At 62.6% G+C, this 57,671-nt stretch carries 43 protein-coding genes and 1 tRNA gene (1 of these 44 cut by a window edge); 22 read left to right on the forward strand and 22 right to left on the reverse strand.

What is annotated here, in order from left to right:
• Nucleotides 1–274 precede the first annotated feature (274 nt).
• From tssI (O0879_RS08590) to O0879_RS08640, 11 genes are all read left to right on the forward strand, one after another.
• Entirely contained in the window at nucleotides 275–3,439 is a 3,165-nt protein-coding gene (gene tssI / locus O0879_RS08590) for a type VI secretion system Vgr family protein (RefSeq protein ID WP_289915945.1), read from the forward strand.
• On the forward strand, nucleotides 3,436–5,196 hold the full coding sequence (locus tag O0879_RS08595) for a hypothetical protein (protein ID WP_289915946.1): 1,761 nt from the start codon (nucleotides 3,436–3,438) through the stop codon (nucleotides 5,194–5,196). Before tssI (O0879_RS08590) ends, O0879_RS08595 begins: the two co-directional genes overlap by 4 nt.
• Nucleotides 5,197–5,198: 2 nt before the next feature.
• A complete protein-coding gene (locus O0879_RS08600; RefSeq protein WP_099664642.1) occupies nucleotides 5,199–6,224 on the forward strand; it encodes a PoNe immunity protein domain-containing protein in 1,026 nt (341 codons plus the stop codon).
• Nucleotides 6,225–6,287: 63 nt separating this feature from the next.
• Nucleotides 6,288–6,446, forward strand: coding sequence for a hypothetical protein (locus O0879_RS08605; protein ID WP_289906684.1), 159 nt, complete (start codon nucleotides 6,288–6,290; stop codon nucleotides 6,444–6,446).
• Between the two features lie 136 nt (nucleotides 6,447–6,582).
• Nucleotides 6,583–7,608: a PoNe immunity protein domain-containing protein gene (locus tag O0879_RS08610; RefSeq protein ID WP_289915948.1), complete on the forward strand. Its 1,026-nt coding sequence runs from the start codon at nucleotides 6,583–6,585 to the stop codon at nucleotides 7,606–7,608.
• A gap of 27 nt (nucleotides 7,609–7,635) precedes the next feature.
• Nucleotides 7,636–8,742, forward strand: a complete 1,107-nt coding sequence (locus tag O0879_RS08615; protein ID WP_289915950.1) for a PoNe immunity protein domain-containing protein — start codon at nucleotides 7,636–7,638, stop codon at nucleotides 8,740–8,742.
• Between the two features lie 233 nt (nucleotides 8,743–8,975).
• Complete coding sequence (locus tag O0879_RS08620; RefSeq protein WP_289915951.1) at nucleotides 8,976–10,052, forward strand: type VI immunity family protein; 1,077 nt, start codon at nucleotides 8,976–8,978, stop codon at nucleotides 10,050–10,052.
• Nucleotides 10,049–10,930 carry a PoNe immunity protein domain-containing protein gene (locus O0879_RS08625; RefSeq protein ID WP_289915953.1) on the forward strand — a complete coding sequence of 294 codons (882 nt, stop codon included), beginning with the start codon at nucleotides 10,049–10,051 and terminating at the stop codon, nucleotides 10,928–10,930. Before O0879_RS08620 ends, O0879_RS08625 begins: the two co-directional genes overlap by 4 nt.
• A 1-nt stretch (nucleotide 10,931) precedes the next feature.
• Nucleotides 10,932–11,849, forward strand: coding sequence for a PoNe immunity protein domain-containing protein (locus O0879_RS08630; RefSeq protein ID WP_289915954.1), 918 nt, complete (start codon nucleotides 10,932–10,934; stop codon nucleotides 11,847–11,849).
• A 2-nt stretch (nucleotides 11,850–11,851) separates the two neighbouring features.
• Complete coding sequence (locus tag O0879_RS08635; protein WP_289915956.1) at nucleotides 11,852–12,688, forward strand: PoNe immunity protein domain-containing protein; 837 nt, start codon at nucleotides 11,852–11,854, stop codon at nucleotides 12,686–12,688.
• Nucleotides 12,685–13,788, forward strand: a complete 1,104-nt coding sequence (locus O0879_RS08640; protein WP_289915958.1) for a hypothetical protein — start codon at nucleotides 12,685–12,687, stop codon at nucleotides 13,786–13,788. Before O0879_RS08635 ends, O0879_RS08640 begins: the two co-directional genes overlap by 4 nt.
• Nucleotides 13,789–13,806: 18 nt before the next feature.
• On the opposite strand, the gene O0879_RS08645 is transcribed toward O0879_RS08640, so the two are convergent.
• From O0879_RS08645 to O0879_RS08665, 5 genes are read right to left on the reverse strand one after another with little or no spacing between them, the layout of a single operon-like run.
• Entirely contained in the window at nucleotides 13,807–15,450 is a 1,644-nt protein-coding gene (locus O0879_RS08645; protein ID WP_289915960.1) for a DUF2235 domain-containing protein, read from the reverse strand.
• Nucleotides 15,451–15,453: 3 nt separating this feature from the next.
• Nucleotides 15,454–16,116 carry a hypothetical protein gene (locus tag O0879_RS08650; RefSeq protein WP_251351970.1) on the reverse strand — a complete coding sequence of 221 codons (663 nt, stop codon included), beginning with the start codon at nucleotides 16,114–16,116 and terminating at the stop codon, nucleotides 15,454–15,456.
• A 13-nt stretch (nucleotides 16,117–16,129) separates the two neighbouring features.
• Complete coding sequence (locus O0879_RS08655; protein ID WP_289915961.1) at nucleotides 16,130–17,050, reverse strand: DUF4123 domain-containing protein; 921 nt, start codon at nucleotides 17,048–17,050, stop codon at nucleotides 16,130–16,132.
• Nucleotides 17,051–17,052: 2 nt separating this feature from the next.
• Nucleotides 17,053–19,938: a type VI secretion system Vgr family protein gene (locus O0879_RS08660; RefSeq protein ID WP_289915962.1), complete on the reverse strand. Its 2,886-nt coding sequence runs from the start codon at nucleotides 19,936–19,938 to the stop codon at nucleotides 17,053–17,055.
• Entirely contained in the window at nucleotides 19,935–20,738 is an 804-nt protein-coding gene (locus tag O0879_RS08665; protein ID WP_289915963.1) for a hypothetical protein, read from the reverse strand. The genes O0879_RS08660 and O0879_RS08665 overlap by 4 nt, the downstream gene beginning before the upstream one ends.
• Before the next feature lie 220 nt (nucleotides 20,739–20,958).
• Between O0879_RS08665 and O0879_RS08670 the strand changes: the two genes are divergently transcribed.
• Genes O0879_RS08670 through tssA form a run of 7 tightly spaced genes read left to right on the forward strand, consistent with a single transcriptional unit; the run spans nucleotide 20,959 to nucleotide 30,246 of the window.
• Nucleotides 20,959–21,801, forward strand: a complete 843-nt coding sequence (locus O0879_RS08670) for a M15 family metallopeptidase (protein ID WP_289915964.1) — start codon at nucleotides 20,959–20,961, stop codon at nucleotides 21,799–21,801.
• An 11-nt stretch (nucleotides 21,802–21,812) separates the two neighbouring features.
• Nucleotides 21,813–22,082, forward strand: coding sequence for a PAAR domain-containing protein (locus tag O0879_RS08675; RefSeq protein ID WP_077402302.1), 270 nt, complete (start codon nucleotides 21,813–21,815; stop codon nucleotides 22,080–22,082).
• Between the two features lie 31 nt (nucleotides 22,083–22,113).
• Nucleotides 22,114–23,550 carry a hypothetical protein gene (locus O0879_RS08680; RefSeq protein ID WP_289915966.1) on the forward strand — a complete coding sequence of 479 codons (1,437 nt, stop codon included), beginning with the start codon at nucleotides 22,114–22,116 and terminating at the stop codon, nucleotides 23,548–23,550.
• Between the two features lie 53 nt (nucleotides 23,551–23,603).
• Nucleotides 23,604–27,368, forward strand: coding sequence for a type VI secretion system membrane subunit TssM (tssM, locus tag O0879_RS08685; RefSeq protein ID WP_289916173.1), 3,765 nt, complete (start codon nucleotides 23,604–23,606; stop codon nucleotides 27,366–27,368).
• Nucleotides 27,365–28,348, forward strand: coding sequence for a type VI secretion system-associated protein TagF (gene tagF, locus O0879_RS08690; protein ID WP_289915968.1), 984 nt, complete (start codon nucleotides 27,365–27,367; stop codon nucleotides 28,346–28,348). The genes tssM and tagF overlap by 4 nt, the downstream gene beginning before the upstream one ends.
• Nucleotides 28,349–28,350: 2 nt before the next feature.
• Entirely contained in the window at nucleotides 28,351–29,163 is an 813-nt protein-coding gene (locus O0879_RS08695) for an OmpA family protein (protein ID WP_289911748.1), read from the forward strand.
• 48 nt (nucleotides 29,164–29,211) lie between these two features.
• Entirely contained in the window at nucleotides 29,212–30,246 is a 1,035-nt protein-coding gene (gene tssA / locus O0879_RS08700; protein ID WP_289915970.1) for a type VI secretion system protein TssA, read from the forward strand.
• 13 nt (nucleotides 30,247–30,259) lie between these two features.
• Here the strand turns inward: tssA and tssH are convergent, their stop codons facing one another.
• From tssH to O0879_RS08740, 8 genes are all read right to left on the reverse strand, one after another.
• Nucleotides 30,260–32,917 (reverse strand): type VI secretion system ATPase TssH, encoded by a 2,658-nt coding sequence (gene tssH, locus O0879_RS08705; protein WP_289915972.1) that lies wholly within the window; start codon nucleotides 32,915–32,917, stop codon nucleotides 30,260–30,262.
• A 53-nt stretch (nucleotides 32,918–32,970) separates the two neighbouring features.
• Complete coding sequence (gene tssG / locus O0879_RS08710; RefSeq protein ID WP_289915974.1) at nucleotides 32,971–34,056, reverse strand: type VI secretion system baseplate subunit TssG; 1,086 nt, start codon at nucleotides 34,054–34,056, stop codon at nucleotides 32,971–32,973.
• Nucleotides 34,020–35,864, reverse strand: coding sequence for a type VI secretion system baseplate subunit TssF (gene tssF, locus O0879_RS08715; RefSeq protein ID WP_289915976.1), 1,845 nt, complete (start codon nucleotides 35,862–35,864; stop codon nucleotides 34,020–34,022). The genes tssG and tssF overlap by 37 nt, the downstream gene beginning before the upstream one ends.
• Before the next feature lie 2 nt (nucleotides 35,865–35,866).
• Nucleotides 35,867–36,358 (reverse strand): type VI secretion system baseplate subunit TssE, encoded by a 492-nt coding sequence (gene tssE / locus O0879_RS08720; protein WP_035817453.1) that lies wholly within the window; start codon nucleotides 36,356–36,358, stop codon nucleotides 35,867–35,869.
• Between the two features lie 95 nt (nucleotides 36,359–36,453).
• On the reverse strand, nucleotides 36,454–36,945 hold the full coding sequence (locus O0879_RS08725; RefSeq protein WP_035817450.1) for a type VI secretion system tube protein Hcp: 492 nt from the start codon (nucleotides 36,943–36,945) through the stop codon (nucleotides 36,454–36,456).
• Between the two features lie 33 nt (nucleotides 36,946–36,978).
• Nucleotides 36,979–38,463 (reverse strand): type VI secretion system contractile sheath large subunit, encoded by a 1,485-nt coding sequence (gene tssC, locus O0879_RS08730; RefSeq protein WP_099664664.1) that lies wholly within the window; start codon nucleotides 38,461–38,463, stop codon nucleotides 36,979–36,981.
• 1 nt (nucleotide 38,464) lies between these two features.
• Nucleotides 38,465–38,974: a type VI secretion system contractile sheath small subunit gene (tssB, locus tag O0879_RS08735; RefSeq protein WP_077402277.1), complete on the reverse strand. Its 510-nt coding sequence runs from the start codon at nucleotides 38,972–38,974 to the stop codon at nucleotides 38,465–38,467.
• A gap of 73 nt (nucleotides 38,975–39,047) precedes the next feature.
• Nucleotides 39,048–39,620: a hypothetical protein gene (locus O0879_RS08740; RefSeq protein ID WP_257218664.1), complete on the reverse strand. Its 573-nt coding sequence runs from the start codon at nucleotides 39,618–39,620 to the stop codon at nucleotides 39,048–39,050.
• Nucleotides 39,621–39,909: 289 nt separating this feature from the next.
• Here O0879_RS08740 and tssK point away from each other — a divergent pair, with 289 nt between their 5' ends.
• From tssK to O0879_RS08760, 4 genes are read left to right on the forward strand one after another with little or no spacing between them, the layout of a single operon-like run.
• Nucleotides 39,910–41,256, forward strand: a complete 1,347-nt coding sequence (gene tssK, locus O0879_RS08745) for a type VI secretion system baseplate subunit TssK (RefSeq protein ID WP_099664665.1) — start codon at nucleotides 39,910–39,912, stop codon at nucleotides 41,254–41,256.
• A gap of 9 nt (nucleotides 41,257–41,265) precedes the next feature.
• Entirely contained in the window at nucleotides 41,266–42,048 is a 783-nt protein-coding gene (gene icmH, locus O0879_RS08750) for a type IVB secretion system protein IcmH/DotU (RefSeq protein WP_289915978.1), read from the forward strand.
• Nucleotides 42,048–45,869, forward strand: a complete 3,822-nt coding sequence (gene tssI, locus O0879_RS08755) for a type VI secretion system tip protein TssI/VgrG (RefSeq protein WP_289915979.1) — start codon at nucleotides 42,048–42,050, stop codon at nucleotides 45,867–45,869. The genes icmH and tssI (O0879_RS08755) overlap by 1 nt, the downstream gene beginning before the upstream one ends.
• A 41-nt stretch (nucleotides 45,870–45,910) precedes the next feature.
• Entirely contained in the window at nucleotides 45,911–46,366 is a 456-nt protein-coding gene (locus O0879_RS08760; RefSeq protein WP_099664668.1) for a hypothetical protein, read from the forward strand.
• Here the strand turns inward: O0879_RS08760 and O0879_RS08765 are convergent.
• The 9 genes from O0879_RS08765 to O0879_RS08805 all read right to left on the reverse strand — a co-directional run.
• Nucleotides 46,363–47,514 (reverse strand): FAD-dependent oxidoreductase, encoded by a 1,152-nt coding sequence (locus O0879_RS08765; protein ID WP_289915981.1) that lies wholly within the window; start codon nucleotides 47,512–47,514, stop codon nucleotides 46,363–46,365. The genes O0879_RS08760 and O0879_RS08765 overlap by 4 nt on opposite strands.
• Nucleotides 47,514–49,700 (reverse strand): LodA/GoxA family CTQ-dependent oxidase, encoded by a 2,187-nt coding sequence (locus O0879_RS08770; RefSeq protein WP_289915983.1) that lies wholly within the window; start codon nucleotides 49,698–49,700, stop codon nucleotides 47,514–47,516. Before O0879_RS08770 ends, O0879_RS08765 begins: the two co-directional genes overlap by 1 nt.
• Nucleotides 49,701–49,747: 47 nt before the next feature.
• Complete coding sequence (locus tag O0879_RS08775; RefSeq protein WP_289915984.1) at nucleotides 49,748–50,107, reverse strand: hypothetical protein; 360 nt, start codon at nucleotides 50,105–50,107, stop codon at nucleotides 49,748–49,750.
• The gene (locus O0879_RS08780) at nucleotides 50,104–51,807 is read right to left on the reverse strand and encodes a tyrosinase family protein (protein ID WP_289915985.1); all 1,704 of its coding nucleotides are present in this window, start codon (nucleotides 51,805–51,807) and stop codon (nucleotides 50,104–50,106) included. The genes O0879_RS08775 and O0879_RS08780 overlap by 4 nt, the downstream gene beginning before the upstream one ends.
• 67 nt (nucleotides 51,808–51,874) lie before the next feature.
• Nucleotides 51,875–53,920: a multicopper oxidase family protein gene (locus O0879_RS08785; RefSeq protein ID WP_289915988.1), complete on the reverse strand. Its 2,046-nt coding sequence runs from the start codon at nucleotides 53,918–53,920 to the stop codon at nucleotides 51,875–51,877.
• 337 nt (nucleotides 53,921–54,257) lie between these two features.
• Nucleotides 54,258–54,350: transfer RNA gene (locus O0879_RS08790), tRNA-Ser, on the reverse strand.
• A gap of 110 nt (nucleotides 54,351–54,460) precedes the next feature.
• The gene (locus O0879_RS08795) at nucleotides 54,461–55,708 is read right to left on the reverse strand and encodes an aspartate kinase (protein ID WP_035817435.1); all 1,248 of its coding nucleotides are present in this window, start codon (nucleotides 55,706–55,708) and stop codon (nucleotides 54,461–54,463) included.
• Nucleotides 55,709–55,904: 196 nt separating this feature from the next.
• Nucleotides 55,905–57,323: a tRNA lysidine(34) synthetase TilS gene (gene tilS / locus O0879_RS08800; RefSeq protein ID WP_289915991.1), complete on the reverse strand. Its 1,419-nt coding sequence runs from the start codon at nucleotides 57,321–57,323 to the stop codon at nucleotides 55,905–55,907.
• Nucleotides 57,324–57,423: 100 nt separating this feature from the next.
• Nucleotides 57,424–57,671: the end of an acetyl-CoA carboxylase carboxyltransferase subunit alpha gene (locus O0879_RS08805; RefSeq protein WP_034756951.1), read on the reverse strand. 727 nt of this gene lie beyond the right edge of the window; only the last 248 of its 975 coding nucleotides appear in the window; its start codon lies beyond the right edge, outside the window — the gene reads right to left on this strand; the stop codon is at nucleotides 57,424–57,426.

The following is a 57,671-nucleotide window of genomic DNA, read 5'->3' on the forward strand; positions in this document are numbered from 1 at the left end:
TTCACGGGGGACGGCTGCCGAAAAACAGGCACGGCACGCCAAATTATTGCTTCTAAGTAATATTTAGCAGTATTTTTTGCAATGGTGGAATTGGCAAGATCCGCACTCTAGCAGAAGGGGCAAAAACGGCCCGCACGGCCCGCGCACGACCCGGCCTGCCGCACGATTCAATTGAATCGCGCTTGTTAAATCACTATTTCTAAGGTGTAATCTTATAAGCAAGTCATTGAATTAATTGCAAGTACGCTCATTTCTCCACACGGAGTTCCAATCAATGTCCGAACCGGTCCAAGCAAGCGCGTCGCCGTCACCTGCTACGTCACCCGTCGCCACCGGCTTCAGCCAGGCCACGCGCCTGCTGAAGCTGAGCACGCCCCTGGGCCCGGACAAGCTGCTGGCCGAATGCGTGCGCGGCGAGGAAGGCCTGGGACTGGGCTATGTCTTCAATATCGCCGCCCTGTCGCTCGACGCAGCCATTCCCCTCAAGTCGCTGATCGGCCAGCCCATCCTGCTGGAATTGCGCACGGCCGCCGGCACAGAGGATTGGCGCCCGTTCCACGGCCACATCACCGCCGTCGAACTGGCGGGCGCGAATGGCGGCTTTGCCCGCTACAACCTTACCATGCAGCCGTGGACGGCCTTCCTGGCGCACGGCCGCGACAGCCGCGTCTTCCAGGACCAGGCGGTACCGGACATCCTCGAAGTCGTCTTCGCCCGCTACCAAGGCCAGGGCATGCTGGCGCCCGCCTGGCGCTTCGACCTGCTCGACCGCGCGGCCTATCCGAAACGCAGCATCTGCAGCCAGTACCAGGAAAGCGACTGGGCCTTTGCGGAACGGCTGATGAGCGAGGAAGGGCTGTTTTATTATGCGGAACACACGGGCGATGCGGGCAGTGCCAGCCTGGGCAGCCATACCCTCGTCATCGCCGACCACAACGGCAGCTTCAAGCCCAACGCTCAGGCCAGCATCGCCTACAGCCAGCCAGGCGCCGTCATGCCGCAAGACACGATGGACCGCTGGCGCATGCAGTTGCGCCAGCAAACCAACGGCATCGAACTGTCCAGCTGGGATTACCGCGCGCTGGACCAGCGCCCCATCAGCGCCGCTGGCGCCAGGGACGGGACGATGGCGCTGCTCAGCCGCGACGCTCCCGGCGCCTATGCCTACCCGTCGCGTGAGCACGGACAACGGCTTGCCGAGCGCCAGTTGCAGGCGCTGACGGCGGCCAGAGAAGTGTTTACCGGCGCCGGCACCGTGCGCACCCTGGCGCCCGGCACCACCTTCACCCTGAGCGGCCAGGCGCAAACGGACGCGGCGGGCGATGGCGACGCGGCGACCTTCCTCGTCACCCGCACGGTACACTTGATGCATAACAACCTCGATGCCGAACTCGGCGGCGGACTGCTGCAGCGCTTCGGCAAGGGCTTGCTCGACGCGCTGATCGGCGACGAAGCGGCCGGCAGCCTGCACGCCGTCGGCGACACCATCGGCGAACGCCCGCCCTACCGCAACCGCATCGACGCCATCCGCAGCAAGATCCCCTACCGCAGCAGCTATGCCGACCAGCATGGGCAACTGCTGCATCCGCGCCCCGGCATCATGGGCCAGCAGACCGCCATCGTCGTCGGCCCGGCCGGCGTCCAGCTGCATACGGACCGCGACCACCGCATCAAGGTGCAATTCCACTGGCAGCGGGGAGCGCAAAGCCATAGCCGGCTGGCGCATCCGGCAGCCGACGGCCACACGGGCGCCCCCGGCGACGATAGCGCCGGCACCTGGGTCAGGGTCGCCACGCCGCTGGCGCCCGTCGCCGGCGCCAACTGGGGCAGCAACGCCCTGCCCCGCGTGGGCCAGGAAGTGCTCGTCGATTTCCTGGAAGGCAATATCGACCGCCCCGTCGTCATCGGCACGCTGTACAACGGCCGCGGCCAGGCAGACGCGCAAAACAACCAGGTCAGCCAGGGCACGGGCGCGGCGACGGGCAACGCGCCGGCCTGGTTTCCCGGCCAGGCCGGCGCCCACGCCCACCCGGCGGCCTTGTCCGGCATCAAGACGCAAGCCATGCAAGCCAGCCAGGGCGGCGGCGGCGCCTACAGCCAGCTGGTGTTCGACGACAGCCCGGGCCAGGGCCGTGTCGCCTTGCAGCGCCACGCCGGCCCTCATCAGGGCACGGCCGAACTGAACCTGGGCCATTTGCGCCACCAGAGCGACAACCAGCGGCTGGCGCCGTCCGGCTTTGGCGCCGAGCTGAAAACAGAACACGGCGCCGCCCTGCGCGCGGGAGCGGGCATGTTGCTGTCGGCGCATGGCCGCGATGCCGGCGGCAGCCAGATGGATGCGCAGGAAGCGCTGGAACAGCTCAGGCAAAGCTTGCAACTGCAGACCTCGCTGGCCGAGCAGGCGCAAAAACATTTCGCGCTCGAAATGCCCAGCCCGGCCACAGCCGGTGCGGCCGCGCCAGCTTCCGCTGTCACGCCGGACCAGCCGCAGACGCCTGCGCCAGCCGCCCAGCTCCCCGCCCTTGCCCAGATGCAGCACAGCATCGAGGTCCTGGGCGCGACGGCCGAGGGCGCCGCCGCTGCGGGCCAGGGCCAGCAGGCGGCGGGCGGCGAAGGCCAGGCCAGCGCGTATGGCGACCCGCAGCTGCAATTGTCCAGTCCGTCCGGCATCGCCGCCACCACACCGGCCAACGCCGTGCTGGTCGCCGGCGGCAATGGCAGTCTGACAGCGGGCGCGGATCTCAACTTTGCCGCGCAGGGCAACAGCCTGTACGCGCTGGGCAAGGGCATCAGCCTGTTTACCTATGGCAAGGCCAGCAGCAAGGATAAGCCCAACCAGGAAACCGGCATCCGCCTGCATGCGGCCAGCGGCAAGGTCAGCAGCCAAAGCCAGTCCGATGCGACACGGCTGACGGCCGACAAGGCCATCACCGTCAGTAGCACCGCCAAGAGCGTCACGGCGGCGGCCAAGCAGCACATCCTGATGACGGCCCAGGGCGCGTACATCCGCCTCGAAGGCGGCAACATCATGCTGCATGGACCGGGCAAGATCGATTTCAACGCCAGCATGAAGGAATTGACGGGGCCGGCGAGCAGCCAGCCCACCTTGCCGGCGATGCCGAATGCAGCCGACCTGGGCCGGGCAGTCGAACTGAACCTGCATTATGGCGATCTCGAACCTGTCATTAACTCCCCCTACAAAATCACGTTCGCCAATGGTACTTCACTCAGTGGATTGCTCAACGACAAGGGCCATGCCCGCCTCGAAAACATTCCTCCCGGCGCATATCACATTGAATATGGCGAGGACCAGCGCGACTGGGTAGCGCCGCCATTGGTAGCGGAACCCCGTCTGCAGCAAGCGAGGCAGCAGCTGAAACAGGCTTCCGCATTGCTGGAAGCGGCCAGGAAAAGCAGTAAACCGGATCCCCAACCATGAGCCAGAACTTTGTCGATGAGATTGTAGAGTTTTTCAAGGACCTGATCCTGGGCGACTTCGAGGATGACCAGGGCAAGGCCGCCATGATCGTCGGCGGCGCCATTTCCCTGATCCCCGTGGTTGACCAAGTGATGGATGTGCGCGATGTCTCGGGCATGATCTACCGGGTCGGCAGGAAAGGCGTGTCGCGCGCGACCCGCGATGACTGGGTCGACATGGCGCTGGCGGCGTTCGGCTGCATTCCAGAAGTCGGCAGCCTGTTCAAGACCATCATCAAGCCTTTGCGCAAGTACCGCAAGGAGGTTGGCGCGGCGGCCGCTGGCGGCAATGTCATGATCGAAGCCATGCTGGGCAAGAGCAAGGGCGCCGCGATCAAATTCCTGAAAACCTTCCAGTGGGCACAAAACACCCAGCTGGCAATCAGCACGGCCATGAGCGCGCTGGACAACTGCGTGCAATTGCTCGGCTACCTGTCGACCAGCCATTGGTGGCTGCCGTCGGACTTGCAGCATTTGGCACGCGACATGAAGCCGCAAGTCGAAGCGGTGCGCGGCCCCCTCAAGGCCGGCATTGCGCAAGGCGCCAAGGCGTTGCAGGACTTGATCGAGGACATGCTGGGCGAAGACGCGTTATGGGCGGCAAAAAAAATCGCCGTCGCCGCCGGCACCGGCGCCAATACGGCAGCCAGGCACAATCACAAGCCCGGCAACACACATCCGCACAGCGCCAACGCCCAGTTCAAGTCGCCCACGATCAGCACCGATAAAAAAACCAAGGGCGTGGATGCCAAAGCAAAAACCAAAGAACGGGACTCGCCGGGCAAGGGCAAGGAACACAAACCCGTGGACGACTCGCACCGCCAGAGCAGCGACGGCGGCACCGCACCGGTGAAGAATACGTCGCGGCCGATTCGCGAATTGCTGTCCAAAGTGCCATTCGGGCCAAAGGGACTCATCGGTGAGCATATGGCAGATTATTATCATATGGAACACGTGCTTAAAAAAGCCACCGCCTGGCCGCACGGTAACGTCAATGGAAAATGGCGCTTTGACTACCCGCGCGTTGTCGGTCCCGATAACGCACACAAACGCCCGACAGAGCTTGTACCCGAAGACTTAAAAAAAATGCTACAAAATGGTGTGGATACCATCTGGCAGACAAATAGCGACACTTTCCATTTCATCGAAGCAAAATTCAGTAGCAGTGCCTACACACTGTTCCAGCGGCTGCAAAAGGAAGTGGAACGTGGCAACATCCCACGCCCCCCGGCATCCCTCAACGACAGAGAGCTGATGTTATGGACGTTGCTCGGTGAACGTATAAAGGGCACGCAGATGGGGAAAAAATGGCTTACCAACAGCACCAAAAACGGTGCCATGCAATCCGTTGAAAATTTAAAAAATCGCTGGACATATCTAATACTGGGAAGCACCGCACTCTCTAATCCGTTCGTGACGGCGGCACACCCGCATGGCAAGCTCAAGTTAGCAGCAGCATCTGGAGTTGTCGACCATCTTGCAGCGACATTGGAATTACTCGCGTCAGGTGATCATTATAATATAAAAATACATGACAAACACAAAGAAACTCATGGCATAAGCGACACATTCAACTATATGGAAATTGATCGCATAGACAAAGGACGTAGAAGCCTCGAAAAAGCAACGTCCAAAAAACCAGTCGATCAACAAGAACAGCAAGAGAACAAGAATAAATCAAGCAAAGCAGTTTCAGGAAAGAGAAAACGGAGAAAATAACAATGAAGAACCCAGAATTCCATGAACGCCGTCGCCAACAATTCCTTTATGAGGAGCTTTACACTAAAACTCGAGAAAATCAACTTTCACTAATTAAAGGTCAACTTGCCAACAAAAAAGTGGCCGAATCAACACAAAGTCAAACTGTCATTTACCAGTTTTTGTATTTGGAAGCGCTATGGATCTGGATACTCGACTATACGGCAGGTGAGCCGATCGATGCACTGGCGCCGCGCATTGCAGGCATCGTGGATAAATTTGAAGAATGGAATGAAGTCGATCAACTTTATCAACAGGAAGCGGCGCTTGACTTTCCAGAATACGGGCCATACGAATACGAGGGAGCGCCACAGTTTTCCATCCTTTCCGATTATGAAGACACGCTTCAACTACTCAGCATCGCCATCCTGCTACGCGATCAGCGTTCGGTGCGACGCATCATCCACGTACTGCGTAGCCACCGTGGCCACGATGGGCTGTTCGAGCAATTAATTGGCGCATATGTCGAGGACAGTCAAGACCTCGACACCTGCATTATCAGCAAACCCTACGACACCCTGTTGCAAGTATTCTATGAGGAAGATGAGAAAGCTAGCTTAGTCCTGCTGCAAAAATACCTGAAACAGTGGTACCCAGCTATGAGAAATCATCCGCGCTGGTACGATGAGCATCTCAACATCAACGAGGAAGGCTATGCCGCCTATTACGGCTACTGGGCATTCGAAGCAGGGGCGACCGTCTTTATACTCGACCTGGACGACAGCCAGATCGACCATCTGGTCTACCCCAAAGACCTGGTCGATTATGCACGACAGTTATGGGAAGTTGGCCGCTTTACCAGTCAGGAAACAGAACCACTGATGCGCAAGGGACGCGTCGAGGGCGGCCAGCCCTGCCCTCAAACTGGCTTCTGGGAAACCCCAGCAAAATTGCACAGCCGCAGCCACTTCGCGCAAGGCCAAATAATGCCTGTTTTTGACGATGCGGCATACGGTGAAACCATCTGGTATTGGAGTGAAGAACAATAGCCAAATTCCATCTCGCACAGCCAGCGATTAGCCCAGCGCCGAGCTGCGTCAGCGCATAAGCCTTTGGAATTGCACGCCTACGCCGGCGAGGCCTGCCCGCAGACCGGACAGTGGCAAGCGCTGGACATTCCGCCGCAAACCCGGCGATTTGAACAAGGCGAGATCATGCGCAATCTGGATTGCGCCTATGGCTTGACGGTGTGGCGCTTCCTGAACGCATAAAAAACAGCGACGGTACTGATGTTCGAAACCATCGAGCTGATGCTCGACTGAAAAAGGCAATCATGCATTGCGGTTTCAGCATGCGCGTACCTTCTTTGACACGAATACAATTTACCCAAGAAAAAAGCAAGTAGCCATGGAAGATTTACCCTTTCATCACCGACGTAGACAGCAATTTCTCCATGAAGAACTTTACAATAAAACACGAGAAAATCAATTCCTCCTCATTAAAGTAGGACATGATAATGAAAATGTAGCCAGTACAACGCAAAGTGAAAATTCGATTTATCAGTTCTTGCATCTCGAACTATTTTGGCTCTGGATGTTGGACTACACCGCAGGCGTCCCCATCCATGAACTTGCCTCGCGCCTTGCCGTTATTATCGACGCATTTGAAAAATGGAATGATGTATATCAATCATTTCAACAGGATGCTGCACTTGAATTTCCAGAATTTGGACCTTACGAATATGTCGGCGCCCCGCAATTTTCCAATCTTTTTGAATACGAAAATACCCTTCAATTAATTAGCATTGCCATTTTACTGCGCGACCAGAAATCGGTTATGCGCATCATTAATGTGCTACGCAGTCACCGAGGTCAAGATGGCCTATTCGAACAATTAATTGGTGGATATATCGAAGAAGAAATAAATATAGACAGTTGCGTTCTTGGAAAACCCTATGACACGCTGCTGCAGGTATTTTATGAAGAAGACGAAAGTGCGACGCTCAATCTTGTGAAAAAGTATTTGAAATTATGGTACCCAGCCATGAAGGATCATCCACGCTGGTATGACGAACACTTGCATATCAACGAGGAAGGTTATTCCGGTTATTATGGTTACTGGGCATTCGAAGCAGGCGCAACAGTCTATCTACTCGATCTCGATGACAGCGGTATCAATCACCTGGTCTATCCAAAAGACCTTGTAGACTACGGGCGAAAATTACGCGAAGAAAACCGTTACACCAGCTTGTATACGAAACAGCAGCACAATGTCCGCCGTGTTGAAGGGGGAAATCCGTGTCCCCAAAGTGGTTTCTGGGAAACCTCAGCAAGGTTACACAGCCGCAGCCACTTCGCGCAAGGCCAGGTGATGCCTGTTTTTGACGATGCGGCATACGGCGAAACAATCTGGCATTGGAGTGAAGGACCATAGTCAATATTTCATCTCACACAGCCAAGTATGTTAGGCATTTACGTTGAACGCAATGTCCGACAACATCCTGAAGAAATCTGCACCAAACAAGAAAAATGGTACTTCACCATGAAAAATAACGTCTTTCACGAACGGCGTCGGCAACAATTTCTTTATGAAGAACTTTATAAAAAAACACGGATAAATCAACTTTCCTTGATCTGCGGAGGAAAAGAAAACAAAAAGGATGCATATTCGATAGGCGAAAGCTCCTCCGTTCATCATTTCCTGTATCTGGAATTACTCTGGATATGGATGCTTGACTACACGGCTGGCATAGCCCTCGATCAACTGGCGCCTCAAATCGCCGATATCGTGGACAAATTTGAAGAGTGGAACGAAGTGGATCAAAAGTATCAACAGGAGTGTGCACTGAAGCTGCCTGAATATGGTCCATATAAATATTCGGGGGCGCCCCATTTCTCGACACTTTCCGACTATGAAGACACACTGCAACTGCTGAGCATTGCCATCTTGCTACGCGATCAGCGTTCGGTCCAACGCATCATCCACGTACTACGTAGCCATCGCGGTCAAGATGGCCTGTTCGAGCAATTGATCAGTGCTTATGTCGACAACGTCGTCGAGCGCGATACCTGCGTGCTTGGCGCTCCTTATGACACCTTGCTAGGTGTCTTTTATGAAGAAGGTGAGACTGCCACACTCAGCTTGCTCAAGCAATATTTACAACAGTGGTATCCGGCAATGAAGGATCATCCACGCTGGCATGATGAGCACCTTAGGATCAGCGAAGAGGGCTATGCCGGCTATTATGGCTATTGGGCATTTGAAGCCGGAGCGGCGGTCTTTATTCTCGATCTGGACGACAGCGCTATCGATCATCTGGTCTACCCTAAAGACTTGGTCAATTATGGCCGCAAGTTACGCGCGGAACACCGTTACACAAGCATGGATACTGACTTAATAAATAAGGCCGGTCGTGTTGAGGGTGGTCACCCCTGCCCCCAAACTGGCTTCTGGGAAGCCCCAACAAGGTTACACAGCCGTAGCCACTTCGCGCAAGGCCAAGTGATGCCTGTTTTTGACGATGCGGCATACGGTGAAACCATCTGGCATTGGAGTGAAGAACAATAGCCAAATTCCATCTCGCACAGTCAGCGGCTGGTCCAGTGCAGGGGCCTTTGGAATTGCGCGCTGAAGCCGGCTAGGTCTGCCCGCAGGCCGGCCAGTGGCAAGCGCTGGACGTTCCTCCGTCAACCCGGCGATTTGAACAGGGCGAGATCATGAGCAATCTGGATTCTGCCTATGGCTTGACGGTGTGGCGTTTTATGAAGGCGTAAAGAAACAATGCAGTGAGAGGAGAAAAGATGAGCACAACGGAACGTTTTTTTACTGCCGAAGATGTAGAGGGAATGGTTGCTGACCTCAAAGAATGGCCAAACATGTCCTGTGACGATGGTAATCAAGATCTGGGGGTGTCTCCTTTCATAACATTTTACTTCTTGTATGATACTAAACGCCATCTTGACATATCCAATCTCATGATTGATATCCATGAAGAATTTTATAAAATCACAGGAAATCCATATATTATCGCAACGCATCCGAGTTCTGAGAGACCGCACCCTTACGGATCGAAACGTTTACCTGATCTGCGTGAGTTTGCAAGAAAAACAAAAAAAGAAGACTATTTCATTTTCAATTTTACCGATCAGAAAAAACATAACTCGTCGCCTTCCACTGCTGGATATTTCTGGAAAATGCGGGATCATATGAACGATAATTCAGAACCGTCAAACAGGGATTACTCATTCATTCAATTCTACTATCGCTGGTCATGGTGGAAGGATAACAAGAATGCATGGCGGCGGTTTGTTCTGGAAACCATGGAAAAACTGAAACCTGATCAGGTTTATAGCGGCTTTTCGATGGCCAATCCGATTGCTTTCGGCACCCGCTCGGCAGTGACCGTGTGGGAACGCTCTCTGGCACCTCGATTTTTTGGTTTGGACATTGATTATCCTTTTTCCATGAGCGGCTCGCTGGCAGACGGCATTCGCCCGCCAACCTGGGGCTTCCTGCTGTCGGATATGTGGCGCGAAAAATTGGATCTCAGCCGCGACCAGATAAAACTCAGCCTGCAACATCCGCACATCCGGATCGACGAGCTCGGCGCAGGCCTATGGATCGAACTGGGCGAGGAACCGGCCCTCTACCCGGTGGAGGACGGCGTGCCGGAATTGCCGGCGCTGCTCAACAAACTGCTCAAGCCGATCCGCAACGACCACATGGCGCTGCTGGGCTTTGGCCAATGGGACGGCGACCCTAACGAACGCTTCAATGACGCCGACTCGCTACGCTGGATGCGGCGCTTCGACGCCGACAGCGACTGGCCCAGCGCCGAGTTGCGCCAGCGAGAAGCAAGAACGACGGACAAACAATGATGGCCGCCCCGTTCGATATGCGGCGCCGGCAGAAATTTCTCTACGAAGATCTTTATCATAAAACGCGGGAAAATCTGCTCGCATTAATTGAAGTCCGACTTGCAAATAAAAAAATAGTGGAATCAACGCTGGAAAACTCTGTGGTACATCAGTTTCTGTATTTGGAAGCGTTCTGGATCTGGATGCTGGATTACACAGCGGGTGAACCGATCGATGCACTGGCGCCGCGTATCGCCGGCATCGTGGATAAGTTTGAAGAGTGGAATGAGGTCGATCAATTCTGTCAACAGGAAGCGGCGCTTGAGTTTCCGGATTATGGGCCGTACGAATACAAGGGAGCACCAGACTTTTCCACGCTTGCAAATTATGAGAACACGCTACAACTACTCAGTATTGCACTATTACTGCGCGATCAACATTCTGTCTTACGCATCATCCATGTGTTACGCAGCCACCGTGGCCAGGACGGATTATTTGAGCAATTGATTGGCGCATATGTCGAGGATAAGCAAGATCTTGATTCGTGCATTCTCGAAAAGCCCTATGGTACTTTGCTTCAGGTTTTCTATGAAAATAATGAGAGAGAGATACTCAAACTGGTCCAGAAATACCTGAAACAGTGGTATCCAGCCATGAAAAATCATCCCCGCTGGTACGACGGGCATCTGAGAATCAGGGACGAGGGGTATGCTCCCTATTACGGTTACTGGGCATTTGAAGCGGGTGCGGCGGTTTTTTTACTTGACCTGGAGGACAGCCAGATCGACCATCTGGTCTACCCCAAGGACCTGGTCGATTATGCGCGCCAGCTGCGGAAAGAAGGCCGCCACAGCAGCGTGGAGATGAAACCATCGGCCAAACGAGAAGGCGGCGAATAAAATGAAAAATCCACCATTCGATGATCGCCGCCGCCAGCAATTCATTTACCAGGAACTGTATGAAAAAACCCTGGAAAATTCGCTTGCCCTGATACAAGTCCAACAGAAGAATAAGGAAGCGGCTGAATCCGCGGCAGATCTCAGTCTGGCTTACAATTTTCTGTATCTTGAAAATTTCTGGATTTGGCTACTCGATTACACTGCGGGCATGCCCATGGAGGACCTCGCACCACGCCTGTCTGGCATCGTGGACAAGTTTGCGGAGTGGAATGAAGTCGATCAAATTCATCAGAAGGAAATATTATCGAAACATCCTGAATATGGCCCATATAAATATCGGGCAGCACCAAATTTTGGCGACCTTGCCGATTATGAAGATACGCTGCAATTACTGAGTATCGCTATATTATTGCGTGACCAGCGTTCGGTCAGTCGCATCATACGCATACTTAGCAGCCACCGTGGACAGGATGGCTTGTTCGAGGAACTGATTAGCGCCTATGTGGAGGATGCGATCATGATCGACACTTGCTTACTGGGCAAACCGTACGATGTCTTGCTGCAGACAGTTTATGAATATGATGAAAAATCGGCACGAAATTTACTCAAGAAATATTTGAAACAATGGTACCCGGCGATGAAGGACCATCCACGCTGGTACAACGGCCATCTCAGAATCAGCGATGAAGGCTACGCGCCATATTATGGTTATTGGGCATTTGAAGCAGCTGCAATGGTTTTTGTTTTTGACCTCGATGACAGCGACATAGACCATTTGGTCTATCCAAAAGACCTCGTTGACTATGCGCGACAGTTATCGAAAGAAGCTCGCTATACCAGCATAGAGAGGAACGAGGCAAGCGATGGCGGGCATGTCGAAGGCAAACAGCCCTGCCGTGACACGGACTTTCGGGAGTAAGAATGCAGACTCTGGACGAACACATTTTTTTGGCCAGGCGCAGGGAACCGCTGCTGTCCTACGCAATTTACCTTGAAAGCAAAGACAGTCTGGACGAGTGCTTCGACATGGTGGAGGCAGGCTTGCAACAGCCTGCCGAAGTACTGCAAAATATCCCGCCAGAAAATTTCATGACGGCCACGCGCCAGCGGGCCTGGGATGGCATAGACCTGCTCAGCCTGGCTTACAGCGCCGGCCATACGATAGTCGATCTGCGCGCGCTGTATCCCACGATACTCGAATACTGGGAAGAGTTTGCCAACTATGACAGGGCTTTTGACGTGCAGGCCTGCGCTGCGGAACAGGGATTTCCCCACTTCGCCCTGCCCGGTGATGGCTACGAGCAGGTCAACCGCATGATCTGCCTTGGCATTCTCCTGGGTTGGGGCAATTTGCTGCCCCGCCTGGCACCAGTCATCGATTTCAACAACCACGAAAAAGATGGGCTGGTCGAACGCCTGCTGGCATTTTCCATCGATAACAGGGATACCGCCTGGCCGGAATGTACCCGCCACTTGCCCTACGTCAAGACGCTCAAGATATTCGCGGCAGAAGAAAACCAGCGCCCGGCGCTGATGAAGGATTACCTGAGGCAATGGTATGACGCCAGCCGCCGCGAACCCTACTATGACAGCCACGCGCGCGACACGTCCTTTTCAGGCTACTGGTCATGGGAAGCGGCGGCCATCACTTGCCTGCTCGATATCGACGACAGCAGCTACCGCGATGCCAAATTCTATCCCGCCGACCTGGTGGCATTCCACCGTCAGCCACCCAGTATGCGATCGGAGCCGGCATGAGCCACAAACCCGCCGTGATCGCAGCCTGCCTCCTCTGCGCCATGCCCGCGCAGGCGCACGCCGCAGACTCGCCCTTTCCGGGGATTTATTCCGTCATCGATCCCGTCACGGGCATGACGCAGGATGTGCTGAAAATCGAACCGTTCATCAACGGCGAATTCAACGTCTTTCCCCGCTTCGCAGGGGAACGGGCGTGGGCTGGCGTGCTCTCTGGAAAGGTGATGGGCGCCAGGGATCGCTATCTGGAGGAAGCACTATTTCCGCAGGACAGCAAGGTGCGCACCCTGGCCATCGCAGACATCGGCTACCTCTACCGCACGCCCGGCGACAGCTATTCGCGCGACGGCCGCTCGGATACCGGCTACCTGAGTCATATCTTTGTCATCGGCATCAAGTCCATGCAGCGCCGGCCGCTGCTGGCAGGCCATGCCGAACGCGGCGAGCGCGGCCAGCACGATTACCGGCCCCGGGCCGATGAAGCGAAGATAGCGGTCAGCACCCTGAACTACAGCGCCCGTCCCATCCAGGTCGGCGTCAGCGATGCCGGCAATCCGGCCAATGCCGTCGATACCGATCCCCTGAACCCTTACATGAGCAGCGCCGCCAATTGCTGTTTCTACCTGCCGGCCACGCCGCACAAACCGGTACAGCTGACCATCGAGTACCGCTGGTTGCCTGACGGCAAGCCGGAAACGCGCACGCTGCCGTTGCCTGCCGGCAATACCACCGAGGAGCTGCTGGTCGTCGTGCAAGCCGATGGCAAGTTGGCGCTGGAATTTCGCGCCCCGCACGAGTCGCAGTCGATGACGGCGGATGGCAGCGTCAAGGCCGGCAACGGCAGGCTGTATCCGGCCCTGCCCGCTGCCGAGCGCAAGGCCGTGCTGGCCACGGAACTGGCGCGTCAGCAACGTTCTCTCAAAGACATCAGCAAGAAGCTGGAAAAACTGCCCCCGACGACACCGTTGCAGCTCACGCAGCGGGTGGCGGAACTGGTCGAAGAGCGGCAGGCCGCCGTGACGTATCTGGTAGTGTTTTCCGCATGCAAGGCGGCCGTGCGCGAGTGCGACAAGCAAGCCAGGGCGGCGGCCCGCGCCAGATAGCGGTTAGGCCCGTTTCTGCTAGGCTATCGCCGTGTCGCCACCTGTCGATGCTTCTTTCGGCACCAGCATCGCCTCTTTTACGCCGCCCGATGCCGGTTTTGCCCCATCATATCGCCAATACAGATATTTCTTGCCTCGTTTTCCCATGAAATACTGCCGGTTTCGGGACCAGCGACTGGCTTCAACAAAGCCGATACTGGCGTCACTCATCTGATTCTTGAATCCCGCAACAGAATCATGCACATAGCGATCGAAGAATTTGTCAAATAAAGTCCGCTCGGCAACCGACAGCGACTTTCGGAGCTTGCCTTTCCAGGCATCGTAGATCGCGTCCTCCAGCGGTTCCGTGGCACTGCGAAAAAAGCCGGTTTTCTTTTCTGCAATGTTCTGAACGTCGCGTTCCCATTCGCTGTCCGTCGTGGTCATGTACTTGTCAGGCGTGGCATACATGACGGACTGCCCCTTTGCGATGATGGCTTCGCGTTCTTTGCGCGCCGCGCGCTGGCGTTCCGTGCGTCCCCAGCGCCAATGATAGTAATTGTTCATGTGGCTGATAACTTGTGTCTCGAGCCGCTTGTCCGCGCTCACGTGCTTCATGTAAGCGTCGAAGCATGCCTCCAATTCGCTGCTGATGTTAAACAGCGAGCCATAATCCTGAAGAACCTCTTCGGGTGACTTGAACGGCACCCCGGCGGCATATGCCGACAGATACATATTGCACAGCGGAATGCGCGCCAGTTCATTTGACCGCCCCTCCTGATTCATGTCGTCATAACCGCCGCCCACGTCGGAGTGTGCCCCGGGATAAAGGGTTTCCCGACAGTTCGAGTCAGTGGCCTGGTCGATTCGGATAGAGTCTGATGGAAATTTCTCGCGCACTTCATGCGCTGCGACATAATGCTCGCAAAAGCGCACATACGGTGGAATACGCAGATCGGAGGCCCATTCCGCATGGCCGCCCTCGTCTGCCAGATACATCACGCCGCCCCAGACAGGTCCCAGGTGATATTTGAGATTGGACTCAAGGCGGCTACCGCCAAACCCCACCGAGGCCACGGTATCAAAAATGCCGAGGAAGTAAATCACCAGACGCGGCTGAATAAATCCGCCACTTTTGATCCAGATCAATCCATCTCCCTGCTGATAACACTGTCCAGCCAACTGACGCACAAAGGCCCGCGCCTGGGCCGCCCCCCGACTGAAACCAAACACGGCAACATTGATTTGATTTACATGCGGCATGTGCTTGTCCACCCGCACCTTCAACTCCTTCAGCATCCAGCTGATGCGGGCCTGCCCTTTTGCAGCCGATGCCATGCCGAGCGCCCCATCGATTCCGTCACCGCTGTCTTGAATTTCCGGAAACGGCGTGCCGACCCCTGGCGTATATATCGCGTAGGTCTTGTTTTTTTCATCTTCGGCCGTATGCGCAAACTTTCCCAGTTTCGCAATATTGCTGTACTTTACATTCGACGAAGCCAGCGAACCATTTCCATCTTTTTTGAAATTATTTCCAGTTCCGTCAAAAAAACAGCTGATCCAGACGGGCTTTCGGCAATCCGACTCCTTCGCACATTTTTCCAATTCCTTGCGATAAATTCCTCGGGCAAGCCTTTCACTCTTCGTGACGTCGCTAAGCCGGCGTATCGTTGGTTTACTCATGGTCTATTCCCTATGCGGTGTGCGAGGTATGCCATAAAAAGGATTCTCGATTTCCTGCTTGCAGAACTGGCCTTGGGGAAGGCGCGTGGCATGCAGTTTCACTTGCTCGGCAGCAAGTGGCGCCTGCGTCTTGAAGGTTCCCAGATGTGCCTGGACTGTTCCATCGGCAAGAAAGTGCAAGAGCACGGTGGTTGGGCGATCGGGCCCTTTGGCGGGCAGGATGTCCACAGTGGCCTGACACCAGCGGCTTCCGGGAGAACTCTGCCTGGAAGTGCGTTCGTCATAGTCAACACTCGATTTTCCATTGTGATAGGCAGTATCGAACACCACGCTCCAGACCACCCGCACTCTCAGCGGTTTATCCACGGGAGTGTCCCAGATAAAACAGCAATTGCCGCTGCTGAAACGGACTTTTTCACCATTGTCCATTTCCGCCTCGCTGGCGTCGCGAAAAAAAATGGAACCGCCGCTGGGAGCTTCATCGATCTTGAATGGCAGTGAAATACCCTTGAAGGTGATGGAGTAAATATCGTACGGCGTGTAGTTATATGAGGTGGTAGTGAAGGTTTTCTCGCTTAATTCCTGTTGCAAGCGATTTTCCTTTTCCTTGGAATTGCAAGCGGCCAAAAAAACCAGGCACAATACGATAGAGGTCAGTTTTTTCATGTCGGGATCACATTCATATGCTGGAAGCGGAAATTTCTTCGAGTGCAGCCCATTGCTGGGGAGTCCAGGCCAATATCCGGTCGCTGAATGACTGCGCCGCTCCCGTCGCCTGCAAAGCGATGGCGGCGATTGGGGACAGATGAAAATCGGCGCCCAGCATGAGCGACAACATGCAGTAGCTTTTCAAGTCTGTGGGTGAACTGAGTCCATATGCCTGCGCCCTGCCCAGCTGTTGAAAGAAAAAGTCATAGCGCTGATCCGGAGGCAAACCGTCGAGCGCCTGCGGATCATCGCTCTCCATTTGCTTCATCAGCATGTACGGCGCTGTTCTATTCATCAGCTCGACATATTGATGTTGTGTCAAAAGCATTCGTTCACTTCCAAGGGGCGCGGGCGCCTCATCCTTCTCGCCAGGTACAATTTGTGGCTTCCCACGCACGTCGATGTACAACCAACCCGTGATTTCTGCGAGTGCAGCCTTGCGCTGCGCCGTTTCCAGTACGTCCAGCCAGTGCGGCAGGATAAGCGGATCGTAGTAGCGCATGATCCACTCCGTACCGTCATCGTGCTCCACCTCGGTCAGCCACGTCAGCCGTTCCAGCAATTGCGGCAGGGGCCGGTCAGAAACAATCAGCGACATGAAATGGGCGCTGCCGGCAGTGCAAAGCAATTGAGCGAGCAAGGGACATTGCTCGCGCTTGATATGCCGCAACAATATCGGGCCGGCGTACAGGGCGTCTGGCTCGGCCAATTCACCTAACAAGGAATACAACTCGACGCTGTGATCGCTTGGCAAGCGGATACGGGCCAAACCATCGAACTTGGCGCCATCAATCAAGCTGTACAGGGTCACGCCCTGGTCGACAGGATGGCTATCGAGCAGCGCAAGCAACTGCAAGCCGCAGGCGGGAGCCCCGCCATCGTCGTCGCGCATGCTTACTCCCCCTTCGCGGCAAAGGGCGAGCCGCTCCTGGCCGCATTTAACAGACATTCCTTGCAAATACTGCGAGGCATGACCGGCAGCGGGTAGCTTGCACGGGATGGCCCCGTAAAACTCTTCTTGCCGGCATGCACCGTGATCTTGCCCGGACATTGCACGGTGATGTTGCCGCCCTCGATCGTGATGTTCGCCCCGCCCGCCGTCGACAGGCGGATGCTTTTCGCCGCCGCCCAGTCGATGTGCGCGGCGGCGCTGACGATGTTGACTTCCTCGCGCGCCTGCACGTTGAGCACGTCGGCCTGCGCCTGCAGGTCGATGGCTTGCTTGGCGGCAATCAATTGCAGGCCGATATTGTTCTCGCCCGCCTTGACCACGCCGGCCAGGGCGCCGATGGCCTGCCCGCTGTGCACGCGCAACTGGCCGCCGCCGACGAACTGGGTGTCCAGGCCGCTCATTAGCGAGGTGGTTTCGCCATTTGCCAGCTGGATATCCTGGCCCGCCAGCACGCCCAGGCCGGCGCGGGCGGCGATGGCGATGATGGCGTCGCTGCTGTGCGGCAACTTATCATCGCCGGGGCTGGTCGGCTTGCCCGCCGCGTCGCGCCTGGCGGCGGCCGTATCGTCCTGGCTCAGCATGCCGGAGACGCTGGTCAAAAACGCCGGCAAGGGCGACGCCTTCTCGTCGAGCACGCTGGCATTCGCCTTGGCCGGCCCCAGGTGGCTGGCATACGCGACCGTCTTGTGCGTGACGGCGGCGGCGCTGAAGGTTGCACCCAGCTTGGCCGCCTGCTTGAGCAAGACCATGCCCGGCGCATTGTCGCCGGCCGGATCGCGCGCCTGCGCGTCGTGATTGACGAGGTAGCTGGAAATCAGGAGCCCGGCGCCGGCCCGCACGGCGCCGTAAGCGTCGGTGCGCAGCTCGGCGCCCGTGCCGCGCAGGCTGCCCCGGTAATTGTCGGCCGCATGGATCAGGTGGCCAAGATTGAGTTCGCTTGCCGCATGGCTGCTCTTGAGCTGGATGCGCCCCTGCTGGTCGGTATCGTCGAACAGCAACTGGTTGTAGCCGGCGGCGCCGAATTCCTTGCTGCGGATACCCCACTGCGCCGCGCCGTTGCGGTGGCCGGCGCTGCCGCCGGCCGCGCCATGCCAGACCGGGCTGTTGCCGCCGGCCACGTTGCCCTGCGCCGACGGCGCATGGTCGCGCGCCGGCTCGAAGACACTGGCATCCGCGGGCTTGTCCGTGATGCCGCCCGGCGAGGGCGCGACGCCGCCCTCGCCCTGCCCGTTGTACAGGGCGCCGACGATGATGGGGCGGTCGATATCGTTTTCCAGGAATTGCACCAGCACTTCCTGGCCGATGCGCGGCAGGAACTGGCTGCCCATGCCGCCGCCGGCCGAGCGCTGCGCCACGCGTACCCAGCAGGTGGCGCCGCCTTCCTGCTGCCAGTGGAAACGGATGCGCACCCGGCCCAGCTTGTCGCAATGGATCTCGCTGCCGCCGCTGGCGCTGGCGCTGCCGTCGGCGCCGACGACGATGGCGCTCTGGCTGCCGCGGGCCGTCGGTGCCGGATGGTGGCGCGCGTCGCCGCCCTCTGGTGCCGGGCGCCATGGCGTATCGGCCGCGATCGCCTCAATATGGTTGGCATAGCCACTCTCGACCGCCTGGGCGATCACTTGCTGGACATGCGCGATATCGCGCGGCGCCAGCGCCTGGCCAGCCAGGCCTTCCTGCAGCAATTCGGGTATGGGGCCGAACAGCTCAGCCAGGCCCTGCCTGGCGGGCGCCGGCAAGTTATTCACGCCCACGCTGTACACGCGCAGCACGACCAGCGCCGGCGCGTCGGCGCCGTCCTGCTGCAACGGTCCCTGCATCAGAGTAAAGCGCGTGCCGGCACGCAAGGTGCGCACCGTCGAACGCGCCTGCCAGCGTTCGCCACGCGCTTCGAGCGCCTGCATCCGCAGCAAGGCATAGCGTTCGGCCTGGGCAACATTGGCATAGAAATACTGGCCTGGCGTGTCATAGCTTTCCAACACAGGCGCGTTTTTCCCGCCCGGCGCCAAGCGCGTCGGCACGCTGGCGCTGACGGCCTTCTTGGCCTTGTAATCATAGCTGAGCACGGTCGCCACCGCCGTGCGCAAGGCGCGTGCCCGGCAGAGCGCCTGGATGGCGTCGGCCTGCTCCATGGCCCGCGCGCCATGAAAACGGATGCCGCCGCCTTGCGCGCTGCTGGCGTCTTCCGGCACCGCGCTCAAGGCGCTGCTGTCGGCGAACAGTACCAGGCAATGGCCACCCTCGTGTTCTTCGAAGCGCCAGGCCAGGCCTTCTTCGCCCAGCAGACGCGTGACGAAGGCCAGGTCCGACTCGCGGTACTGGCAGCAATAGCTGCGCGGCGGCACCTCGGCCATGAACGGCCCCGTGTCGCCGCTCCAGCGCCAGTCGGCTTGCGGCGCGTAGGCCTGGAACACGCTGTCGACGATTTCGATGACGCTCTTGTCTTGCCAGACGCGGCTGTTACGTACCTGGCTCAACAGCCATAGCCACGGCGTCAGGCGCAGCCGGAAACGGGCCAGTCCGCCGTCGCTGCCCAGCATCGCCGCTTCGCTGACATAGCCGCTGAAGACAGCACGGCTGCCGTCGGCCAGGCTGGCGTGCAGCGCGGCCCGCTTGCCCAGCAGGGGCGCCAGCGCCACATTCGCCTGCGTGGACAGCACGATGATGTCGCGCACGCCCACGGCCTGCAACTGCTCGTCGGCGACAAACGCTTCCACCAGCCACTGCGCCGTCCCGCCGTCGCCGCCGTCCAGCGACAGCTCATACAACCGCGTCACGCTGCTGAAACCCGCGAGGGAAGCGTTGACCTGAGCGGCGCTGGCGGCGCTCATTTTTCGCCTTTCACGGCAACTTGCCCGGCCTTGCATTGCGCGTTATCGGCATGGCCCTGGCAGGCGCGCGCGCGGCACGCGGCGGCGGCGTCGCGCTTGAGCGCCGCGCATTGCTGCAACTGGGTCCGCAGATTGGGAACGGTTTTCTTCGGCGCCGGCGCGGCCTGCGCGTGTGCCAGCAGGGCCGACAGCAGGGCGATATCGCTGTCTTCCGCGCGGCGGGCGGGCGTAGCCGCAGGCCCTTTCGCCGGCGGTTTTTTGGCTGCCGGACGGGGCGCCTTGGCCACCTGTTTCGTGACGGGTTTCGAGGCGGCGGCTGGGGGCGACGGCGTTTCCAGCGCCTTGCTCAGGACATCGCCCGGGTGCGCAGCACTCGCATTCCGGGCAACGCCTGTGGCGGCTGTAGCGGACGCGCCGGCATCGAGCATCTCGCTCAGGCTCTGCTGCGGTGCGGCGGCGCCGGGCGGCGCCTCGTCACGGATGCTGGCGACGGCCGACGGCGCTTCCACGGCGGCGGGCGCGGCGGTGGCGACGGGCGGGGAAGCCGGCGCCGCCGGCGCATCGTCGTCGCCAACCCGTTCGCCGCGCTGCCCCAGCCAGACGCCCGCTACCAATAACAGCAGCAGCACACCCACGCCTCCGCGCAGGGCCAGGCTGCCGCGCCTGGCCTTCGCAGACGCGCCGGCATTGCCACCCTCGAGCGTGCTCAGGATGCGGTTACGGTCGGCCTCCGCCTGCTGCGCCTGCGTCAACAGGCTGGGCCGGGCCGGGAGCCGGGGGCTATCGTCATGAGTTCGCAAAATGTGCGCTCCTGTAATATTTGCAAGACTTTACGCTATTCAACAAAATCATGACGCGTGCCATAAAATCAACAGTGCGCACCCTCCGCACAATTGAAAAAAGCCCCCCTTAATTATCAGTTTTGTAAGATATACTTCCAGGCAATATCCATCGCAGCCCTGTTTTTCCCGATGGACAGCACCGTTCCCCGCAGCCAAACATTTCTTGATTGAGGTTAGCGTGTTCCTACTCGCGGTAGCGCTGTATTTCATCCTGGCATGCCTGATCAGCTGGCTGATCCTATTCCCGGCCGGGCGCGATTTCGTGCTGCACGCCGTCGATGGCGCGGAGCAGCGCCTCGCCGCCTGCCTGCAGCGCGTGGCCAGGCGCCGGCAGACGGGCATGGCCAGCCTGGGACAGCGCAGCAGCGCGCTGTGGGCCCGCACCGCCGACTTGCTGCGCCGTCATTACCTGCTGTGTCTCGCGGGCGTGACTGCGCTCAGCCTGCCGACCCTGCTGGCCCTGATGGCCGACAGCAAATCCATGCTGGGCGCCTACGATGTATCGACGCGCGAAATGAATACGCAGGTCGCCAGCCTGCTGCAGGGCGAACAGCTGGTGCCGCCCGTCGACCTGCCGCCGCTCGTGTTTGCCACGGAAGAAGTGCGCCAGGAGCGCCCGCTGCTGGTATCGGCCAGCCGCAACTGGACCTTGCTGAATGTGGAATACGCCCAGCGCTTGCTGCTGGTCTTCAAGATCATGAAGGAAAAGCATGGCTACGAAATGGCGCTGCTGGAAGGTTACCGCAGTCCCGAGCGACAAGACATGTTGGCGGGCATGGGTCCCAACGTCAGCAACGCGGCCGCCTTTCAAAGCTGGCACCAGTACGGCCTGGCGGCCGACTGCGCCTTCCTGCGCAATGGCAAGCTGGTCATTTCCGAGAAGGATCCGTGGGCCATGCGCGGCTACCAGCTGTATGGCGAAGTGGCCGAATCGGTCGGCATGACCTGGGGTGGACGCTGGAAAATGATGGATTTCGGGCATACCGAACTGCGCCTGCCCGGCGTAATGAAAAAACACTGAGGGGAGCGCGTATGGCGGGTCCGGTAATCAGATTGGGCGACAAGACATCGCATGGCGGCACCGTGCTGGAAGCATCGGCGGTGAGCGACAGCGGCGGCATCGGCATGGCGCGGGTCGGCGACAAGGTCGCCTGTCCCCTGCCCGGCCATGGCGTCTGCCCCATCGTCAGCGGCGACTCCAGCTTCATCGTCGATGGCAAGCCCGTGGCGCGCCACGGCGACAAGACCAGCTGCGGGGCGCTGCTGATCGCCAGCCAGCAAGCCACCATCGACCAGGCATGACGGCCCTGCCCATACGCGGAGGAGCCCGCTGATGCGCCCCTGGTTGCGACGCGGGCTGCTGACCGTGTCCGTCTTTGCGCTGAGCTGGACGGGCGCCATCGCCTATTGGCGCGACAGCACGCGCATGCCGACGCCGGGCGAACTGGCCGGCGCCATGCTGGTGCTACCGCTGGTCCTGCTATTGATGCTGTGGCTGGGTAAGAAACTGCTGGCCAGGCTGCTGGCCGGGCCAGCCCTGGCGGCGCCGGGTCTGGCCGCGCCACTCCAGGCCGAGGCGGCGACACCTCCCGCGGCACCGTTGCCGCTGCATATCGTGGCGGCCACCCTGCGCATGCCGGGCGGCGCCACGCCGTCGGAATTGCTGGCCGCCATGCGCTCCCGCCAGGCCCGCCCCGCGCTCGACGGCCAGCTGCTCGATGAAGACGGTTATCCCCTGCTGTGCTGCAGGGTGGACGGCATCGATGAAGAAGAGCAGCAGCAAGTGCTGGCCGCCTGGCTGCACGAGCATCCGCAGGCCGGCCTGGCCAGCGAACCGTTTCCCTTCAATCCGGAAGACGTGCGCGCGCTGGCCCTGGGCGCCGAAGTGCTGGCCGAACTGGTGGACGAAGCCCTGCAGCATGCGCTGTCCGCCGGCGCACCGGCCTCGCCGGCCAGCGCGCCGCCCATGCTGCGGCTGCACCTGCTGATGCCGGCCTCGTGGAGCGCCGCCCAGCGCCAGGCTGGCGACGCCTGGCTGCGCCACCTGGCGCGCGAGCAGGGCTGGCCAGCGCAGACATTGCCGCCGCCCGCCGAAGCCGCCACCCGGCCACCGGCGCCGTTTGCCCTGTTGAACCAGCTTGCCGGCCATGCCGCGCCACCGCAGCCTCCCGGCCTGTCCATCGTGCTGGCCTGCGATTCGCACCTGGGCGAGCTGCGCGTGCATGTCCTGGCGAGCCAGGGCCAGCTGTTCAGCGCCACCCAGGCGAACGGACAGATTCCCGGCGAAGGCGCGGCCGGCCTGCTGCTGGCCATCCCTGGCGCGACGGCGCCACCGGACGAGCCCGCGCCTGTCCTGCTGCACCGCGCAGCCACGGGCGAACTGCCGCAAGGCGCCAGCCAGCGCGGCCCGGCCGACAAGAGCATGCTGGCGGAACTGGGCCGGCAGGCGCTGGCGGCAGCCGGCGACGATGCGGCGGCCGGCATCGCGCTGGTCAGCGCCGATACCGACCAGCGCGCCAACCGCGTGCTCGAACTGATGCAGTGCGCCGGCGCCATCTTGCCCCAGCTGGACCTGGGCGAGCAGGTGCTGGGCGTCGGCACCGCATGCGGCCAGTGCGGCGCCGTCACGACGCTGGCCGCACTGGCCATGGCGCGGCAGGCGGCGGCCGACGACGGTGCGCACGTTTTATGTCTCAGCAACCTCGATCCACTGCAGCGCGGCGCCCTCGTCATTGGCCCGCGCGCGGAAAACAGTCACGGCACCACCTGATACAGCGACGTCCCATTCACGCACCTTAACGGTTTGCACACTATAAAACTATGATGCAACGATTCTGGCACTCCCTGACTTCACGCACCAGCCTGCTCATCCTCGGCATCGCGGCCGCCATCCTGCTGCTGTTCGCCTGCGCCGCCATTTTCGACTGGCCGGCCATGCGGCTGCTGCCCTTGCTGGCCGCGGCGGCGCTGCTGGGCGCCATCGTGTGGTGGCTGCGCCGCCGCCGGCGCCGGCGCGAGGGCGCCAGCTTCAACAGCATGCTGGAGCAGCAGGCGGCCGGCGCCGCGCCCAAGGCAGGTCCGGTGCAGCGCGAGGAAACCGAAGCCATCCGCAAGCGCATGCTGGAAGCGATCAATACCATCAAGACATCGCGGCTGGGCCAGCTGTCTGGCGATGCCGCGCTGTATGAATTGCCGTGGTACATGATCATCGGCAACCCCGCCGCCGGCAAGAGCACGGCGATCGCCAATTCCGGCCTGCAGTTTCCTTTTGTCGACAGCAAGATCGTGCAAGGCATGGGCGGTACCCGCAACTGCGACTGGTTTTTCACCACCGACGGCATCCTGCTCGACACGGCCGGGCGCTACGCCATCAACGATGAAGACCGCGCCGAATGGTTCGGCTTTCTCGGCCTGCTGAAAAAGCATCGCAAGCGCGCGCCGATCAACGGCATCATCATCGCCGTCAGTATTGCCGAGCTGACCGGCAGCAAGCCCGAATTCGCCATCGAACTGGCCAAGAACCTGCGCCAGCGCGTGCAGGAACTGACGGAGAAGCTGGAAGTCCATGCGCCCGTGTACGTGGTATTCACCAAGGCCGACCTGATCACAGGCTTCAGCGAATTTTTCCAGGATGCCGAACGCGCCGAACGCGACAAGGTCTGGGGCGCCACCCTGCCCTACAGCGTCAACAGCTCGAAACAGGATGTGCTGGAGCAGTTCGACCAGCGCTTCGATGAGCTGTACGATGGCTTGAAGGACCTCAGCCTGGCCAATATGTCGCTGCTGGGACGCGAGCGCATGCCGCCCGGCGTGTTCACCTTCCCGCTGGAATTCAGTTCCGTGAAGGGACCGCTGCGCGCCTTCATCGCCACCCTGTTCGAGGAAAATCCCTTCCAGTTCAAGCCCGTCTTCCGCGGTTTCTATTTCACCAGCGCGCTGCAGGAAGGCGCCTCCGTCTCCGCCTCGTCGGAACGGGTGGCGCAGCGCTTCGACCTCAAGCCGCAGCAGCAGGAACACAAGACGGTCCAGGCCCAGGACCAGCACGGCTATTTCCTGCTGAACCTGTTTCGCAAGGTGATCTTCGCCGACAGGGAACTGGTGGCGCAATACGCCAGCCCGCGCAAGACACGCTTGCGCTATGCCACGTTTTTCACCGCCATCGCGCTGGCCGGCCTGGCGCTGGGCGGCTGGAGCTGGTCCTACCTGGCCAACCGCCAGCTGGCGGCCAACGTGCAGGCCGACCTGGAGCAAGCCATCAAGGTGCAGGACCAGCGCCTGGACCTGCAGTCGCGCTTCCAGGCCCTGGAAATCATGCAGGACCGCATCGAGCAGCTGGAAGCGTACCGCAGCAAGCGGCCGCTGGCGCTCAGCCTGGGCCTGTACCAGGGGGATTTGCTGGAGCGCAAACTGCGCGAGGAGTATTTTTCCGGCCTCAAGGAAGTCATGCTCGCGCCGGTGGCGCAATCGCTGGAGTCCTTCCTCGCGGAAGTGAACGCGGGCGCCGACCGGCTGCAGCCGCTGACGGCGGCGCCGGCCGGCACGGCGGCAGCTGCCACAGTCGGCACGGCAGCCGCTACGGCGGTCGGTACGACAGGCCAGCCCTTCAAGGATGCCGCGCCGACGAATGTGGAGGATGCCTACAATGCCCTGAAAACCTACTTGATGCTGGGCGACAAGTCGCGCGCCGAGGCCGGCCACCTGAACGACCAGCTGACCCGCTACTGGCGCGGCTGGCTCGACGCCAACCGGGGCAACATGCCGCGCGAACAGATGATCCGCAGCGCCGAGCGCCTGATCTCGTTCTATCTGACGCAGATCGACGACCCGTCCTGGCCGCAGATCGAGAACAAGCTGGCCCTGGCCGACCAGTCGCGCGACAGCCTGCGCCGCGTGGTGCGCGGCATGCCGGCGCGCGACCGCGTGTATGCGGACGTAAAGGCGCGCGCCGCCACGCGCTTCCCGTCGATGACGGTGGCGCGCATCGTTGGCGAGCAGGACAAGGAACTGGTACTGGGCAGCTATGCCATCCCCGGCACCTTCACGCGCGACGCGTGGGAAAAATACATCCAGCAGGCGTTCCAGGAAGCGGCCAACCGCGAATTGCAAAGCGCCGACTGGGTATTGAAAACGGCGTCGAAGGACGACCTGACCCTGGAAGGCAGCCCGGAACAGATCCAGAAGGCGCTGGTGGAACTGTACAAGACCGATTACGCGCGGGAGTGGCAGAAATTCATCCAGGGCGTCAGCATCCGCGAATTGAACGGTTTCGACAATGCGGCGCAGGCGATGAACCGCCTCGGCGATCCGCAAGCCTCGCCCCTCAACAAGTTGATCGAGACGGTGTACCAGGAAACCTCGTGGGACAACCCTTCCCTGCTGGGCCAGGGCTTGCAGCGCGCCCAGCGCGGGGCGATGGACTGGTTCCGCGAAACGGTGCTGCGCCAGAAGCCTGCCGCCGCGGCGGCGGGCCAGGCCGGCGGCGCCATGCCGATGGGGCCAGTCGGCCGCGAATTCTCCGGCGTGGCGCGCCTGGTGGTGGCGCGCGACAAGGAAGCCTCGCCCATGCGCGGCTACCTGGCGGCCCTGTCGAAGCTGCGCGTGCGCTTCAACCAGATCAAGAACCAGGGCGACACGGGCCCCGGCGCCAAGCAGCTGATGCAGCAGACGCTCGATGGCAGCGGCTCGGAGCTGGCCGACGCGCTGAAATACGTGGACGAGCAGATGCTGACCGGCATGAGCGACCCGCAAAAGCAGGCCATCCGCCCGCTGCTGGTGCGCCCGCTGATGCAGACCTTCGCCGTCATCGTCAAGCCCACCGAGACGGAGATCAACAAGGTATGGCTGGCGCAGGTGCTCGAACCGTTCAAGAAAACCCTGGCGCCGAAATATCCGTTCGCGCCCGACTCGCGCATCGAGGCGAGCAATGCCGACATCGGCCAGGTATTCGGCCCGGAAGGCGCCATCGCCAAGTTCTTCAACACCACCATCGGCCCGCTGGTCGTGCGGCGCGGCGACGCCATCAGCGCCAGGACCTGGGCCGCAATGGGCATCACCCTGGCGCCGCCGGTGGTGGCCAGCCTGCCCGGCTGGGTCGCCCCGCTCAGCGCCAACGGCGTGGCCACGGCGGCCGGCGCCGCCGAAGCGCAGACGCGCTTCGACCTGCAGGCTTTGAGCGCGCCCGGCGCCACCGAATATACGATCGAGATCGATGGCCAGGCGCTGCGCTGGCGCGGCCAGCCGCAGCCCTGGGTGCACATGGTCTGGCCCAACCCGCAGGGCGTGCCCGGTTCGCGCATCAGCGCCATCACGCCGGAAGGGCGCACCGTGGTACTGCTGAACGAACCGGGTCATTTCGGCCTGAAGAAGATGATCGACTCGGCCAGGCGCACGCGCAAGGAGGGCGGCGTATTCGAACTGAGCTGGGAGAACGGCGGCGTCACCGTGATGGCCAACCTGAAGATCGTGGCCGCGACCGCGCCGGCCGCCACCTCCGCCGGCAACCAGGGTTTCCGCGGCCTGAAGCTGCCGGAATCGGTCGTCATCGGGGCGCCGGAAACGGCCACCGCCATCGCCGGGAACACGCCATGAGCCGCCCTACCGTTACCCAGATCGGCTATTTCGGCAAGATCCCCAGCCGCGGCGACTTCATCAAGCACGGCGACAACCCGGCCCTGCTGAAGATGCTCGATGAGTGGCTGGCCAACGCCATGGAACTGATGACGGCCGATGCGCGCTGGAAGCTGACCTACGACGCGCTGCCGCCGCTGCATTTCGCCTTCATCGGCCCGCGCCGCGGCCGCGCCATCGCCGGGCATATCTCCGCCAGCAGCGATGCCTCGTCGCGCCGCTTTCCCTTCCTGATGATGGGCGCCATGGATGTAGCGCAGCCGGCCGGCTTCGTGCCGACCAGTCCGCTTGTGCTGTCGCGCCTGTGGAACCGCCTCGATGCCCTGAGCGCCGAGATGTGCGGCGCGGCGGCCGGCGCCGCGCTGCCGGCCGCCGCCGCAGGCGCCAGCATCGAACTGGACTTGCGCGGCAGCGCCTACGATGCCGCCTTCGACGATTTCCTCGGCTTGCAGACGGTGGGCGCGCTCGACGCCCTGCTGGCGCCCACGGGTTTTGGCGGTTCCGTGCGCCAGGTGCTGCTGGCCCTGGGCATGCTGCTGCAGCCCGTCATGGCCAGCAGCTCCAGCCGGCTGGAAAAAAGCCTGGAACTGCCGCTGCCGGCCGACCCGCTGTACCGCAACCTGGTGGCGGCCTTCTGGATGCACCTGATCGCCCCGTTCCTGGCGCGCGCCGATTTCGAACTGGCGCTGTTCATCACCCGCATCCGTGGCCGCCATGCGCTGGTGCTGGGCTTTTGCGGCGCCTCGGCGCAGACCCTGCACGCCATCATGGAACCGCAGGCGGCGCTGGAACACCACATCGGTTTCGACGACCTGGCCTGGGTCGAGGAACACGCCAACAGCGACTACGCCATCAAGAAAGCCTCGAGCTACCTCGCGCAGCCCAACCTGTCACTCAAATCGGCGCACGACACGTTTCGTGCCGCCTTCATCGGGACCTGATCATGCGCCACCTCCGCCTTGCCATCCTTCTCAGCCTGGTATTCGCCCCGGCCGGCGCCAGCGCGCAAAGCGCCGCCGCGCCGGCGGCCGCTGTCTCGGCGCCCGCCGCCGCCACGCCGCAACCGGGCCAGGTCCTGGCCAGCGGCACGGTGCCGGACGAAGCGGCCAAGGCGGCGGTGCTGGTGCGCCTGCGCGAACTGTATGGCGCCGACAAGGTGGTCGACCAGATCGCCGTCGGCCAAGTCGCGCAGCCGGCCAACTGGAACGCCTATGTGCAAAAGCTGCTGACGGCGGATCTCAAGCAGATCCGCCGCGGCCAGCTGAAGATCGAAGGCAGCGTGGTCAGCGTGCGCGGCGAAGTGGCCAACGAGGCGCAGCGGCAAAAGATCGCCAGCGACTTCGCCACCAGCCTCAATCCCACGTACACCGTCAACAACGGCTTGCGCGTGTCCGCCTCCGACCAGAACATCCTCGACGGCACGCTGGCCAACCGCACCATCGAATTCGAGAGCGGCAAGACCACGCTGACGCCGTCTGGCCGCGCCATCCTCGACGAAATGAGCGCGGCGCTGCACAAGCTGGCGGGCCGCAAGGTGGACATCATCGGCCACACCGACAACCTGGGACTGCGCGCCAGCAACCAGAACCTGAGCCAGGCGCGCGCCGAGGCGGTCAAGACCTACCTGGCCGGCAAGGGCATCGACGGCGACCTGCTCAGCGCTTCCGGACAGGGCCCGGACCGTCCCATCGCCAGCAATGACAGCGCCGATGGCCGCGCGCGCAACCGCCGCATCGAATTTCGCATGGTCCAGTAAGACCGCCACGCCTCCCGCAAGCCATCCGCCCCACTGCCGAGAACACACATGATTTCAGCCGACCAGCTCCTGCTTCCCATCAGCGCCGAACAGCCATGCGGCGTCGACCTGTCCTTCTCCACCGACTTCGACGCCATCGGCCAGGCGCGCAAGTTCGACGACCCCACGCTCGACCAGGGCGAGTGGGTCACCGACCTGAAGGAAGCCGACTGGGCCTTCGTACTGCAGCGCTGCACGACCCTGCTGGGCGAAAAGAGCAAGGACTTGCGGCTCGCCGCCTGGCTGGCCGAAGCTTGCGCCAGGCAAGACCATTTGCGCGGTTTGGGCGAAGGCTATCGCCTGCTGGCAGGCCTGCTGCGCCAGTACTGGGACCTGGGCCTGTACCCGCAGCCCGATGGCGACGACCACGAGCAGCGCATCGGCAACCTGAGCTGGATCCTCGCGCGCACGCCGTCCCTCGTGCGCGCCATGGCGCTGACGGACAAGCAGTCGGGCGGCTGGTCGACGGTCGACTTCGAGACGGCGCGCAAGCGGGCCGCCAGCAACCAGGACGGCGTCAACGGCACCAAGCTGGTGGACATGGAGGCGGCGCGGCGCGGCACGTCGGCGCAGTTCCGCGCCGCCTTTGCCGCCGACGCCCAGTTCTGCCTGGACGCGCTGGCCGAGCTGGAACAGGCGGCCGATACCCGCCTGGGCAGGGATAGCCCGGGCTTTTCCATGGCGCGCGAGGCCCTGCAGGCGATACAGCTCGCCCTGCCTGCCGCCGCCACGGCCATCCCTGCCTCCAGCGTCGCCGCTGCGCCGGTGCCGGCTGGCGGCCAGGCGGCGACCGCCGTGCCGGCGCCACTGCCGGCGGCGCCCGGCGAGCTGCAAAGCCGCGCCCAGGCGCTGGCGCAACTGCGCCAGGTGGCGCAGTACTTCCGCCAGACGGAACCGCACAGCCCCGTCTCCTACTTCGCCGACAAAGCCGCCAACGCCGGCGAGCAGAACTTGCATGAATGGCTGCGCGGCGTGGTCAAGGACGGCGCCTCGCTGGCCCACATCGAGGAGCTGCTGGGCATCGCGCCCGGCAGCGGCCACTGAGCCGGCTAGACGCCTATTTGATCGTGTACCGGAACTGCCCCTGCTTGCCGGCGCTGGCCTTGATGCGGCTGATGCCCTGCCCTTCCGCCATGCGCGCCAGCACGGCTTCGGCGATTTCCGGCAGCAGGCTGCCATTCAGGATATTGTCGACATTGCGCGCGCCCGAATCGACTTCGGTGCAGCGCGCCAGCACCGCCTCGACCAGCGCCTCGTCGTAGAGGAACTCGGCCTGGTGATTGGCGGCGATGCGGGCCGCGATGCGGCCCAGCTTCAGGCCGATGATACGGGCCAGCACATCGTCGCCGAGCGGATAATAGGGAATCACCTTCAGGCGCCCCAGGAACGCGGGCTTGAAAACCTTCAGCAGCTGCGGACGGATGGCCAGCTCCAGCTGCTCCGGCGTCGGCAACTGCTCTTGCGGCAGGTTCAGGCACGCCTGCATCATGGCGGCCGACGCCACGTTCGAGGTCAGGATGATGATGGTGTTCTTGAAATCGATCTCGCGTCCCTCCGCATCGTCCATCACGCCCTTGTCGAAGACCTGGAAGAACAGCTCCATGACATCAGGATGCGCCTTTTCCACCTCGTCGAGCAGCAGCACGCTGTACGGATTGCGGCGCACCGCCTCGGTCAGCACGCCGCCTTCGCCATAGCCGACATAGCCGGGCGGCGAACCCTTCAGACCCGAGACGCTGTGAGCTTCCTGGTATTCGCTCATGTTGATGGAAATGAGCTTGCGTTCGCCGCCGTACAGCACGTCGGCCAGCGCCAGCGCCGTTTCCGTCTTGCCGATGCCGGACGGGCCGACGAACAGAAACACGCCCTTCGGCTTGTCCGGGTCGTCCAGGTTGGCGCGCGCCGTGCGCACGCGCTGCGCCACCGCCTCGATCGCGTGGGGCTGGCCCAGCACGCGCTCCTGCAGCAAGTCCTTCAGCCGCAGCACCGTCTTGAGTTCATCCTTGACCATCTTGCCCAGCGGGATACCGGTCCAGCCGGCGACGATTTCCGCCACCACGTGGCCGTCGACCTGCACCGGCACCAGCGGTGTCTCGCCCTGCAGCGACGCCAGTTCGGCCTGCAGCGCCAGCAACTCGCGCCCCTGGCCCGCGTCGGCCGGCTTGCCCTCCTCGAGCTGCCGGCGGATCGCCTGGATCTGTTCCGACAGCGCCTTTTCGCCATCCCAGCGCGCGGCCAGCTGCGCGTGTTCCTGCGTGGCGGCGCCGCGTTCGGCGTCGAGTTGCTGCAGCCGCGCGCCATGGCGCGCGCCGCCGCTCTCCTCGCGCGCCAAGGCCGAGGCTTCCGCATCGATGCGCTCGCGCCGGCGCGCCACGCTGTCGAGCAGGGCCGGCGTGGCGCTCTGCCCCAGCGCCACCCTGGCGCAAGCCGTATCGAGCACGCTGATGGCCTTGTCCGGCAGCTGGCGGCCCGCGATGTAGCGGTGCGACAGGCGCACGGCTTCGGTGATCGCCTCGTCGAAGATGCGCACCTTGAAATGCTGTTCCATCAGCGGCGCCATGCCGCGCAACATGGCGCACGCCAGCTCTTCGCTCGGTTCCTCGATCTTGACGACCTGGAAGCGGCGCGCCAGCGCGGCATCCTTTTCAAAATATTTTTTGTATTCGCCCCAGGTGGTGGCGGCGATGGTGCGCAGCTCGCCGCGCGCCAGTGCCGGTTTCAGCAGATTAGCAGCATCGTTCTGGCCAGCGCTGCCGCCGGCGCCGATCATCGTGTGCGCCTCGTCGATGAAGAGAATGATGGCATGCGCGCTCTTGCCCACTTCGGCGATGACGTTTTTCAGGCGGTTCTCGAATTCGCCCTTGACGCTGGCGCCCGCCTGCAGCAGGCCCATGTCCAGCGTGTGGATTTCCACGCCCTGCAGGATGTCGGGCACGTCGCCCTGCACGATGCGTAGCGCCAGGCCCTCCACCACGGCCGTCTTGCCGACCCCGGCCTCGCCCGTCAGGATGGGGTTGTTCTGGCGCCGCCGCATCAGGATATCGATCGCCTGGCGAATTTCCATGTCGCGTCCGATCACGGGATCGACCTTGCCGGCGCGCGCGCGCGCCGTCAGGTTGACGGTGAACTGGTCCAGCGCCGGCGTTTTCGACGCCGCCGCGCCGGCCAATTCGCCCACGGGATCGCCACCGGCGTCGCCCGCCTCCTCCTGCCCTGCGGTCGCCTCGCCGGCTTCCTGCGAACCCTCGGTCAGCTTGTCGAGCCCGTGCTTGATCTCGTCGAGCTTGAATTCGTGGAACAGCGCCGAGCCCCGGTAGGCCAGCTGCGCCAGTTCCGGCTCGGTCAGCAGCGCCTGCAGCAGGTGACCGCTGCGAATGCTCACCTGCCGCCCGGCCCGCAAATCGAGCGAAGCGATCAGCCAGGCATGCTCGAACAGTTTCGGCAGGCGCACGGAAAACACGGGCGTGCGCGCATTGCCCGTCTGCAGGCGCGCCACTTCGGCGCGCAAATCCGCTTCCAGCATGCTCACGCTGACACCGCTCCTGCGGGCAATCAGCACGAAATCGCTGCGCGGCTGCTCCAGCAAGGCGAGAAAGACATGCTCCAGGTCGACTTCATACTGCCCCAGCCCGACGCACAGACTGGCCGCGCGCGTGGCGGCCGTGCGGCAGGTGTCGTTCAACTTGCTGATCAGGGTTTTCAGGTTGATGCTCATGGGGCGGCGGTCCTTGTCGGGTGATGGTTGGCGAAATCGGTGGAGTGGCGCGCTCAAGCCGGCGCATGCAGTTCATAGCGGACATCGGCGCGGTCGCACGCCTCGCCGCCGGTGATCAGGAAACTGTCCCAGCCCAGCCGCCCGCCGCTGCGCGGCACTGCCAGCGCCACGCCCTGCACGTCGGCGGCGCGCAGCACCAGCTGCACTTCGTATTCCAGGCACAGGCCGGTGAACATGGCGAGCATTTTCTCGAGCGCGAGGGCGGCCGCGCCGCCGGGCAGGAAAGCGTCGAAGTGGCGGCGGGCCAGGGGGCCGATGGTCAGCCGCAGGCGCAAGTCGCGCTGCCAGACGCGCGCACCGACCATGGCGGTGGCGCCCAGCACGGCGTTGCTGCCGCCCAGCGTGCTTTGCTGCTCGCGCGGCACGTCGTACCAGCAGCCGACAAACTGGCTGACGGCGACGCGCTGCCCGAAATACTCGGACAGCACCTGGCCAATCATCACGGCCGACGGCGGCCGGTGGCGCATGGCGGCGGCAAAGTAGCCCACCGATTCGTCGAGCACGCCCGTGCCGTCCCCCGCCAGACGCTGGCGCAGCGAGGCGTTGCCCAGCCCTGCCAGCGACAGCAGCAGCGGCAGGAACTGGTCCTTGCCATCGAGCTGATACGTGAGCTCCAGCCGGTACTTGCGCCAGGCTTCATAGAACAAGGCCAGGGCGCGGTTCGAGAACGTGTCGAGGAAGGCGCGCGGCCCCTCGTCCTTTTCATACAGCTGGTGCGTGGCGATGCGTTCCGTATAGTGCAGCGGCAGCGCGCCGGCGACGCCGAGAAAACCCATGAAGGCTGGCGTGACGCGCACATATTTCAGCTGGGCGCTGCGCAGCGCCGCGCCCAGGGCGTTGGCGTCCGTGGCCAGTTCGCGCGGCTCGGGCGCCAGCGCTTCGATCTGGCTGGGGGCGAAGTCGAGCGAGACGGAATTCTGGAAGCGCAGGAAACTGGCCACCGCATCGTCGTGCGGCAAGCCATTGCGCCTGAGCCAAAGCTCCAGCATGCGTACCGCCTGGAAGTACTGGAAGCGGCAAGGCTGGGCAAACAGGCGCTCGATTACACTAGGCTCGAATCGCCGCTGCGTGGTTTGCATCGCCACAGCTCCTCTCCTGATTTTTTTGCCAGCACCACCAGCTGCGTGAAGCTGTTCGCATGCACATACAAGCCCAGGAAGCACTCGATCACATGCGCAAAGGCGTGGATGCCGCTGCCGACGAAGGCCTCTTCATCTATCGTCAGCCGCACTTCGACGCCGCGCACCAGGCAAGCGAAGGGATTGCCTGGCAGCCAGGCATTGGCGGCCTGGTGGGCGATGGCCGTGATGCCGCGGATTTGCCGCTGCGACGTGGCCGAGCGCGGCAAGTCGTACAGTGCCAGCATTTCCTGGAACGCTTCCAGGCCGCTGCCGGCCAGCGACAGGTGATTCAGCGACAGATGCGAAATCAACCGCCAGTGGGCGCCCCTGCCCCGTTCGAAACGGTGCGACTCGCTGGGTTTGCGCAGCAGGCTGATGCTGCGCACGCTGGAGCCGCCCTCGAGGAACAGGTCGCCGCCGTGCAAGCCGTAGGTCAGCTGCGCAGGCAAGTCGCGGTTGGTGCAGCTCAGCTCCAGGCTGAGCGTGTCCGTTTCCACCGCGGCCGGATCGAAATCGATGTCGACGATCGAGATCTGCATCTCGTAGCCGGGACTCTTGCTGGCGATGATCTCGTCGCGCCGCATGACCCAGTAGTGGCCATCCCTGGCCGGGGTCTCGCCATGGCGCAGCGAATAGAATGGGCGGAATTCCACCACGGATTCGCCCTGCGGCGTCTGCCGCACCAGCTTGACCGAGTCGATGGCCTGCACCTCGAACGCATACGCGCGGCGCGCATCGGCCAGCACGGGATAGCTGGCGGCCGTGTGCGTGAGGCGGATAGGCTCGCCGCGCTGGCGGAACAGGTTGACCACCGGCGTGCAGCCCAGCAGCAGGTTGTGCGTGTTCATCGTCCCCAGCAGGCGTGCCGTGTTCGAATCGGTGCGCAAGCCGCTCAGCGCCAGGTGCAAGGTGATGCGACGGCTGCCGGACGGCAGCGCGGCGCACAGCGCGCCCAGGTCGATGTCGAAGAAATTGAATTTTTCGGGAAAGCAGAAATACTCGGTCAGCAGCCGGTAGGCCGGATGCGAGCGGGCGGAAAACGGGATCAGTGCATCGTCCTCGGCAAAGCCGGCGCTGCGCACGGGAATGCCGTCGAGCGCGACCCAGCTGCCGCTGCCGTCCGCCTCGGCATAGGCCTTCACGGTGCGCATGAACAGAGCGTCGCGCAGCGCCGCGCAAAACGAGGGCTGGCCATCGATGAACACGCGCAGCGACGCCAGTCCCAGCTGGGCCAGCGACAGCTGCGCGGCGCTCGACTCGATGGTGATGCGCACGCCCGAGGTGGCATTCGCCGGCAGCAGCACCTGTTCCGGCGCCTCGATGATGGCGGAAAAAGCCGCATGCGTGAGCGCCAGCGGCGCCACCGTCACGGAATAGGCGGTACGGAAGGTGCAGGCCACGCCTTTCACGGGGCGCGTCGTCAGCTCCGTGCCTCGGGCGATTTCCGCAGGCGCCGTCAGCTGCGCCGCCGCGGCGCCGTAATCCATGCGCGCGATCGAGCACGAGGGGAATGGCCGCAGGTAATGCGGATACAGCACTTCGAACAGCGCTTCGGTAAATTCGGGATAATCGTCGTCGATGCGCTTCGAGATGCGTGAATTGAGCAGCGCGAACGACTGGATCATGCGCTCGATGTGCGGGTCTTCGCACACCTCGCCGCCCATCAGCAGGCGGCCGGCGATCTTCGGGTAGCGCTCGGAAAACTCGCGCGAATAGCGGCGCAGGAAACCCAGTTCGCGCTCGTAATAGGGCAGCAATTCGTCCAAGGTCAGGCTCCCGTGGACGCGGCGCGGCGCCCCTTGCTGATCGTGTAATGCAGGCTGGAAGGCTGCAGGATGGCGTCGAAGCTGACCGGTTCGTGCGCCGCATGCACCACCAGCAGCGCGCTGATGGCGAAATTGAGGCGGTTGATGGAGCCTTCCTCGATTTCCAGCGACGCGCGCACCTGGCGCAAGCGCGGCTCGTGGCGGGCGATGGCCTTTTCCAGGCACTGGCAGATATAGGCGCGGTCGTCCGTGCTCGACAGGCTAAGCCCGGCGAAATCGTTCAAGCCGTACGTGATGATCGACTTGCCGCACTCGGGAAAGGGTTTGAGCAGCGCCTCGGGCAGCACGGCGCGCGTGTTGAGCAGCGCTTCGAGGTCGCGCGCCACGGTGTCTTTCAAGTCCTCGAGCGAGAGGCGCGAGACGGTGCCGCTGGAGGCGCCGTGCACGGGCGTATCCATCAGGCGGTCGAACAGGCCCGGCGTAAAACCTTTCATGGGCTTCCCGTTTCATGGGTGGCGTGGACGCCGCTGCCGGCGGCCAGGAAAGCCAGCGGCGGCAGCGCGCCGCTGGCGTACGCGGTCAGATGCGGTCAGGCTGTCTTGTTGGCCGACAGGTCCCAGCCGCCGGAGGTGTTGCCGCCCGAACCGCCACCCACTTTTTGCTGCGTATACTTCCACTTAACCTTCGAATACTTGAGTGCCAGGTCTTCGCCGAGAATGTCGCCAGCGGCCACCGATGGCGCCACGCTGCTGATCATCACATTCTCCAGTTCGATCTCGAAGTACTTGATGCGCTCGCCCTGGCCATCGGCGCGCAGGAACTCGAGCTTGGCTTTCGGAATAGTCTTGCCAGAAGAGCAAGTTTGCAGCAGCAAGGGGCTGGCGAGATCGGCCATCTTGGCGATGACGATATCCTTGTGCTCGGTACGTTCGGCGGTATGGCCGCCGCCCGTCGAGGCGGTCGCCGATTTGGGTTGCAACACCTGCCACTGGACCGACTTGCATTCGATCCAATCTTTGTGGCTGTTATCCGTGGATTCGCCTTTGATGCCATCAATTTGCAAGTATACGTCGATTGCCATGTTATTCCTTTCAAGGGTGTGAAGAAAAATACATTACGATTTGGTCGACTGCGGAAGCTCCGCGACCAAACGGAGTGAAACGGACAATTCGTCGAGCTGGAAATGCGGACGCAGGAAGGACACGGCGCGGTACACGCCGGGCCGGCCCGGCACTTCCGCCACCTGCACCGAGGCTTCGCGCAGGGGAAACTGGGCCTTCTGTTCCTGGCTGGCGTTATCGTCGAGCAGCACGTACTGCGTCAGCCAGCGGTTGAGGAAATCTTCCACGTTGGAAGCGGCGGCAAAGCTGCCGATCTTGTCGCGCATCATGGCCTTCATGTAGTGGGCGATGCGCGACACGGCGAAAATGTATTGCAGCTGCGCCGACAGCACGGCGTTCGCATTGGCGGCGTCGGTATTGTATTTTTTCGCCTTCTGCGCCGACTGGGCGCCGAAAAACGCGGCATAGTCCGTGTTCTTGCAGTGCACGAGGGAGATGAAGCCCAGGTCGCTCAATTCCTTTTCGCGGCGGTCCGTGATGGCGATCTCGGTCGGGCATTTCAGCGCCACCTCGCCCTCGTCCGTCTTGAAGGTATGCGTCGGCAAGTCTTCCACCAAGCCGCCCCCTTCCACGCCGCGGATCGCCGCGCACCAGCCGTAATCCTCGAAGGCGGCCGTCAGCTTGGTGCCGAACGCGTAGGCGGCATTGCACCACAGGTATTTCTGGTGGTCGGTGCCGTCGACGTCCTCGACGAAATTGAAGCCGTCGACGGTGGCACCATCGAGCGGATTGAACGGCAGCCGGCCCAGGAAGCGGGGCAAGGTCAGGCCCACGTAGCGCGAATCTTCCGATTCGCGCAAGGATTTCCACTTCGCATACTCGACCGTGTCGAAGACCTTGGCCAGGTCGCGCGGCTTGCCCAGGTCGCTGTAGCTTTCCAGCCCAAACAGTTCCGGCGAGGCGGACGAGATGAACGGCGCGTGCGCGGCGGCGGCCACGTGCGACATCTGCTCGATGAAATACATGTCTTCCGGCTGGCGGCTGAATTCGAAGTCGCCCAGCAAGGTGCCGAACGGCGCGCCGCCAAAGGTGCCGAATTCCTCTTCGTAGACCTTCTTGAACATGGTCGACTGGTCGAACTCCAGCGCGCTCTGAAAATCCTTGACCAGCTCGCGCTTGGTCGCGTTCATCATCTTGATTTTCAGATTCGTGCCGGTGGCCGTGTTCTTCACCAGGTAGTGCAGGCCCGTCCAGCTGCTTTCCAGCTTCTGGAATTCGGGCGCGTGCATGATGGCGCTGAGCTGCGCGGAAATGAGCTGGTCCAGTTCGGCCACGCGGGCATCGATGGTGGCGGCCAGGTTATTCGATACCACCACCGTGCCATCCATGACCTGGCTGACCAGTTCGGAAATCAGATCCTTGGCGCGGGCGTGTTCGACGCTGGACTTGGCCACCTTGCTCTGCTCGACGATCTGGTCGAGCAAGTCGATTTCGGCGGCGCCGGCAGCGCTCAATGCGGGGGTCAGTTGTGCGGACATATCAATCTTTCCTGACGTGGGAATGTTGTTCCAGCTGGGCCAGTTTTTCCGTGCTGTTGAGCACGTCATTCAGGATGTCTTCCAGTTTGTCGTTGCCGGCCAGCTTGTTGCGCAGGTCGGCCAGCTTGGTGCGCGCCTCGAGCAGCTTGCGCAGCGGCTCGACCTGCTCGACCACCGCTTCCGGGCGGAAATCGGCGATCGCGCGAAATTTCAGCTCGACACCGAACTGGCCGCCAGCGGCGCCCAGTTCATTCGGCACGCGGAAGGTGGCGCGCGGCTCGATGCCCTTCATCACTTCATCGAAATTGTCGCGGTCGATATCGACGAACTTGCGGTCCTTCAGGCGCTTCTGCTCGAGTTCGGAATTGCCGCCGAAATCGCCCACCACGCCCACCACGAAGGGCAGCTCCTTGTTTTCGATGGCGTCGCCGATCTCGACGTCATAGGTCATCTGCACGCGTGGCGGGCGTACCTTTTGCAAGCGCTTCTGCACACTATCTTTTTTCGACATGACATCCCCTTCCCAAATATTGGCGGCATCGGCGATGCGCCTGTTGAACTGCGGCGTACCTGTGCCTGGCTGGCTACTTCAGGGCGTTGAATGGATTGGCGCTGCCCTCATCGGCAGTGCGCTTGCTTGGCTGCTTGCGCGACGCGCGCACGGGCGGCTTGTCCGGCGGCGGCACCAGCACGGTTTCGCCCAGGCTCTCGCGCAGCAGCTTGGCCAGGTCCTGCGATTCCGCGCGCAGCGGACCGGACAGGTTGTTCTGGCGGCTCAGGTCGGCCAGCGCCCGCGTCGACAGGCGCAGTCCGCTGATGGCGATCACGCTGTTGGCCAGCTTGTCGGCAGGATCACGCACCAGCACTTCCTGGGCATTGAGGATGGCTTCACCATACTGGCCCGCATCGTAGCGGCTTTGCGCCATGCGCACCCAGGGCTGCTTGTCGGCGGGCGCCGCGGCGGCCGCCTCCTGCCACAGCGCCAGCGCCGCCGCCTTGTTGCCCGTGTCCACCGCCTGCGTGGCCTTGGCCATCAGTTCTTCCAGCGTCGGCGCCACGACGGGCGGCGGCTTGGCCACCGGCGCCGTACTGCAGGCGCTGAGGGTAAAAGCACAGGCGATAACTGCAAGCGTGCATAGCGAAACCGGGCGTGTCATGTTGAGCTTTCCTTCAAAAAAGAAGACGGTTTTGGCGATTGAAAAGTTGCTTTTTATAGTTGCTAATTGTTTATTTTTCGGAGCGTAGCATGATTTCAAAATTCACTGCGTTCGATAGAAAATACGCGAAAACTCACACTACTCACGCTAAAAACGTACCGTACGCACCATTCTTCAAGATAATGTTAAGGTTCTTGCAGTTGCGAAAAAAGCACCCAGTTGCGCGATGCGAAGCATGATTTTCAGTCGCTGCCGCGCGCCTCACTGTGTCTGGCATAGAGGGCAATTCATGAGCATGGCAAACAAATTGTTATGGGGCGAAGGGCTGTTCCTGCGGCCCCAGCATTTCCAGCAGCAAGACCAGTACCACGAACAGCGCCTGCACGAGAGCGTCAAGGCGCTGCACCCGTATGCGTGGGGCGTGAACCAGTTGCAGATCGACCGCGATGCGCTGGCGAACAACAGCTTGCGCCTGCTGGAACTGTCGCTGGTCTTCCAGGACGGCGAAATCTACAACGCCGCCGGAAGCGACGACCTGCCCGACGCGCTCGACCTGGGCAACTTGCCGTCGTCGCTGCAATCGGTGACCTTCCACGCCGCCTTGCCGGCTTTCAAGCCATTCGGCGGCAACTTCGCCGCCAGCGGCCAGCCCAACAACGCGGCGCGCTACGCCCAGGCCAACCTCAGCACGCCGGACCTGTACACCCAGGCCGCGCAGGCCGAACTGACCTACCTGAAAAAAACCCTGCGCCTGGTCGCCGATGCCGAACCGCGCGATTCCTACGTCAGCTTCCCCCTGCTGCGCCTGCGGCGCCTGTCGACGGGCGGCTTCGAGCAGGATCCGGCCTTCGTGCCCCCCAGCCTGTCCATCCGCAGCGCGCCCCTGCTGTTCCTGCAGCTGCGCCGCCTGATCGACGCGCTGCAAGCCAAGGTCAACGCGCTGTATGGGCATCACCGCGAGCCGAGCAAGAGCGTGATCGAATTTCGCTCCGGCGACATGTCCTCGTTCTGGCTGCTGCACACGGCCAGCGCGGCCTACGCCTCGCTCAGCCATTACTTCCATCATCCGGCGCTGCATCCGGAGCGCCTGTACGAGCAGCTGCTGGCCCTGGCGGGCGGCTTGATGACCTTTTCACGCAGCCATGCGCTGGCCGACCTGCCGCCGTACCGGCATGCCGATCCCGGACCATCGTTCGCCCAGCTGCACGCCATGATCCGCGAATTGCTCGACACCGTGATCTCGTCGAAATACTTCGCCATCGCGCTGACGGAAACCAAGCCGTCCTACCATCACGGCAAGCTGGACTCGGAAAAGATCGATGCCAAGACGGCGTTCTACCTGGGCGTGTCCGCCGACATGGCCGGCGTGGAACTGGTCGACGTGGTGCCGCTGCGCTTCAAGGTGGGCGCGCCCGACGACGTGGAAAAATTCGTCCTGTCCGCCCTGCCCGGGGTGCGCCTGCAGCATGCGCCGCAGGTGCCGGCCGCCGTGCCGGTGCGCCCCGACATGTTTTATTTCACCATCGAGGCCAAGGGCCAGATGTACGAACGCATGCTGCAGGCGCAGTCGCTGCTGGTGTATGTCCCTTCCGGCATGCGTGAACTGAAACTCGAACTTGTTGCCGTCACTTCCTGAGGTCCAACGATGCACTCCAGCGCCCCCCCTTCCCTGATGTCCGGCAGCCAGGCCGCCTATGCCGCCAGCATGGCTGCCGGCCCCGGCACCGAACACACCTTGATGGACTTGATGTACGACGGTTTTTACGCCCTGTTCATGCTGAAGAACGGCAGCGGACCGCAAGACAATGCCGATTTCATCAGCAAGATGACGCACTTCCTCGATGAGTTCAGCCGCGGCGCGAAAAAACAGGGCGCGTCGGCGGACGACATCGACGCCGCCAAATATGCGTTCTGCGCGGCCGTCGATGAAATCATCCTGCGTTCGCCCTACAGCATCCGCGACGAATGGGCGCGGCGGCCGTTGCAGCTGGTGCTGTTCGGCGACCAGCTGGCCGGCGAAAACTTCTTCATCCGTCTCGAAGCACTGCGCGCGCGCGGCAGCGCGCACCTGCAGGCGCTCGAAGTCTTCCACATGTGCCTGCTGCTGGGTTTCCAGGGCCGCTACATCCTCGAAGGCCCGGAAAAACTCAATTACCTGACGGCGCGCCTGGGCGACGAAATCGCCCAGATGAAGGGCAAGAAAACCGGCTTCGCCCCGCATGCGGAGCGGCCCGACCAGATCATCCACAAGCTGCGCAACAACGTGCCGTCATGGGTGCTGTGCTCGGTGTTCGCCCTGATCTGCGCACTGGGCTACCTGGGGCTGCGCACCATGCTGGCTAAACAGACGCAAGCGCAGATCAATGCCTACAACGACATCGTCAAGCTGGCGCCGCGCGTGGCTAACCTGAGCATTACCCTGCCGTGATGGGCGACGCACAACACCCCCCCGCGGCAACGGGCCAGTTCGGCACGGGCCTGAGCCAGCATGCACGGCTCATCAGCCTGGCCACGGCCCAGCAGTCCGGGCAGCCGGAATCGCTGATGGCGGAACAGTTCGAGGGCCGCGAGGCCGTCAATGAACTGTTCCGCTTCGAGGTCGACGCCCTGAGCACCGCGGCCAGCCTGGACCTGGCCTCCTTCATCGGCGAAGAAATGACGCTGTGCCTGCTGCAGCCCGACGGCAGCCAGCGCGCCTGGCACGGCATCTGCACCGATTGCGCCTGGCTGGGCGCCGACGGCGGCGTGGCGCGCTACCGGCTGCGCCTCGAGCCGGCCCTGGCCCTGCTGCAGCTGCGTCGCGACAGTTACATTTTCCAGGACAAGAATGCGCGCGACATCATCACCGAGCTGCTGGCCGACTACCCGCAGCTGCGCTTCGCATTCGACGTCAGCCAGGCGCTGGCCACGCGCGCCATCTGCACCCAGTACCGCGAAAGCGACTTCGATTTCTTCGCGCGCCTGCTCGCTGCCGAAGGCCTGAGCTGGCGCTTCGAGCACGACCAGCCCGGCGGCGCGCAGGACAGCGGCGATGGCCAGGCGCAGGCCAGGCACAAACTGGTGATTTTCGACAGCAAGGCCACCGCGCCGCCGACGCCGGGCGGCGCCGACATGCGCTTTCACGGCGTGCGCGCCACCGATACGGACGACGCCATCGACCGCTTCGGCGCGCGCCGCCAGGTGCAGTCGAACGCCGTCAGCATCAGCAGCTGGGACCCGGCGCAGGTGACGGCGCCCGCCGCCGAGCAAGTCTCCAGCCTGGAGGCCGGGCAATTGCCGCAGCTGGCCGTGTATGACGGCGCCGGCGAGCACCTGCACGCCGGCCGCGCGGCGGCCGGGCCGCACAGCGAGCGCATGCTGCAAGCCCTGGAGCTGGACAACAAGCAGTTCGACGGCGCCGGCGCCGTGCGCCGCCTGGCCGCCGGCCACGCCATGCGCCTGCTGCAGCACGAGCAGCATGCCGATGGCGCCAACGCCTTCACCGTGCTGTGGGCCGAGCACCAGGCGCGCAACAGTACGGGACCGGCCGGCGCCAGCCTGGGCGGCATGCTGTCGAAGCTGGCCAGGACGGCCGGCCTGGGCGGCGTGGCCGACTGGATCGCCGGCCAGATCGAGCCGGGCACCTACCGCAACCGCTTCGGCTGCGTACGCGCCAGCGTGGCCATCGTGCCGCGCGCCACCGCCGCGCGCGCGCCGGCCGTGGCGCTGGGTCCGCAGACGGCGCTGGTGGTGGGCCTGGCCGACAGCGTGGCCACCACGGGCCGCGACCACCAGGTGCGCATCCAGTTTGCCTGGCAGCGCGGCAGCGCCGCCAATCCGGGCGGTCTGGCGCACAACACCGACCAGCAGGGCAACGCGCCCGGCAACGAGGCGTCCGGCGCCTGGGTGCGCGTGGCCGAAGCGCTGGCCGGCCCGAACTGGGGCTCGCAATTCACGCCGCGCCTCGGCACCGAAGTGCTGGTCGACTTCATCGAAGGCGACATGGACCGCCCGCTGGTCGTCGCCCAGCTCTACACGGGCAGCGACACGCCGCCGTATGCGGCCGGCGAGGATTCTGGCGTCAACCACGCGGGCGTCCTGTCGGGCATGCACAGCCACAATTTCGACGGCGCCGGCTACAACCAGTGGGTGCTGGACGATACCCAGGGCCAGCTGCGCACACGGCTCGCGTCGAGCAGCGCCGCCACCGAACTCAATCTGGGCTACCTGGTGCAGCAAGGCGCCAGTTCGGCGCAACGGGGCAGCTACCGCGGCAGCGGCTTTGAGTTGCGCACCGATGCCTGGGCCATGTTGCGCGCCGGCGAAGGCGTACTGCTCTCGACCACGGCGCGCGCGCGCCAGGGCGCTGGCGTGGCGTCGAGCCAGCTCGACACCAGGGAGGCGCTAGCCCTGCTGCGCGGCGCCTGTGAACTGAGCAAGACCGTGGCGACATCGGCAAGCCAGCAAAAAGCCCTCGTCAGCAAGGATGCGAACCAGGCGCAGCTGGACATGGCGAAGCAGATCGACCCGCAGCAGGATGGCAAGTACCAGGCCAGTGTCGGCGGCCAGGAAGCCAGCAAGGCGGGCAGCGGCACGCGCGCGCCCGATGCGGCCCAGCCCGTGGAACGCTACGCCCAGCCGCTGGTGCTGATGGAGTCGCCCAGCAGCATCAACTGGGCCACGCCCGCGTCGACGGTGATATTCGCGGGCCAGCAGCTGCACTGGACGGCGCAGGCCGACCTGCACATGACGGCCGGCCAGACGGTCGCCTCGGTGGCGGCCAACGCGGCCACGCTGTTCAGCCAGGAAGGCGGCATCAAGGCCGTCGCTGGCAACGGCCCCGTCTCGCTCGAAGCGCATACCGACCAGCTGGAAATCCTCGCCGATCAAGCCGTCACGGTGATCTCCGTGAGCGACAGCATCGACATCAAAGCCAACCAGAAAATCGTCTTGCAGGCGGGACAATCCTCGATCACGCTCGAAGGCGGCGACATCACCTTCCGCTGCCCCGGCCATTTTACGGTCAAGGGCGGGCAGCATCTCTTCAATGGCGGCGCCAGCGCCGCGGCCGGCCTGCCGCCGTTGCCGGACAGCCGCTTGAAACTGTTCGACGAAGGCTTCGTGCTGAAAGACCGCGACACGGGCGAACTGATGGCGCGCCAGCCGTATCGCGTCAAGCGCGCCGACGGCAGCATCGAAACGGGCATGACGGACGCCAGGGGCCTGACCCACATCGTGGCGGCTGCCGCCGTCGAGGCGCTGGTGATCGAACTGCTCAAGTCGCCGGGCCAGTTGCCCGAGACGGAGAACGGCCCAGACCAGGCTCCTGCGCCCAGCTCGGACACGCGCGCCAAGGCGCCCGCTCCCGGTACGACGGCCAAGGCGCCGCCCAACCCCGAACCGAAATTCAAGGCAACGGGTACGTCCAGCACCAGCCCCGTCGACAACAAGCAGCGCAAGGAAGTGCTGATCAAGCGCCCCGCCTGCTGGATCGCCGACTATGAAAAGGAGATTAGCGTCTCCAGCGTGCCGCGCTACAACAACACCTTCGGCGCCACTGGCGCGCCGCATAACTATTTCGACACCGTGCGCTACAAGATCTACGTGCCCGTCAAGTCGAATACCGGCATCATCGCCGAATTGCGCGTCAAGGTGATCACGGTGCTCGAGCCGGCCGATCAGGCGCTGGAAGAGCGCGAGAAGGGCACCCCGCAGGCCGCCACGCGGGCCAAGCAGCGCGCCGCCGTCATCAAGTACGTCAAGGGCATCGCCACCACGGGGCTGGAAAGCCACTGGAACAATAAATTCCAGATGAAAATCAGCGATCCGGAATGCGGCACGCGTACCCTGCCCATCATCTACCGCGTCGTTTATGTGGAGAGCAACGAGCACTACGTCATGCAGATCCACAAACGCTACGACCGCGAAAGCGTGACGGGTACCATCATCGACGTGTCCGCCTCGACCGATGGCCAGACACACGCCCATGAATTCGGTCACTGCTATGGCCTGCCGGATGAATACTCGTATGTGGAAGGAGACGACGAGACCGTCAAATACAAGAAACCGGACGGCAGCTGGGATGCGCCCGTGCCTTCGCTCTCGGACGATGAGGAGCCGGAACCGGCCGCTGCCAACATCATGAACTCGGCCGGCTCCATCGTCATCCGTGACCGGCATGCCTGGCAGATCGCCATCGAAGTGCAGGACTTGCTACGGACGAAAATAGGACGGCAGATCAAATGCGATATCATCCTGAACGGCTCCTAATCGCACTGCTCGCAGTGTCCCTACAACTCCCAGGAAACGCCATGCCGAACGACATCCTCTCCATCAGCGCCCACTGCATCGATAATCCGGCCTGCATTTTCACGGGCAGCGACATGCGCATCGAGGTGGTCATCAAGAATATCGGCAATGGGGAAGTCGGCTATCCGCTCCAGTACATGCAAGCGCGGGGGCCCAATATGCGCCTGATCGACAACGCGAGCGAACAAAGCCAGGTATTGAAGACGGGCCTGGCCAATCACGCGCTCAAGCGCGCCTTCACCCCCATCGCGCCGGGCCAGTCGATTGCGCTGCAAAGCGTCATCAAGCATACCGAGCTGCGCATGTTCCGTACGGAATTCGTCGACGTGACGGCCGAAATCGGCGTCTCGGCCGGCATCCAGACGGCGGGCAGCGAGGAAGCGCTGCCGTTCAAGGGCGGCGCCAGCCTGAAGATCATCGGCAGGGATACGCTCGAACGCGAAGCGCAGCGCCGTTAATCCGCTAGAGCACCCGCATCCGCATGCAGCTGGCGCCAGAACGGCGCGGCGGGCCAGCGCTGCTCCCAACCGTAGTACTGCTGGCGCTGCGCCAGGTAATCGGCGTAGCGCTGCGCCACCGTCTGCGCCACCGCGTCCAGGGTGGCGTGACCGGCGATGGCGCCAGCGGCCGCCATGCCGTTGGCCAGCGCCTTGACGATGCCTTGCGAGGTGACGGGATCGTAGGCCGAGGCGGCGTCGCCGATGGCCAGCCAGCCGTCGCCATGCAGTTGCTCGAGGCAGTAGCACGGCGCGGGAAAGCTCTGCACGCCGCCTGCCAGCGGCACGGCGCCGCGGGCCAGCGCTGCCGTATTGGGCGCGGCCGCCAGCCCTTCCAGCCAGTGCGCGGCATGCTGCAGGCGCCGCGCCTTGACGGTGGCCGCGTCGCTGTAGAACGCCAGTAGCAAGGTGGCGTCGGGCAGATGGGCGCCATACCACCAGCCATGTTCAACCGCTTCCAGGTGCGTCAGGCCGGAACGGGGGCCGTCGGGCGCGGCAAAGCGCATGGCCAGGCAGACCAGCGGCAGCGTTTCGACCTTGCGGCTGCCGCGCTGGCGCGCGAAGACGGCGCGCGTGCCGCTGGCGTCGACCACCACATCGGCATGGATGCTGGCCGGTCGCGGGTGCGCCGGATCGCCCAGCACCAATTCCAGGGCAAAGCCGCCGCCTTGCGCCGGAGCCGACGCGGCCAGGCTGGCGCGCAGCAGCACTTCCGCCCCGCGCAAGCGCGCCTGGTGCGCCAGGAAGCCATTGAAACGGGATCGCTCCAGGTGCCAGCCATGGCCCAGCGGATGCAGCAGCGCGTCGTTGTAGCCGCGCTTGTCGCTGCCCCACCAGGAACAGCTGCCATGGCAAGGCGCGTGCGCCTCGGCGAAAAAATCCTGCGCAATGCCCAGCGCCTGGAACAGACGGTTGGCTTCGGGCGGAATGCTTTCGCCGATGCGAAATTGAGCGTAGTCGCCCGCCTCGATCACGAGCACGTCGTGCACGCCATGCTGCGCCAGCGCCAGCGCGCAGGCGCAGCCGGCCGGGCCGCCGCCGATGATGGCGACCCGGTAGCGCTGCCGCGATGGCCCTGCCGCGCCGGGACTGTCTGCAACCGCCGCCATCAGGGCTTCGGTTTCGGCTGCGGCTTCGGCCGGTACACCTTGTCGATGGCCGTATTGCGCCAATACTCGACCAGGTTGCTTTCATCGCTGTCGAACAGGCTTTCGACTTCCAGGTAGTAATCCTTGCAGATGGCCTTTTCGCCCGCCTTGCGCGCAATCGCCGTGCTTTGCACGACCACGCCGATGCGGTGCCAGTTCAGCAGGAACTGCGCGCGGTCCTGGTAGCGGCCCACATGCATGGCGGGCCGATCGATTTCCGCATTTTCCGGGGTGGTCGACGGCACCCCATCGGCCCGCGTGCCCTTGCCGCGCACGGAATAGCGCGGCGTCGCCAATTCGCCGCCATTGGCGACGACGTCGTCATACGTGTACACGGCCACGGGCCGCTGCGCCGGCCAGGAGGAATACAGCAAGGTATTGTAGCCATTGCCATTGAGCGCCGTGGCCGCATCGATCGCCTGCTGGTTATTGAGCACCGTGCCGCCGGGATTCGGGTCGGGCAAATGCGTGGCGCACGAGTTGTAATCGGTATGCCACGGCAAGGCCATGAACTTCGACACGTCGCCGGGCTGCAGCTCGCCGCCGCGCAGCGGCATGTAGCCGGCGCCGAGGAACGGCTGGTCCCTGACGGCTGCCGCGTAATCGAGATGCTGGGCATTGAGGCGGAACGGGCCGCCGGCATCATGGCGCCGCCACGCCTGCCGGTACAGGCCGGGGTCGCGCACGATAAAACCCATCTCGATGCCGGGGCTGTAGCGGCCGCCCAGGCAGTTGAACAGGACCGTACGGTCGAGCGCTTCGCCCGCGCCCAGCAGGAAATCGCCGCTGTCGGCCACATACTGGCCATGCGCCCACTGGTCCATGAAAAAATACTGGGCCCGGGTCAGGGTCAGCAGGCTGCTGCCCGCATCGCCCAGCGACAGCGGCATTTGCGGCTTCAGCGACGGCGCGCCTGTCTGGTCGGGATGGCGGATGAAATTCATGATCGGGTAGGTCAGGCCTTCCGCCTTCATCTTGCCCAGCAAGTCGTGCTCCTTGATCGCCCTGGCCGGCAAGCTGGTCGTCCAGCGCTGCAGCGACGCCGCGCGCAGGATGGGCTGGACATCGGTACGGAAATTGCTCCGGTAGCCCGCCTGGTAGCTGCCGTCCGCATGGACGGCGGGCCGCAGCGCCATCTTTTCCAGCCAAGTGCAATACAGGTCGTCCCACAGCGATACGACGTTCGCCGTTTGCGGCGCGTACGACGGGTCGCTCGAGATCACCCAGGCGCCGCCCTCGACGCTGCGCGCCGTGCCGTCGGCAAAAAGCAGCATGGCCGTGACGGGACCATCGGCCACGTCATCGAACCAGTTGTCGTTGTTGACATTGTCGTGCAGGACGGCGGCGGCCGAATAATTGCCTTGCGCGTCGAAGCCGCAGGCCTTGCCATAGCCGCCCAGCACCAGCAATCGTCCATTCTTTTCCGTCGTGATGGCGCCCAGCGAGGCGATGATGGCGCCAGGGCCTTGCGCCGGCGCGCCAGGCTGCCCGCCGCGCGGGAACGACACGGGATAGTCGGGCAGGCTGCGCACGGCGCCGCTGGCCGCATCCGCGCACGACGGCGGCGTCGATGTGTCGAACTGCTGCACGCCCTGGCGCGAAGCCTGCACGGTGCGCGGTCCGGGGTCGATGACCAGCAGCTTCACGCGCAGCGGGTCGGCCGGCGTGCCGAAGTGCGGCGAGCCTGGCGTGCCGAAGGCCGGATTGCGCAGGGCCGGCGCGCGCTGGTTTTCAAACGGCGCCACGCCGTCCCCGCCCTCCCAGCTATTGGCTTTCTTGTTGGCCAGGTGCACGGTCCAGACGATGTCCTTGACGATCTTGCCATCGACCATGCTGCCGATGGCCACTTCGGCCGCCGCGCCCCGCCGGCCCAGCGGGTAGCTTTCCACGCCGTCCGCCGCGTCGAACGCATACTGGTAAATCCGGAAGCGGGCCGCCTGCCGCTTGAGCTTTCCGCTCGCGTCGCGCAATTCGGTGCTGGCGATGGTCGTGTCTTCCGTGCCGGGCCGGATCGGCAAGCCTCCCGTGCCATCCTGGCCATCGAGCGGCATGCCGGCCAGGCTTTCCGGGCCCAGATAGTATTCTTCGCTGTTGCCGACGCGGGCGATGCCGATGGCCGGATGAATTCTCAAACCTGTGTATGCCATGCTGAACTCCTGATCATCAAGGGTGTCTGTGCCGGTTGGCCTGAGAGTCACGGCTGCATGCCATCCCTCACCCACTGGTCGAAGATATCGATGCCTTCCTGCGGCATCGGCCCGTCGGGCGGCATCGGGTGCGGCGCGGACATGACATACTCGCCTTCCCGCCCTCCCGGTGCGCGCAGGCGGTGCCCGGCGTCCACCAGCCATTTTGCGTTGCGGCTGTCATAGTCGTAACCGTGGATGGCCACCTGGATTTGCCAGGCAAACGCCTTCACGCTCGCATAGTCATTCAGGTACAGCCGCTGCACGCCCGTCGAATCGGGGTTCGACAGCTTGATCTTGTTCATGTCGGCCACGTAGCGGGAAAACAGGCCCTGCACGTCGCGCTTGAAGCTGGTCCGTTCGCTCATGGCTTGCTCTCCTCATACGTGGGTTCGGCAGGTTTGCGCCGGTCGACAAGCTGGATCACGGGCGTGGAAAAATCGCCTTGCCGTATCAGGCCGCGGCCCTTGTCATTGGTGGTGATGGCCGCCGTGATGCGCCAGGCCTGCCTGCGCTTTTTGGGAACCAGGCTGTCGACGATGCCGGTGATATCCGTTTCGATGACATATTTATCATGCTGGTGGGCGCCGGACAGGGCCCAGTGGCTGGTGCTGGTGACCAGGTAGCGGTCGCGGAACGCCTTGTTGCCGATGCGCGCGGCCACCTTGGCGGGATACAGGTAGATATCGGCCTGAAAACTGTAGTCCTCGTCCGCATGCGCGCGGTCCAGCACCATGTTCGCCCGCTTGTCGCCGGCCACCCGCCGCGCCGGGATCGTGTAGGCGCCGGTGACGGTGAGGTCGGGCCTGACGACCGCGCCATCGGCCGCATCGTCGCTGAGCAAGGCGGCAAACAGGCTTTTCTGGTTGTCGCCGAATACAAACCCCGCCTGCTGGTGCCGGTCGATCAAGGCCTGGATATCCTTCTTGCGGGCAAATTCGCCGCCATAGCGCGGCTGGAAGCCATAGCCTTGCCGGAGGGTGTCGAAGTACAGCACCGCCTGGCCCATGTTGGCCGTGTAGTCGCCCGAATCGCTGCGCTGGGCATCGCCGCTGCCGGCGCTCCAGCCGACAGGCCGTGGCAAGCTGGCGTCCTGTTCGCTGCGCATGAACGCCGTGCGCCCGCTGCCGCGTATGCCGGCGTCGCCATGCTCGTCCAGCCACTTCTCGAAACTGTAATCGAGGAAGTTATGGAAGGCATAGAACAGCGGATCGAGGCCGGCCGTGACGTTGTCGCCCATGTTGCCGCCCATATAGGTCGCGTGCATGTGATTGTGGATTTTTGTTTCCAGGTTGCCGCCGCCCAGGCTGCCGTATTCGTCGCCGCCAAAATCGGCCCAATCCATGTAGTAGATCTGGTAGGCCAGCAAGTTGGGGGAAGCCGTGGCCAGCGAGCTGTCGAGCCCCTCCCTCTTGCGCGTGGCATCGTACAGCGGCGAATCGACATCCTCGAAGGCTTTCGGATAGCGCACGCCGGAAGGCTTGCGGGTGAAGTTCCAGTACGGCAGCGCGACGTTGCGCGTGCTGGGCCCCCGTTCGCCGTTCGGGTCGGCCGCCTGCAGGGCTTGCTCATAAAAGTACAGCTGCGCCCGGTGCCATTGCAAAAAGGTGTTCTTCTGGTGCTCGCACTCGCCTGGGAATTCCTCGTGGGCATTGTCCTCGGTCGCCACCTTGTCGATGAAATAAGCAATGTCGCAACTGTTGCGCGTCGGATCGCCCAGCAACTGCTTCAGCCTGTCGCCGGGCAAGGCCGCCTGGCGGTCATTGAAGACGTCGACGGAGGTGCAGTTATGCACCCAGGCTTGCCACAGGAAGCCGCGCCGGTCATACACGTTTTCCTGGCTCTTGCGTTTCATCTCGCTCACCGCATGCTTGAAGGCGTCAAGCTCGGCCGGGGTCAGCTCATCGATATTCTTGCGGTAGCGCACGACGCGCGCGCCGCCCGGCTCCGCCTGGGCCTGCAATTCCGGGCGGCAAGATACGCCAGCCTGCGCCTGTACCGCGGTGCAGACGCCCGCGCACAGCAAGCCGGCCAGGAGGGGAAGAAGGGAAGTTTTCATGCGTAACATGGGCAGTTGCTCCAGAGGCAGGTTGGGAAAGGCGGAAGCGCGCCGGACGCGCTGCCGCCAGGAACGGTCAGTGTCCGTGTCCGCCCGCGTCGCCGCCGCCCTTGCCATCCGGCAGTACCACCTTGACGTTTTGCATCATGCCCTGGTCTTCATGTTCGAGGATGTGGCAATGCAGCACGTATTCGCCGATGTAGCGCTGGTAACGCGTGGCGATCTCGATCTTGTGCTTTTCGATCACCAGCAAGGTGTCTTTCCACGTGCCGATCAGGTCCTTGTATTGCGCATCGACCGCGCCGCCGTCGGTGCGGGTAATGCCGATGATCTGGAAGGGGTTGACGTGGATATGGAAGGGGTGGCTGCCATTCTTCGAAGCGAGCTCCCAGATCTGCTCGGTGCCCAGCACCAGCGTGTGGTCGACGCGGTGCGGGTCATAGACATACTTCAGCTCGGGTATCGGCGAGTCTTCCGGCTTGCCTTCCACCATGAAGCGGGCCTTGCCGCCCAACTTGGCGATATTGAAGGTCACATACTCCTTCTTCTTGCCGCGCATCGCGTCCTTTGCCGCCGCGCTGAAGCCCGCATGCGGGACGAACTTGCCGAGCTTGAAACCATTCTCCAGGTCGCCAAGGATCGTGCTCTTGACGCTATCGGGCAACTGGGCGCCGGGCAGGCTCTGGACGGCATTGCGCAACTCGGCCAGCAGGAAATCGCGCGGCGACTCGCCCGACCTGACGCGTGCGGATGCCTTGGCGTTGGTCCTGGCGGCGATCACGCCGATCAGGCGCGTGTTGTTGACGTCATGCATCGTCGTCATGTTGTTGACGTTGGTTTCCGCATATACGCAATAGGCGCCGGCTTTCGGCAGCGAGAACAGGATATCGCTGCGGTAGCCCGGCTGCAGGTAGTTCAAGGTCTTGGGGATGATCCTGTCGTGCGTCAAGCCGTCGCTGGCCACCTCGAACTGCGTGACGTCCTCGCCATCGCATAGCTCCATCACGTCCTTGTCCTGGTTGGCCACGCTGAGCGCCTTGAACAGCTTTTGCGGATCGTTCGCGCGGCGGATGCGCAGCACCACGGTTGCCTGGAAACCCGTGTCGATCATGCGCCAGCGGTATAGGCGCTGCGTCTTCATCTTCAGCACCGGCTGCACCTTGCCGTTGACGGAGGTATAGCGGCCCGACTTCAGCCAGGCATTCGGATCGTTGACCTGACCGAAATCCTCCAGCACGCCTACCCCGTCCGTGGCGCACGGCGTCGTCGGCGTCAGGCTGTTGCTGGGGCAGTCATAGGGAATTTGCTGCAGCAGCATCACCTCGCCGGCGCTGCCGCTGCCATCGTCGGGCTGGAATGGCTTCAGTATCACATCGAGGTCGCCATTCGCCGTGGCGCTCGGATAACGGTCGCCTTCGACCACCAGCGCACCGGCCATGCCGCTGGCGACCTGCATCGCCGTCGCGCCATGCTGGTGCGGGTGATACCAGAACGTGCCGGCCGGATGGTCGATGGGAATATTGTATTCGTACTCGAAATCCACGCCAGGCTTGATCGATATCAACACGTTGTCGCTATTGCCCGAGGGCGAGACCCACAGACCATGCGAGTGCAGATTGGTATCGTTGAAGCAGCCAATGGGACGCGCTGCATTGATATCGCTCGTCGCGCACTGCTCGTCCGGCAGCGCCTGCAACTGGTTATGCAGCTTGAAGCGCACGGTTTGCCCCGGCGCCATCACCACGGTGGGCGCCATGAAGGTGGCCGCATTCTCGTCGCGTCCATCGAGCGCCAGGCCGTCCGTCTGCTGGTAGGAGCGCAGGCGCACCTTGTCATGCTTGGCCGTGGTCGGGTTATAGATGCTGCCGTTGGCGTAGCGGATGTACAGGTCGTACGCTTTCTCGTACTCGTCGCGCTTGCTCGCCGCGCGGTTGGCGGGCCTGGCGCGCGCCTTCAACTTCGGCGGCTCCTGCAGCAGGCGCAGCTCGAGTTTGGGCACGGACTGCAGGCTCAGGTCGACATTCAGATTGACCGTGCTTTCCGCGGCGAAGGCGGCACTGCAAGCGAACGGCATGGCGGCCAGGCACAGCGACACGTACCTGCGGGGAAGGCGGTGGGACATGACAACTCCTCGATTGGACTGGACAATGGAAGCATGGCGGGGCATGCGTATTTTTATTAATAACATTGCCATTATCCATAATGACAAAGAGTCAATACTCACACTAAGTCACTTGTTGTATTTATTGCTGAGGGAATGGCGCCGGTGGGGGCGCTGGCTGCTGCAGCCTGAGATGGGGGGACGGCGTTGGCCGCTGCGCGGCCAACGGCCCGCGCGGAGCGCGGTGGTTGGGCGATTCGGAGAGGGCTGGGCCGGCACGGCCCCGCCCTTCGAATCCCACCGTTCCGTCCAGACAAATAAAAAAGCCTCCCACAGGGGAGGCTTTTTTATTTGATTCTGGCGGAGACGGTGGGATTCGAACCCACGATACAGGTATAAGCCGTATGCATCCTTAGCAGGGATGTGCCTTCGGCCACTCGGCCACGTCTCCTAGCTGATTACTCAACTATGTCTCTGTAGCTAACTGCGCTGCAGCGACGAACGTCATAATATCGATTGCCCCCCCTTTGGTCAAGGGCGTGGGGCAATATTTTTGGATATTTAAGCTTTTTCCAGCTCGAACGCTTTATGCAGCGCGCGCACGGCCAGTTCCATGTACTTTTCATCGATCAGCACGGAGATCTTGATCTCGGAAGTGGAGATCATCATGATGTTGATGCCCTCTTCCGACAAGGTACGGAACATTTGCGACGCGACGCCGACATGGCTGCGCATGCCCACGCCGACGACGGACAGTTTCGACACTTTCGCGTCGCCCGTGATGCTGGCCGCGCCCAGCGATTCGCGGTTCGCTTCCAGCACGGCCAGCGCGCGCGTGTATTCGCCGCGCGAGACGGTGAAGGTGAAGTCCGTTTTACCGTCTACCGACTGATTCTGTATGATCATGTCGACTTCGATGTTCGCGTCCGCCACCGGTCCCAGGATGTGGTACGCCACGCCTGGACGGTCGGGCACGCCGAGCACGGTGATTTTGGCTTCATCGCGGTTGAAGGCGATGCCGGAGATGACTGCTTGTTCCATGTTTGTATCTTCCTCAAACGAAATCAGGGTGCCTGAATTGGCTTCTATTTCCAGCGGCAACATCGGGTCGGTCAGCGACGACAGCACGCGTGTGGGAACGCGGTAGTTGCCGGCAAATTCCACCGAGCGCGTCTGCAGCACTTTGGAACCCAGCGAAGCCAGTTCCAGCATTTCTTCAAAGGTGATGGTCTTCAGGCGGCGCGCCTCGGAGACCACGCGCGGGTCGGTCGTGTAGACGCCGTCGACGTCCGTGAAGATCAGGCATTCGGCCGCCTTCATGGCGGCGGCGATCGCCACGGCCGAGGTGTCCGAACCCCCGCGGCCCAGGGTCGCGATGTTGTCGTGTTCGTCGACGCCCTGGAAACCGGTAATGATGACAATCTTGCCTGCATCGAGGTCGCGTTTGACTTTTTCGTCATCGATCGACTGGATGCGTGCCTTGGTAAAGGCGGAATCGGTCTTGATCGCGACTTGCCAGCCAGCATAGGATACGGCTTGTTTGCCGATCGCCAGCAGTGCCATCGACAATAGGCCGACGGACACTTGTTCGCCTGTCGAGGCGATCATGTCAAGTTCACGGGGATCGGGTTGATCCATGATTTCCTTGGCCAGTCCAATCAGGCGGTTGGTCTCGCCCGACATGGCGGATGGCACCACCACGATTTGATGCCCAGCGTCGTGCCACTTGGCAACGCGCTTGGCGACATTCTTGATACGGTCAGTCGAGCCCATCGACGTACCGCCATATTTGTGGACGATTAAAGCCATAAGAGTGAAGTTTCCGCTCAAGAAGAATAAAAAAGGAGGGCTTTACTCTACATGCCGCAATGCAAAATAACAAGCTAAAAAGCGCATTAGCTCATACCGATTGCGTATATGGAAATAACCAATCCATGCAGTCCAGCTGGCTTGAGCAGCCGCTTGGCAGCCACCCCAGGAGTGGCCGTGGCGGCTGCCCTTACGCTCAGCAGGAGACCCAGCGCAAGGCGACACGGGGACGATCCAGCAGGCTCAGGCAATGGCAATCGAGGCCAATACCAGCCGCGAACAGCAATTGTTGCGCCGCACAGACAAGGGGCAGGCGTTCGCGCTCCCAGGCGGGCACGTCAAACGCCTGGTAATGGTATTTCAAGCTCTTGGTGGGACGGTTCAAGGCCAGTTTCAAGCGCTCGCCACCCTGGCGGAAATCGATGGTCAAGGTTTGAGATTGCAACCAGGCAATATCGATACCCTGCCCGCCCTCTTCCACCGCATCGAAATGCAGCACGCCGCCATACGCGGGAAACGCCAGGCTGGCCTCGCCTTGCCAGATGAATTCCTGGCTGGCTTTTTCCAGGCCGGGAATGCCCGCATCGTCACGCTCGCGCATGCCGGCCAGGTCATCGAGCTTCGGCGTCAGGTATAAACGGTCGCGGTGGCGCCGCACGTGGCATTCGGGATGCGTGACCAGCAATTGCGCATCGGGCCGCGCCTCCAGCAGCTGCGCCAGCATTTCCGCCAGCCACGCCGTCGACGGCATGCGCAAGCCGCGCGTGCCGAACCAGTGGCGCAGCAGGTTGTAGCAGCGGTCCGCGCTCAGCACGCGCAATTTCGCCAGCTCGATGCACTCGCCATCGAGACAGGCGGCCAGGTCCTGCGTCGCCAGTTCCGTCAACAGGCGCTGCGCCGATTGCGCGTGCTGGGCGCTGCGGGCGAAGCGTTCCTGGAAGCCGGGAAAGGCCTGCGCCAGCACGGGCATCACCTGGTGCCGCAAGGCATTGCGGGCGAAGCGGGGATCGTCGTTCGATTCGTCGTGGATGTGCGCAATCGCGTGTTTCGCCACGTACGCCTCCAGTTGCCTGCGCGACACGGGCAGCAGCGGACGCGCCATCACCAGGTCAGGATTGCCCAGCAGCTCGGGCGCGCTGTTGGCGCCATCCATGCCGGACAGGCCCGCCGTGCCGGAGCCGCGCAGCAATTGCAGCAGCACCGTTTCCGCCTGGTCATCCTGGTGGTGCGCCGTCAGCAGCAGGCGCACGCCGTGCGCGGCGCACAGTTCGCCCAGGGCCGCGTAACGGCGCTTGCGGGCCGCCTCTTCCGTGCCCGTCTTCGCATTCTTTTCCAGCGTAACCTTGCGTGCCTCGAAGGCGATGCCCATGCCGGCGCACAACTGCCCGCAGTGGGCCAGCCACGCATCCGCGTTCGGGCTGAGGCCATGGTGCACGTGGAACGCGTGCAGGGCCACGCCGTGCTCTTGCGCCCAGGCATGCGCCAGATGCAGCAGGGCCGAGGAATCGAGGCCGCCGCTGAGGGCGATGCCGACCGCTTCGCCGGCTTGCGGTCCGCAGGTTGCCAGCGCGCTGGCGAAGATGTCGGCGACGGTGGCGTTTTGTTGCTTTTTCATAAGACTCCTGGAATGCAAAGAGGGACAGGTGGCCAAACGAGTGATGTCGCTTGGCTGCCTGTCCCTGGTGTTCTTGCTGCCGGCCTGCGCCGGCGATGGTTTACTCGCTCGGCGTGGTTTCCTTGAACTTGCCGTAGCTCAGCAGTTTTTCATGGCGCGCGGCCAGCAAGTCCTTGGTTTTCATGCCGTGGAACTGGCGCAGGGTGTCGGCCAGTGCGCGTTTCAGCAAGGTCGCCATCTGTTTCGGATCGCGGTGGGCGCCACCCAGCGGTTCGTTGATGATCTTGTCGATCAGGCCCATGGCTTTCAGGCGGTGCGCCGTCAGGCCCAGCGCTTCGGCCGCGTCGG

The sequence above is a fragment of the Janthinobacterium sp. SUN120 genome (genome assembly GCF_030397735.1).
Taxonomy (GTDB): Bacteria; Pseudomonadota; Gammaproteobacteria; order Burkholderiales; family Burkholderiaceae_D; genus Janthinobacterium; species Janthinobacterium kumbetense.

Excerpts from the sequence above, each read along its gene's own strand:
- tssI (WP_289915945.1), top strand. The coding sequence starts at position 275 with ATGTCCGAACCGGTCCAAGCAAGCGCGTCGCCGTCACCTGCTACGTCA.
- O0879_RS08595 (WP_289915946.1), top strand. The coding sequence starts at position 3,436 with ATGAGCCAGAACTTTGTCGATGAGATTGTAGAGTTTTTCAAGGACCTG.
- O0879_RS08600 (WP_099664642.1), top strand. The coding sequence starts at position 5,199 with ATGAAGAACCCAGAATTCCATGAACGCCGTCGCCAACAATTCCTTTAT.
- O0879_RS08610 (WP_289915948.1), top strand. The coding sequence starts at position 6,583 with ATGGAAGATTTACCCTTTCATCACCGACGTAGACAGCAATTTCTCCAT.
- O0879_RS08615 (WP_289915950.1), top strand. The coding sequence starts at position 7,636 with ATGTTAGGCATTTACGTTGAACGCAATGTCCGACAACATCCTGAAGAA.
- O0879_RS08620 (WP_289915951.1), top strand. The coding sequence starts at position 8,976 with ATGAGCACAACGGAACGTTTTTTTACTGCCGAAGATGTAGAGGGAATG.
- O0879_RS08625 (WP_289915953.1), top strand. The coding sequence starts at position 10,049 with ATGATGGCCGCCCCGTTCGATATGCGGCGCCGGCAGAAATTTCTCTAC.
- O0879_RS08630 (WP_289915954.1), top strand. The coding sequence starts at position 10,932 with ATGAAAAATCCACCATTCGATGATCGCCGCCGCCAGCAATTCATTTAC.
- O0879_RS08635 (WP_289915956.1), top strand. The coding sequence starts at position 11,852 with ATGCAGACTCTGGACGAACACATTTTTTTGGCCAGGCGCAGGGAACCG.
- O0879_RS08640 (WP_289915958.1), top strand. The coding sequence starts at position 12,685 with ATGAGCCACAAACCCGCCGTGATCGCAGCCTGCCTCCTCTGCGCCATG.
- O0879_RS08645 (WP_289915960.1), bottom strand. The coding sequence starts at position 15,450 with ATGAGTAAACCAACGATACGCCGGCTTAGCGACGTCACGAAGAGTGAA.
- O0879_RS08650 (WP_251351970.1), bottom strand. The coding sequence starts at position 16,116 with ATGAAAAAACTGACCTCTATCGTATTGTGCCTGGTTTTTTTGGCCGCT.
- O0879_RS08655 (WP_289915961.1), bottom strand. The coding sequence starts at position 17,050 with ATGCGCGACGACGATGGCGGGGCTCCCGCCTGCGGCTTGCAGTTGCTT.
- O0879_RS08660 (WP_289915962.1), bottom strand. The coding sequence starts at position 19,938 with ATGAGCGCCGCCAGCGCCGCTCAGGTCAACGCTTCCCTCGCGGGTTTC.
- O0879_RS08675 (WP_077402302.1), top strand. The coding sequence starts at position 21,813 with ATGGCGGGTCCGGTAATCAGATTGGGCGACAAGACATCGCATGGCGGC.
- O0879_RS08680 (WP_289915966.1), top strand. The coding sequence starts at position 22,114 with ATGCGCCCCTGGTTGCGACGCGGGCTGCTGACCGTGTCCGTCTTTGCG.
- tssM (WP_289916173.1), top strand. The coding sequence starts at position 23,604 with ATGCAACGATTCTGGCACTCCCTGACTTCACGCACCAGCCTGCTCATC.
- tagF (WP_289915968.1), top strand. The coding sequence starts at position 27,365 with ATGAGCCGCCCTACCGTTACCCAGATCGGCTATTTCGGCAAGATCCCC.
- O0879_RS08695 (WP_289911748.1), top strand. The coding sequence starts at position 28,351 with ATGCGCCACCTCCGCCTTGCCATCCTTCTCAGCCTGGTATTCGCCCCG.
- tssA (WP_289915970.1), top strand. The coding sequence starts at position 29,212 with ATGATTTCAGCCGACCAGCTCCTGCTTCCCATCAGCGCCGAACAGCCA.
- tssH (WP_289915972.1), bottom strand. The coding sequence starts at position 32,917 with ATGAGCATCAACCTGAAAACCCTGATCAGCAAGTTGAACGACACCTGC.
- tssG (WP_289915974.1), bottom strand. The coding sequence starts at position 34,056 with ATGCAAACCACGCAGCGGCGATTCGAGCCTAGTGTAATCGAGCGCCTG.
- tssE (WP_035817453.1), bottom strand. The coding sequence starts at position 36,358 with ATGAAAGGTTTTACGCCGGGCCTGTTCGACCGCCTGATGGATACGCCC.
- O0879_RS08725 (WP_035817450.1), bottom strand. The coding sequence starts at position 36,945 with ATGGCAATCGACGTATACTTGCAAATTGATGGCATCAAAGGCGAATCC.
- tssC (WP_099664664.1), bottom strand. The coding sequence starts at position 38,463 with ATGTCCGCACAACTGACCCCCGCATTGAGCGCTGCCGGCGCCGCCGAA.
- tssB (WP_077402277.1), bottom strand. The coding sequence starts at position 38,974 with ATGTCGAAAAAAGATAGTGTGCAGAAGCGCTTGCAAAAGGTACGCCCG.
- O0879_RS08740 (WP_257218664.1), bottom strand. The coding sequence starts at position 39,620 with ATGACACGCCCGGTTTCGCTATGCACGCTTGCAGTTATCGCCTGTGCT.
- tssK (WP_099664665.1), top strand. The coding sequence starts at position 39,910 with ATGAGCATGGCAAACAAATTGTTATGGGGCGAAGGGCTGTTCCTGCGG.
- icmH (WP_289915978.1), top strand. The coding sequence starts at position 41,266 with ATGCACTCCAGCGCCCCCCCTTCCCTGATGTCCGGCAGCCAGGCCGCC.
- tssI (WP_289915979.1), top strand. The coding sequence starts at position 42,048 with ATGGGCGACGCACAACACCCCCCCGCGGCAACGGGCCAGTTCGGCACG.
- O0879_RS08760 (WP_099664668.1), top strand. The coding sequence starts at position 45,911 with ATGCCGAACGACATCCTCTCCATCAGCGCCCACTGCATCGATAATCCG.
- O0879_RS08765 (WP_289915981.1), bottom strand. The coding sequence starts at position 47,514 with ATGGCGGCGGTTGCAGACAGTCCCGGCGCGGCAGGGCCATCGCGGCAG.
- O0879_RS08770 (WP_289915983.1), bottom strand. The coding sequence starts at position 49,700 with ATGGCATACACAGGTTTGAGAATTCATCCGGCCATCGGCATCGCCCGC.
- O0879_RS08775 (WP_289915984.1), bottom strand. The coding sequence starts at position 50,107 with ATGAGCGAACGGACCAGCTTCAAGCGCGACGTGCAGGGCCTGTTTTCC.
- O0879_RS08780 (WP_289915985.1), bottom strand. The coding sequence starts at position 51,807 with ATGTTACGCATGAAAACTTCCCTTCTTCCCCTCCTGGCCGGCTTGCTG.
- O0879_RS08785 (WP_289915988.1), bottom strand. The coding sequence starts at position 53,920 with ATGTCCCACCGCCTTCCCCGCAGGTACGTGTCGCTGTGCCTGGCCGCC.
- O0879_RS08795 (WP_035817435.1), bottom strand. The coding sequence starts at position 55,708 with ATGGCTTTAATCGTCCACAAATATGGCGGTACGTCGATGGGCTCGACT.
- tilS (WP_289915991.1), bottom strand. The coding sequence starts at position 57,323 with ATGAAAAAGCAACAAAACGCCACCGTCGCCGACATCTTCGCCAGCGCG.